Genomic DNA, 57671 nt, shown 5'->3' with positions numbered 1-57671 from the left:
GTCAGCTGGAAATTTGGCGCAGACACCTTTTTAGTAAAGGTCTGTTGCTGGCATTGCGGACACCCCTCCACATTCGGGGCGGACACTTTGCGCATCAGCTCTTGCTGATAACCACATTCGCTACATTGAAAATCGTAGATAGGCATATATTCATGCGACCCAGGGGACAACTGGCTGAAATTAATGAATAGCGCAAATTATACCTGATTCGCACTGAAAAGCATTAAAACGGCTGCGATGTATTTGAATTAAAAAGACTTTAAGGTCAAACAGCGGACACGCCCCGGCAAGAAAAACTGCCGTTATTTCCGACCTGACCAGCCGCGATTTGAATGCCAGGCCGCGCTCACCATCCAGCACCAGAAACGATCTGGCGTTTAACTTACAACTCCGCTTCGTAAACCGCCTGGTCCAACAGCGACTCAATGCCACTGGCATCTGCTCCCAGCTTGAACAGCCAGGTGGTATAAGGATGATCATTCACTTTTTCCGGCGAAGACAAAGCTTCTTCGTTCACGACCTGCACCACACCACTCAGCGGCGCATAAATATCAGAACCGGTTTTCACAGACTCTATCAGGCCACACACTGTAAACTGCTCGACAGCCTGCCCCACTTTGGGCGGATCGATAAATACCACATCCCCCAGCATATTTTGGGCGTAATCAGTAATCCCGACCAGCCAGGTGCCATCTCCTGATTGCGCGGCCCATGTATGGTCTTTGGAAAAGAAGTATTTCACACCAGTTAACATCGCATTTAAAAAACAGAATTGTAGTAGATAATGATTGTGCCATAGTCTGTGTGCCCCACCAAAACTTATTGAACGGCCACTTGCATCGACTAGCACTTGTAAATATTTAATTTTTTACACTAAAAAATTGCGATAAGTGATTGACGATGAATAATAACTGGGCAATAATTAATCAGGTTTCAGGAAGGTGGATTATGAGTTTTTTCACACAGTGTTTTAAAGTTTTACTGATGAGTTCCATCGCTTTTGCACCGATGAGTCAGGCGGTTGCAAAATCCCCTTCCAAGAAACAGACGGCCTCCGCCAGCACGCAGAAAAAATCCGGTACGTCCGCTGCGTCCAAATATCGCGTTAACGCCAGCAAAACCAAATCGATGCGCACGGTCAAAATGCATGCGCCTGCCAGAAAAGCCGGCAAGGCGGTGATCGATGCCGAAATGTTTGATTCATTCGCCGGGAAATCCAGTAACAGCAACCTGGCAATCGCTTCAACCAAAGCACTGGTCATGAACCAGAACACGCACGAAATCATCTACTCCAAGAACCTGGATACGCCCACGCCTATCGCTTCGGTAACCAAGCTCATGACTGCCATGGTCGTGCTGGATGCAAAACTCAACCTGAATGATGAAGTTTCTATCACCGAAATGGATGTCGACTACCTGAAAGGTACGTCCTCACGCCTGCCCGTGGGCACTACCATGACACGTGAAGATATGCTGAACCTGGCATTAATCGCCTCTGAGAATCGCGCTGCCTCAGCCCTGGCCACAAACTATCCTGGTGGCAAAACACGCTTCATTCAGGACATGAACGCCAAGGCTGCCAGCCTGGGCATGATGAATACCCATTTCGAAGATTCCACCGGCCTGACCAGCAACAACGTTTCCACCGCCATGGACCTGGCAAAAATGGTACATGCCGCTTACCAGTATCCGCTGATTCGCCAAATCACAACCACGTCTGACTATGATTTGAATGTAGGCAGCAGACGCCAGCCCCTGCACTTCCACAACACCAATGCGCTGGTGCGCGAAAGCAGCAACAGCAGTTGGGAAATCGGCCTGTCCAAAACCGGTTATATCAGTGAGGCAGGACGCTGCCTGGTCATGCAGGCGACAATTGCCGGTGAGCCATTGATTATGGTATTGCTGGACTCGGTCGGCAAACTGACCCGTATCGGCGATGCCAGGCGCATCAAAAAATGGATGGAGCACAATTACACGCCCCTCACCACTTCCCAAAATGGCAACGGGGACATTGTATTGACCGGTTTGTCCATGAGTAAATCACTGAACGATAACGCGAACTGACCGCGTCAGCCAGATGTAAAAAAGCCCGCGAGATTCGCGGGCTTTTTTGTTTGTATGCCAATCTGAAAACATTGTGAAGAAAAGCAATGGCGTTAGGGCTCTGCACCATCATATTCGGGATCATAACCTTCACTGGCTGCCGCTTTTTGCTTGTGCTCCTTCCATTGCCTGCGCAATTCATCCTTTTTTTCAGGGCTCAGGCTTTGGAACTGCTGATAGCGTTTGCGTGCATTTTCCCGTTCATAAGGTGTCATCCTGCTCCACTTCACGAGCTGGCGCTGAATCCGCTGCTGTTTCTGTGCATCCATCTTGGGATACTCTTTGGCAATATCGAGCATTTTTTCACGTTGCCAGGGACGCAAGGTATCCCACTCACTTTTTAAAGGTGTCAGCACCGTACGCTGCTGGGCAGTGAGCTCGGCCCAGGTGACATTGGCGGCAGGGTCTGTCGGCGACAAATCATTCTTGATCGCACCAATATCAGCCATTGCCATCAACGACGGCTGCGGATAAACATCAGCCGCACCGGCCTGTGCCGAACACACGCCGATACTGACACTCAAACAACAAACTATCCACGTCATTATCAATGAATGATTTTGCATCATTTCTCATTATTCCAAATTAATTGTCACTGCACACCGGCCTGTTCAGATGTGCTACCTATATATTCTCTGCATAGTGCCATGGCTCAAACCCGTTATCGACAAATGCCTCAACAGGTAAATCTTCTCCCAGCAGCATGGCATCATCGCTGTGCCGCGCAGACAGCATAAACATGCCGACAACCAGGAAAACAGATAAAGCTGCCACGCCTCCCATCATTCGCGGATGCCCGAATGACACCCGGGACACTATACCCGTGAAAAACGGTGACGTTTGCTTAGCCTCGGCAAACTGTTTTAGTGCTGCATGCCTGGCTTTAGTCAAACGCTCTTCAATTTCCGCAGATAACGACCGGGAATCATTTTTCAGCAATTCCACACATTCACGCAGAGGGGTAGGCAGGTCGTCTTCCGGATGACGTTGGTTCCTCATAGCTTCACTCCTCTTTTTTGCAACTTCTGATTACCGATACCCGCTTGTTCCAGCCATTGGGACAAAGTGCTGACAGCCCGCGAACAATGGGTTTTAACACTTCCCTCCGAGCATCCCATCGCGGCTGCGGTTTCGGCAACATCCAATTCCTCCCAATAACGCAGGACAAAAGCCTCGCGTTGACGCGAGGGCAACTTTTCTATCGCCTTTTCAATGATGCGCATGGTTTGTGATCGTTCGAACTGTTCGGCAGGGCCTTCTTCTCCCTCCACTTCCAGCGTTTCCAGCAGGTCGAACTCTTCGTCATCCTGCGGGCTGAACGAGGAAAACAAAGATGTCCACAAATTGCGCACTTTTTGCCGGCGCCAGTAATCACGCATGGTGTTTTGCAGAATCCGCTGGAACAGCATGGGGTATTCCGAAACCGGTTTGTTCGCGTATTTGTCTGCCAGTTTCAGCATGGCATCCTGGACAATATCCAGCGCAATATGATCATCCCGCACGGCATAGGCTGTTTGCCTGAATGCCCGCTTTTCAACCTGGCGTAGAAAATCCGATATTTCTTGCGCACTCGCCACTATAGTGCCCACTTTCCGGGATCATGAAAACTTGAATGTACCTGTCTCACTTGCTACCTATGGATTAATTGTGCGGGGGAATAAAAGAAATATGCATCGTTTATCTCCCTGTTGGGCGGAGTATATCAGTTTTAATTTTAATTACTGTTAGAATAAACCTTGATGTCGGCCAAAGATGGCTACCCACATGAAGATTTGCAAAAGCGATAGAAAAACAATCATATGCAGTCGCAACGACCTCTCACCAGACTACACTGCCTTGCAAGCGCGGAACCTGCATGATGACTGCTGTCCTCTCCACTCCATTGCCTGAAAAGTCCCCTGATATCCAGCACCTCAGGTTGTACAGCCTGTACCGGTTATCGGCTTCCGGCATGCTGCTGGGCAGCCAGCTCTGGCCGTATTTCCGGCATACCTTTGCAGAACCCTCCCAGGTTTTCTGGGCTCTTTTGCTATTTTTCCTGTATGCCCTGATGGTCAGTATCGACTTCCGGCGGCTCCAGTCCAAGAATGGTTTGCGCCTGAAAGTGCAAACCAGTGTGGATATTGTATTTATTGTCTGCATGATGCATTTCCTGCAGGACAATCAAAGCGGCATCGGCTTATTGCTGATCATTAATATCATTTTTGCCGGCCTGATCAGTGACGGCCGCTTTGCCATGTTTTATGCTGCCATTGCGACCATAGGCATCTTGCTGGAGAACACACTCCAGTTGCTCAAACAGAACCTGCTCGGCAATGAATACAATAACTACAGCAGTGCCGTATTGCTGTCGGTCAGCTGTTTTGCAACGGCCTGGCTGGCGCAGACCCTGACCACACGCATGCAACGCAGTGAAAAGCTGGCCACCGAACGTGGACAGGATATTGAGCAGTTGGCCAGGACCAACGCACTCATCACCCAGCAAATGCCCAATGGCGTACTGGTGATAGACCAGCACCAGCGCCTCAGGCATTACAACCAGCAAGCCTGCACGCTACTTGGCCTGGAAGAAGCCTACCTGCAACGGGCCGTGCATTCGCAATCGCCATTAAACACGCTGATTCCTGCCATCGCGCAATTACTGCTGACGGTGCCAGCCAATAAATTCACCTCCCAGGATGCGACAAAATTCGCCATCAACAACCGTGACCTGGGCATACGCTTTCATGCCATTTCAGAAAACATAGATAACGGCGTGGTCATCTTTATCGAAGACTGGTCACAAATCCAGACCCAGGCGCACCAGGTCAAACTGGCCGCGCTCGGCAGGCTGACTGCCAATATTGCCCACGAAATCCGCAATCCATTAAGCGCGATCAGCCATGCCACCCAGTTACTGCAGGAGGACAACCTGCAACCTGGTGCAGAGCGCATGCTGCAAATCATTTCCGACAATGTGCAGCGGCTGGACCAGATCATTAAAGATGTACTGGAATTAAACCGGCGTGACCGCACCAACCAGGAGCAATTCAGCATCAATAATTTCTTGCAAGAGTTCTATCAACAATTTTGTGCGGTAGAGAAAATTGATATCAGCAACTTTACCCTGAGCGTTCCGGCAAAACAGAGTACCGTGTTATTTGATCGCCGCCATATCAACCAGATATTATGGAATTTATGTAAAAACGGCTGGCGCCATTGCCAGCAGCAACCAGGCAGCCTGCAGTTAAAGATCACGAGTGATAAAAGTGGCCAGTTTATTCACATCCTGATCAAGGACGATGGTCATGGCATCGCCCCCAGCATTCAGCCGCACTTGTTTGAACCCTTTATGACCACGGAAAAAACTGGCACCGGCCTTGGATTATTTATTGCGCGCGAACTTGCCGAAGCCAATGGCGCAAAACTAAACTATTCCAGTTCTGCAAATGGCACCCAATTTTCACTGACAATTAAAAAGGTAATCGTTTAAATGGCAAACTCTTATCGTTGTCTGGTGGTCGATGACGAGACCGATATCCGCGAACTAGTGGTGCTGACACTGGAACGTATGGGCATACAAGCCGAGAGCGCCAGCAATGTCACGGACGCAAAACATATGCTGGACTCCTTCAGTTACGATTTATGCCTGACGGATATGCGCCTGCCGGATGGTCTGGGTCTTGAACTGGTACAGCATATCAATGCGCAATTTCCCGGTTTGCCAGTGGCGGTAATTACTGCTTACGGCAGCGCTGAAAATGCAGTTTCCGCCCTCAAGGCAGGGGCTTTTGATTACATCACCAAACCGATTTCGCTCAAGCAATTGCGCCCGCTGGTAGAGTCTGCCCTCAAGCTGTCTTCGCAAAAAGAAGTCAGCGGCATCAATACCGTGGATTTAATCGGCACCTCCCCGGCCATGAGCCATGTGCGCAACATGATCGCCAAACTGGCACGCAGCCAGGCGCCCGTCTATATCAGCGGGGAATCCGGCAGCGGGAAGGAACTGGCTGCCAGGCTGATACACCAGAACAGCTCGCGCCGGGACCAGGCATTTATTGCGGTTAACTGTGGTGCGATTCCGGAAACCCTGATGGAAAGCGAGTTTTTCGGCTATAAAAAAGGCGCCTTTACCGGCGCGATCCAGGATACCCAGGGCTTATTCCAGGCCGCTAACGGTGGTACTTTATTTCTGGACGAGGTCGCTGACCTGCCACTGGCCATGCAGGTCAAACTGTTGCGTGCGATCCAGGAGAAAAAAGTCCGGGTGGTCGGCGGCACGGCAGAAGAGGCGGTGGATGTACGCATTATTTCCGCCACCCACAAGAACCTGAATGCCATGATGGAAAAAGGTGAGTTCCGGCAGGATTTATATTACCGCCTGAACGTGATTCCCCTCAAAATGCCATCCTTGCGAGAACGGCCGGAAGATGTTCCGGAGTTGACTGAACGTTTACTCGGCAAGCTATGCCAGGGGCAAGGAATCAGCATGCCCGAGCTTGCCCCGGATGCAAAAATCCATATCCAGCAACGGCCATTCCATGGCAATGTCCGTGAGCTGGAAAACATGCTGGAGCGTGCACTTGCCCTGTGTGACGGCATCACCATTACGGCAGAAGACTTATCTGTGGATGAGCTGCCAGCCACGGTGAGCGACCAGCTTGCAGTGGCCTGGCATATTCCTGCCAGGGAGGCACCGGCCAGCGAACCGGTGGTGACGCCCACTGTGCTGACAAGCCATACTTCGGCTGCCGCGGCAACCCCGCTAGCCGCAGGCAGCACCATGCTGCCTATGGATGTCAGCCTGTCTGATTATCTTGAAGATATCGAGAAACGCACCATCTTGCAGGCGCTGGAGAAAACCAATCACAATAAGACAGCTGCCGCCAAACTCCTGGGCATCAGCTTCCGCACCTTGCGCTACCGCTTATCAAAACTGGGGTTGTCCAAAGAGCAGGAACAGGACATGGACGACATCGAGCCGGAAGAATAAAGGTTTCTTTCCGGCCCTGCAGCGCCTTATTCGGGGCTATTTAGCTCAGCACAATAGCCAGATATAGCAGGTAGAACAGGCCATTCACCAGCAACTGCCATACGCGCAAAGGACCTTTGGCAATACAGGCACGCACCCAGACTGCGGCCAGCAAGGTAATCACAATCCCCAGCGCAGTTTCCTGCCTGGGTGCCCAGTCTGTCAGCATAATGCCGATGGCCGGCAATAACGTGCCCTGAAACACCATGGCGCCGGTAATATTACCGAATGCCAGCGTATCCTTGCCTTTGCGTATCCATAAAATACTGTTCACTTTTTCCGGCAGTTCAGTCGCAATCGGGATAATCAGCAGTGACAACAGAAGTGCCGATACCCCCAGAATGGCTGCTGCCGTTTCCACTTCATTGATAAACCCTTTAGCGCCCGCAATGAGCAAGCCTAAACCCAGCACCAGTTGCAGCAGAATAGTCACCATATTGGTCGGCAACCCCAGCCTGGATAACAGCATCACATCCTCTGCCTCCGTCGCGTGCCCTTCTTCTACCAGGTTTCGGGAAGCTTTAATCGTCATCAGTACATAGATGAAATAAATCAGCACCATCAGCATGCCGATACCGTAACGTGCCCACGCTTCGGTGTGCGGAATAAACATGGCAACCGTCGCAAAGATAAAGGCCAGGATGAAGAAATTCAAATCGCGAACCAGGCCAGTACGCTCCGGACGGATATGGCCCAAATTACCGCGGCGCTTCCAGACGGATAACGCCATCAGACTGATGGAAAGTGTACCCAGCATCAGCGGCGCACCCAGGATCGCGCCTATGCCGATATCATGCCCGGCATGGCTGTCTGTACTGGAAGAGGTATAGGAAAAAATGGCCAGTAACGGCACTAGCGTCTCGGGCAGCGCCGTTCCCACCGCGGCGAAAATGGAGCCGGTCACACCTTCGGAAATACCAAGGCGCTCACCCAGATGCTCCAGCGCGTTAGTGAAGATTTCTGCCGCTGCCAGAATCAGCAGCAACATCAAGAATAACTGTAAGAAAACCATGACTGTTCCTGTCCGGCGGATATCCGTTTTCCATGCAGTTTCCGCCAAACCGGCATGGGCATCACAAACACGCTTCTGCGGGCGGAATCATAACGCAATTCAGGGAAATTCACCTACAATGTTGATATGCCACAACGATTGCCTTCCCCCATTGAAATTGACGCAGCCGGTATGGCCCACCCGTGCCAGATAATCCTTTCGCCCAATACGGATGCGCGCCCGGAGGGTACCGATATCGACATGATTGTCATTCATAACATCAGCCTGCCACCGCACCAGTTCGGCGGCCAAGGCATCATGCAATTGTTTACCAACCGGCTGGACCCGGCAGAGCACCCCTACTATGCAGAGATTGCCCACCTGAAAGTATCCTCCCATTTTTTGATCCGGCGTGACGGCGAGTTGATCCAGTTTGCCAGCTGTCACCAGCGTGCCTGGCATGCCGGTGTATCTTCATGGCAAGGACGGGAGCGATGCAATGACTTCTCCATCGGCATAGAGCTGGAAGGCTGTGACGAAAGCGCCTTCAACGACGCACAATATCTGACCCTGCAAGCGCTGATCCAGGCATTGCAACAGCGTTACCCGATCAGGCACATTGTCGGTCACTCGGATATTGCACCAGGGCGTAAAACCGACCCCGGCCCTTTTTTTGACTGGCAACGCCTCTCTTCTTCATAATCGCTGCCATTTTTATCGCCAGTCAAACGTCCGCATCCGTTGCCCGCACTTGCGGAGTGCGGTCCAGGCTCACGGCAATCACGCCTGCCACCACCAACGCGGTGCCTGCGCCCTGTATCCACGACAGTTGCTCACCAAGAAACACATACGCCAATATAATGGTCGAGACCGGGCCAATGGCGCTGATCAGTGACGCCTTCCTGCTGCCAAGCTGGTGTATGCCCAAATTCATTAATATCGCGGGCAATACCGTGGCAACTATCGCCATCAACAATGCCAATGCATAGACCTGGCTGGGCAAAGCCGTAATCCCGGCAAAAGAACCACTGACACCAAACTGGCAGGCACTGGCAAATGCAGCCAGGCTCATGGTGAATGCAGTAAAGCGGGTTGCACCAAGTTTGGGAATCAGTTGCCCACAACCCAGCAGGTAACCTGCGTAAACCACCGCACTTAATAACACCAGCCACGCACCATACATCGTATCCGCTGAATTCAGTCCTGATAACTCAATATCATGCCATACCACCAGCACCACGCCCGCATAGCTGATGACCATGGCGAACCATTCGCGACGCGTGATGTGGTGCTTGAGGAACACAGCGCTCATCACCACGACTAGGGTCGGGTAAAGAAACAGGATGACTCTTTCCAGCCCGGCTGACACGAAACGTAATCCTTCAAAATTAAGCCACATGGAACCGTAGCCCCCGACGACAGCCAGTATCACTAACCATCCCCAGTCTTTGGCCGTGAGGGTTGCAGGTGATCCCTGGCGGGTTGCCCACCAGCCCAGCATAGCAAAAAACGGGAGTGCGAAAGCCATACGCAACGTAATCAGGCTGGCAGCATCTACGTGATAGACGTAGGCCAGCTTGACCATAATCGCCTTGGACGAAAAGACAATAGAGGACAGCAGCACCAGTATGGCGCCGTAGTATGGATGTGGTGATTGTTTCATATCAGTCCTGGATCAAGGGACTCAACGAGGGAGGAACAGCAAGACCAACCGCGGAGAGCCCGCGGTTGCAAAAGTTTATGACAAGCAGCAACCGCGGCACGATGTGGCGACCAGCCACAATGCCTTTCGGTTCATCACTGCAATAGAGGTGAAGGATTGCTTGTTCATAAGGTTGCCGAATTTACGCGGATTTGGAGGAATGGTCAAGATCACCTCTCCTATAATGAGCAACCTAAGAAATTCGTAACATCCTATTTCTAATCAACCCAGTAAAGTAATCAATGGCACTTGTAATCTGGACAAACCAAAGAAAAGCACTAGCCAAGAGTGCGAAAAGGATTTCCGTCGGATAGATAAATACCCAACAACATTACAATGCCTTGCGCAAAGTAATCAACTGCATATTCTCCACTTGCGGCTGCCACATATCCGGCTGCTGTGGAAACGGCTGTATCTGTTCCGTCAGCAAATAACCTAGCCGCTGGTAAAACGCGATCAACTCCTGTCGCAAGCTGATTACCAGCATCTCTGCATAATTGGCCTGCCACCGCCCCTGCGCCAGCTTCTCTGCCGCAAGTATCATGGCCTTGCCATACCCACGATTCTGCAATAACGGTGAAACCGCAATCATGCCCAGATGCACCGCGTTTTCCGCAGTATGATGTCGCTCCAGGCAGATACAGGCCACGACAGCACCCCCCGGTTCTTCACCGAGCAGAATGCAAGCATCTTCCCGTGCGATGAGGGCTTGCACGGTGCGCTCACTGGTGCGCACACCGGTCAATAAATCGGCTTCTGTGGTCCAGCCAGCACGACTGGTTTCCCCGCGATAAGCTGCATTGACCAGTGCGCAAATGAGCGGGCTATCCGCCAAGCAGGCAAGACGATGTTCCAGCATGGCCTTTAGCCCGTAGCACGGGTTTCCGTGACATGTTGTACCACCAGGCTACCTATCATATCTCCCTCCACGTTGACCGCAGTACGTACGGTATCCAGCAAACGGTCTATCGGCAACAGAATCGCAATCGCTTCCGCCGGCAATCCCACACTCTGTAACACCATGACCATGGTCACCATGCCGGCACTGGGAATCCCCGGCGCCCCCATCGCTGCAATCATGGTGGTCAGGCACACCACCAGTTGTTGCCCCAGTGACAAGTCTATGCCTGCCAGTTGCGCCACAAACAAGGCCGCGGCCGCTTCATATAAAGCCGTACCATCCATATTCACCGTCGCACCAAGCGGCACCACAAAACCTGCAATTTCCGGCTTTACGTTCATGTTTTGTGTGGCACAACGCATGGTTACCGGCATGGTCGCGTTACTCGAACTGGTAGCAAAGGCCGTGAATAAAGACTCACGCGCCTGTTTCAGAAACCATAAGGGATTCTTTCCGGTAATCAGGTACAGCAAGCCTGGCAAAACGACCAGTCCATGCAACAAGGTAGTGCCTGTCACTAGCAGCATGAATTTGGTCAGCGTGGTGAAAATCCCCACATCCTGCGTCGCCACCAGTTTAAACAGCAAGGCGGCAATCCCGAACGGTGCCAGTCGCATGATCCAGCCGATGACCTGCATGCTGACCGCCATACCTTCCTCAAATAAGTCCAGTAAATGTGGATAGCGCTCGGACGCCGTCACCAACGCAATGCCCAGCACCAGCGCAAACGCCACAATCGCAATAATATTGCCTTCAGCCAGTGCCTTGAACGGATTCATGAAAATGCCGTGCAGGAACTGGGTAAAAAATTCCGCCAGCGTCAATTGCCTGGCCTCGAACTGCTGCATGGCATCGGCAAACATCGCCAGATGCAGCCCGGCACCAGGTTTGAAAATATGGCTGGCACCCAGGCCAATCACAATCGCGATCAGGGTGGTGGTCGCAAAAAACAGTAATGTGGTTTTCCATACCAGGTTGACCTGGCGATGCTGGCGCAGATTGGCAATGCCAGTGACAATCGCACAAAATACCAGCGGGATCATCACCATTTTCAGCAGGTCGATAAATAGTGTGCCAACAAGATTGGCGGCATAGAGCGCACCGTCGGCCTGTTTGCCATGAGCAAATAGACCCAGCGCGACGGCGCCTACCGCAGCCAACAATATCTGTCCGTTTAAACCAAGTTTTCTCATAAAGCGGCCCTGGAAATGGTGTTGGAAAATAACGGCAAGCCAGGTCACCTTCCAGTCAATATGCTCCTAACTATTTGGCAGTTTTCTCAAATACTGCTGCAAAAAAACCATCCGTACCATGCAAATGTGGCAATAGCTTCAGATACTCCCCGGTATCCAGCGCAATATTCTGTTGTGCCAATACTTCATTAGCAGGAATTAACTTGAAGTCGGGATGCGCTTGCAAGAAGGCCTCGGCAATGGCTTCGTTTTCGTCACGCAACAGGCTGCAGGTCGCATATACCACGCGGCCACCCGCTTTACAGAGTTTGGCCGCCCGCGCCAGGATATTGGTTTGCTTGATATTCAACTCAGCGACATCTTCTTCCGCCTGGCGCCATTTAAGATCCGGGTTGCGGCGCAAAGTACCCAGGCCGCTACACGGCGCATCTACCAGCACACGGTCAAATTTGCCATTCAGGCGTTTGAGCTTCAAGTCGTTTTCGTTGTTGATGACCTGCGCTTGCAGATTTGATAAGCCGCTGCGTTTCAGGCGTTGGCCCAGATTATTGAGGCGCTTTTCAGACACATCAAACGCATACAGACGACCGGTGCTTTTCATCAGTGCGCCGAGTGCCAGTGTTTTGCCACCCGCACCAGCGCATAAATCGGCCACCATTTGCCCGCGTTTTGGCGCCACCAGGTAACTGAGTAACTGGCTGCCTTCGTCCTGTACTTCAATTTTGCCTTCGGTAAACAGGATGTGTTTGCTGATATTCAACCGCGCGCCCATACGAATGCCGATAGGGGAATAAGGCGTAGGCGCGATCACATTATCTTTAACGGTGTTTTCGCCCAGCATGCGTGACAGCACTTCTTCGCGGTTGGCTTTGATAGTGTTGACGCGCAAATCCAGGCTGGCCTGCTCAAACATGCTGCGGCAAATGGTCATGGCTTCGGCTTCGCCATATTGCGCGACCAGTTTGTGCCAGAACCAATCACGTACATCGGCCAAAACAGCGGATGCAAAACCTTCGCTATTTCTGCTTTTGATCTGTACGGCCCATTCTTTCTGGCGTTCATCCAGCATCTCTTCAAGGTCGCGTATGCTTTTGCCTTCCACCTTAATCAGCCAGGCAAGAATCAGTTTGCGCGTGTCTTCATGTTCACCCGACTCTGTAATCGTCAGTTCGCGCAGGTAACGGTAGCGACGCAACACACCATAGGCGGTTTCGGCGATCCAGGCGCGGTCTTTGGTACCCAGCTCGCGATGCTGACGGAAGAATTCGCTGAGCCTGGCATCGGCCGGGCTTTCAAATTTCAGCAGGTCGCTTAATAAAGTCGCCGTCTGGCGCATGAGTGCTTGATTCATTAATATCTTTCAAAGTGTTGCATTATTCAGTGGCCAACCGCGTGGCAACTTGCTCAATCACCATGCCGTTTTTCTCCAGTTTCCTGATCTTGACCGGCACATACCGGTAATCCTTCGCCAGCCATAATTCTATTTTCTCGTCACTTTCCCCACGCGTGTGGGCAATATGCACGGCTTGCATGGCTTGGTCGGCAATGACCAGGGTATCTTCGCCCTCAAACTCGTACTGGTATGCCCCCAGGCGACGGCCATTGGTCAGCGAGACATGCATCTCCTGCAAGGGTGGCACAAACATAAACTGGTACATGAAGCTGAGGATATCCTGCGTATCACGCGGCAAATTCTGCCGTTGCTCGCCTTTGGCTGTTTTCAGGGTAATGAAATTGGTTTCCCAGTCAAAGGAAGCCTCGTATATTTTGCTCGCCCTGTCACCAAATGCATATCGATAAGTGCGCGGTTTCAACCCATGCTGGTCAATATCGCCATGGCTTTGTTGTTCCAGTGTGGGATACAGCAATTTCAGCAAGCCACGGCCTTCAACAATCCAGCGCAGCGCATATTGCCCTTCCGCTTCCTGCACATACTCTATCTTTGCACTGCCAGCCGGCCTTTCCTCACCATTCACATAGACAGAAAAATCCGTACTGACACGTTGATATGGCGGCGGCAGGCTTTCTTCCGGCTCTGCAATACCGGTGTGATCCGTGGCATGCCAGGCCTCAATTTCTGCCTGCCGGATGGCGTCTGTCTCTTCTACCGAGGATGCTTCAACAGGCTCTGCCGCGACTGGCGATGGTTCTTTTAGTGGCTGTGGAAGGCTGTCAGATACTGGTGCAGGCAGTACTTTTCTTGGTTTTGCCGCAGGTAACTTTCTTGGTACGGCGGCATGCACAGCGGCAGCCTGCACCGGTTTGGGCGGTGGAACTTCCAGCTGCGCTTGCAGTAAGGTAGGCGTTGGCACATCGTCGGAAAACCAGCTTTGCCAGGCAGCCTCTTCCAGCAAAAAAAGATGCACCAGCAATGAAATACATAATGCCAAAGCCAGTTGCCAGGAAATGCGTGTTCGTACCCAGTGTCGCAGGCTTTGTCTATTAATCACGCGCGCTTCCGATGTTGAAAACCCGTTACTGGCCAGTGATGCGGGTGATCACCTGTTCCATACGTTTGCCATCATCAAGCACCACCAGCTTGACTGGCAAGTAACCTTTCTCCTTGGCCAGGTACAGTATTTTTTCACCTTCACTGTCCGCCAGTTTAATCACTTTAAAGCTGCCGGCTGCCGTTTCCAGCGGCGCATCCTCTTCGGTCACGATAAACGCGTGCGATGACACTTTCTTACCGTTCGCCACGTCCAGTTTGATCTGCTTGGCTTTAGGTGCTTGCCACATCCAGCAATACATAATACTCAGCAGGTCCTGGGTCCCCTTTGCCAGTTTCTCGGTCTGTTGCCGGCCTTTCACCTGCATTGCGAGGGCTTTTTTCGCCCAGTCAAAGTCACTGACCAGCGCTTTATCAGGATGCCTGGATTGCCGCGATTCAAAGTGCAGGGGGCGCAAAGTATTGCCGCTGATATCACCCTGGCTGGAAAGTGTGCGCTCACCCATAAGCTTATAGATGCCTTTACCTTCCGCCAGTGAATCAATCTGGTATTTGTTGCCGGTCACGGTCAGCTGGTCTTTGACACTGCCGATGGAAATACCCTGCTGTAACAGCTCATACTCCACGGAGAGCTGCCTGGGCGCTGCCAGCGAGACGGACGCTGCCACTAACAGCAGAACGGCCAGGCAGCTTGCCACAAAAGGGTGACGTAGCATTATTACATCACCACGGTCGGCGCTTCACCGGCCTGTTGTGCACGAATATGGCCAATGCGGTACACCGTTTCGCCAGCAGAAGCCAATATCGCCTGCGCCTGTTCGGCATGTTCGGCGGCCACGATCACCACCATACCGATACCACAGTTGAAGGTACGGTACATTTCCAGTGGCGCTATATTGCCCTGTGCCTGCAACCACTGGAACAACGGTGGCAAGGTCCAGCTGGATTTCTGTACTTCTGCGGTCAGGCCTGCCGGTAACACGCGTGGAATATTCTCGGTGATACCGCCGCCCGTGATATGCGCCATGCCTTTGACCGGCAAGGTTTCCAGCAATTTGAGGATGGATTTCACATACAGTTTGGTCGGCGCCATCACTACGTCTTTGAACTTGCGGCCATGGAAATCGGACTCCATATCAATGCCGGATTTATCAATCAATTTGCGGATCAATGAATAACCATTGGAGTGCGCACCGCTGGAAGCCAGACCCAGCATCACATCGCCAGCCTTGATGCTCTTGCCATCAATAATACTGGCTTTATCGACACAACCGACCGCAAACCCGGCCAGGTCATATTCACCTGCCGGATACATGCCAGGCATTTCAGCCGTCTCACCCCCGACCAGCGCACAGCCGGATTCTTCACAACCTTGGGCAATACCTTTAATCACTGCGGCGGCAGTACCGACTTCCAGCTTGCCACAGGCAAAATAATCCAGGAAAAACAGTGGCTCCGCACCCTGCACCAGGATGTCATTGACGCTCATGGCCACCAGGTCTATGCCTACCGTGTCATGCTTGTTCAACTGAAACGCCAGTTTGAGTTTGGTGCCCACGCCATCAGTACCGGAAACCAGGACAGGCTCCTTGAATTTTTTAGGCATGGCAAACAATGAACCAAAGCCGCCGATGCCGCCCATCACTTCAGGACGCATGGTGCGCTTGGCAAATGGCTTGATCTGCTCAACCAGTGCATCACCAGCCTCGATATCCACGCCGGCATCACGATAGGTGACAGAAGTTTTATCAGAAGAAGTCGTCAAGATACTCTCGTTTCTTTCAATACGATTAACAGTTAATCCACTGCACATTCATAGATGTTGCAACAAACCGTGTTACAACGATGAAATTCAGTATAATTTTAAAATAATCATTATTTTAACGCATCTTGTCAGTTCGACCTATGCCGGATTCGATGGATGCGTCTACGCCTATGCCAGAAAACCACCAGCCTCAATCATCCAGCGTCACCCGGTTTGTCAGCGACAATCGCTGGTGGATACTGGCAGCGCTGTTCATCTACCTGTTTTACCTGCTGAACCCGGTACTATCGCCGTTCCTGGCTGCTGCCGTGATTGCTTACATGCTGGATCCGCTGGTGGACCGTTTGAGTGAGGCAGGCTACCGTCACTGGCAAATTGGCCGCACCCTGGCCACCTTGCTGGTGATGGCAGGCGTCATCCTGGTGCTGACCGGGTTGATGCTGGTGATTATCCCGCTATTGCAGCAGCAATCCATGCTAATCGTGCAACGTTTACCGGCACTGGTCGACCAATTCCACCAGCAAGTGGAGCCGTGGTTATTACAGCGGTTTAACATCCGCCTCAATGTCAATCATGCGGATATGCAGAAACTGTTCAGCGAACACTGGCAAACAGCCAGCAGTTTTCTGGGCAGCATGTTGCTGAGCGCTGGCCAGAAAGGGTTGAGCCTGATCGGCATGCTGGCCAATATCCTGCTGTTGCCTGTGGTGTTGTTTTATTTTTTGCGCGACTGGGACGATATGATGACCAAAATCGGCGAACTGATTCCGCGCGACTGGATAGGCCAGGTAAAAACCGTCTGCAAAGACATTGATAGCGTGGTGGCAGAATTTCTGCGCGGCCAGTTATCCGTCATGCTTTCGCTATGCGTGTTCTACAGTGTGGGTTTATGGCTGGTGGGACTGGATATGGCGCTGTCGGTCGGCATGATTGCCGGTTTGCTCAGTTTCGTGCCCTACCTGGGATTTTCGCTGGCGTTTATATTAGCGATCATGCTGGCCTTCCTGCAGTTCGCTTCTTTCACCGAAGTGATTCCGGTGCTGCTGGTGTTTGGCGTCGGCCAGTTTGTGGAAAGTTTTTTCCTGACGCCTATTCTGGTCGGTGACCGTATCGGCCTGCATCCGGTACTGGTGATCCTGGCCTTGCTGGCTGGCGGGCAATTGTTCGGCTTCACCGGCGTGCTGCTGGCATTACCGGTCAGTGCGGCAATTGCCGTTGGGTTGCGCTATACCAAAAGAAGCTATTTGCACAGTGAAACCTACCTGAGCAGCCATCCTTCACAGATGATTCAGCTGCCGGACGACTGACCTTCAACATGACTGAAATATTGCCGTGAAACAACTGCTGCTCAATATCCAGCCACCGGCTGCACCGGGGTTTGACAACTTTATTGCCGGCCAGAATCATGAGGCCCTGAACAGTTTACGCATGGTACTCGCCGGCCAGGCAACCACCCGCTTTGTGTTTTTGTGGGGCACGCCTGGCAGTGGCAAAACCCATCTGTTGCTGGCGGCCCAAGCCATGGGCGCGCATATCGCCGACGACGTGCATACGCTGGACGAAGAATCGCAGATTCTCCTGTTTGACACGTTTAACCACATCAAGGCCGAAGGCGGCGTCCTGGTCACTGCCGGCAATCATGCGCCCACCCAGATGGGCCTGCGTGATGACCTGGCCACCCGGCTGGCGTGGGGGCTGGTCTACCAGCTCCAGCCATTGAGCGATGACGAAAAGGCCGATGCGCTACGCGCGCATGCGCGAAACCGCGGGATGAAACTACCGGACGAAGTGATTGCTTACTGCCTGAAATACTTACGCCGGGACTTGCCAACCTTGATGGCGGTCATGGATGCCCTGGACCGATGGTCACTCACTACCAAGAAACCGGTCACGGTGCCTTTGCTGAAAAACATGCTGCAACTGGCACCTGAGCATTAGCCAGTTACTCACCTTCAAAACTGTAACAGTTCTTCCCCTTCTTCTTGGACGCATACATCGCCTTGTCTGCAGCATGCAACAATTGCTTCACCTGCTTGCCATGATGCGGGTATTCGGCAATGCCGATACTGACGCCAATATTGAGTGGCTGGTTTTTCACCATCACCGGGCGGGAAAATAGCTGTATCAGGCGTTGCGCCAGTTGCACCAGCTCCATGCGGTACAAATAGCTGCTGACCACCAGCACAAACTCGTCCCCGCCCTGCCGCGCCAGGAAATCGGTTTGCCTAAGCACCTTCCTGAACATATTGGCGACCTCGACCAGCAAGGCATCTCCCACTTCATGCCCGTATTGATCGTTGACCTGCTTGAATCCGTCAAGATCCATAAAGAAGATGGCAAAAGGTTTTGAATCATGCCTGGATACATCATAAATATTATTCAGGTGCTCATAGACACTGCGCCGGTTAGGCAAATCGGTCAGCAAATCGTGATCCGCCTGATGACTCAGTTTTTTAGTCACCGCCTGGCTCTGCCACACCTGCTCCAGTAACTGGGTAGTATTGCGATACGAAAACAGCAAGACCAGTATAATCAGCAGACATAACAGCATGGCACCAATCACTGCCGCAATCATGCGCTCGCGGATCTCGCGCTCGAATTTTGCCCTCAGTTCCGCCAGCATGCCATCCAGCTCGCGTAGCCGGATATTAATCTGGGTCATTAATTCACGCCCTTTATCCTTGCTTACGGAAAGATGGGCGGCATAAGAACCGGCACGTAACTGCACCTGTATGCCCTGGTCCATGCTGTCGAATTTCCGGTGCACCAGTCGCTGGAGTGCCTGCAACTCCGTGTGCACGGCGTTAAAACCGGTGGACTCCTGCTCCACATGTGCAATCACATTGAAGGTTTCCGCCCGCCCCTGTTCCAGCGTATCCAGGAACAGCGTGTTACCTGTGAGCAGATACCCACGTTGCCCGCTCTCGGCATTGGTAATCGCCTTGCCCAGCGCAGCAATGTTGTAACGTTGCCGGTCAACCTGGTCTTTCTGCTCGGAGAAATGCACCAGTTGATACATGGCAATAAACAGCCACGTCATGGACGTACACAAGATGATGACGGCAATGATGAGTGGAATCAGTATACGTCGCTTGTAATTAAACATACCCCATACCATCGACATGACAATGAACCGGAATTTAAATCTATCATACGACCACCGCGAATGTAATAAAATACACTTATCGATAGATAACCACTATCCACGAGACTTTTATGCTGCGAATGACCGAAATCAAGCTGCCTATCGAGCAAGCTGACACGCTTAAACATCAGGATGACCAGATCAGGGCGGCCATCCTCAAACGTCTTGAAATCCCCGCCAGTGACCTGATCCGTTTCGAAATTTTCAAACGCGGCGTGGATGCGCGTAAATCGCATGCGATTTTATACGTTTACAACATCGATGCGGAAGTAAAAAACGAGGCAAGAATCCTTGCCAGATTTAAAAAAGATCCGCATATCAAACCCGCACCGGATACCGGTTACACATTTGTTGCTACAGCCAACACAAGCCAGGCAACATCTTCACAGCCGCGCCCTGTCGTCGTCGGCTTCGGTCCCGCCGGCATATTCGCCGCGCTTATCCTGGCCCAGGCCGGGTTCAGGCCGATTGTACTGGAGCGTGGCAAAGAAGTACGCAAACGTACCCAGGACACCTGGGGTTTATGGCGCAAACGCCGGTTAAACCCGGAATCCAACGTGCAGTTCGGTGAGGGCGGTGCCGGTACTTTCTCCGACGGCAAACTGTATAGCCAGATCAAAGACCCCAAACACCTGGGCCGCAAGGTATTACAGGAATTTGTCAAAGCGGGTGCACCGGAAGAAATCCTTTACGTCAGCCACCCACATATCGGCACCTTCAAACTGGTCAGCATGGTGGAAGAAATGCGTAACACCATCATCAGCCTGGGAGGCGAAATCCGCTTTGACAGCCGCGTCACTGAAATTGATATCCAGGACCAGCAAGTGCAAGGGGTGACCTTGCAATCAGGTGAATACCTCGCCACCAATCACCTGGTGCTGGCCGTGGGCCATAGTGCACGCGATACGTTTGAGATGGCATACAACAAAGGCATATACATCGAAGCGAAACCATTCTCCATTGGCTTTCGTATCGAACATCCGCAAAGTCTGATTGACCGGGCCCGCTATGGTAGAAGCTATAGCGATGACATCCTGAAAAAACTGGGCGCCGCCGATTACCGCCTGGTGCATCATGCACAGAATGGCCGCAGCGTTTACAGCTTCTGCATGTGCCCTGGCGGCACCGTAGTGGCAGCCACTTCCGAACCTAACCGGGTAGTGACTAACGGCATGAGCCAGTACAGTCGTAACGAGCGCAATGCCAACGCCGGTATCGTGGTCGGCATTACGCCTGAGGTGGATTACCCAGGCCATCCATTGGCTGGTGTCGAATTACAGCGCCAGCTGGAAAGCCATGCGTTTGTGTTGGGCGGCAGCAACTACTCCGCACCCGGGCAACTGATCGGCGACTTTCTGGCCAATAAGCCCTCTACCGAATTTGGCGAAGTGACGCCTTCCTATACGCCGGGCGTACACCTCACCAACCTGGATTCCGCCTTACCAGCATTTGCCATTGCCGCCATCCGCGAAGCGATTCCGGCGTTTGCCAAACAGATCGCGAATTTTGACCTGGCCGATGGCATCCTGACCGGGGTCGAAACGCGCACCTCCAGCCCAATTCGTATCAAGCGCGATGATGACACGCTACAAAGCATTAATACCAAAGGCCTGTTCCCGTGTGGTGAAGGCGCTGGGTATGCCGGCGGTATTTTGTCGGCGGCGGTGGATGGCATTAGAGTAGCCGAAGCAGTTTCACTCGCATTGGTTTCCTGACCGTTGGCCTCCTGATCTGCATTCGAAATAAAAAACCTGCCGAAGCAGGTTCTTTATTTTTACAACATTTACTGACGGATCAGGTAATCAAATGCACCCAGTGCAGCATTGGCACCTTCGCCCATGGCGATGACGATCTGCTTGTAAGGCACCGTCGTCACATCTCCCGCCGCAAACACGCCGGGCAATGAGGTGGCATTATGGTTATTAATTTCAATTTCCCCATATTTACTCAGGTCCAGCGTGCCTTTCAACCAGTCGCTGTTAGGCACCAGGCCAATCTGGATAAACACACCCTCCAGTGCCACATGCTTGCTGTCACCACTGACGCGGTCAGTATAAGTGAGGCCATTCACACGTGTGCCATCCCCCGTGATTTCAGTGGTTTGCGCGCTGGTCAGGATAGTCACATTGCCTAGTGAGCGCAATTTGCGTTGCAGCACGGCATCAGCCTTGAGTTCAGTATCAAACTGCAGCAGGGTGACATGGCCAACCACGCCAGCCAGGTCGATCGCCGCTTCAACGCCGGAGTTCCCACCGCCAATCACTGCGACATGCTTGCCCTTGAACAGCGGGCCGTCACAGTGCGGGCAGTAAGCCACGCCTTTGTTTTTGTACTCTGCTTCGCCAGGCACATTCAGGTTTTTCCAGCGCGCACCGGTCGCGAGGATCACAGACTTGCTGCGCAGGGTGGCACCACTTTCGAGCTTCACTTCAATCAAACCGGCATGCTTGTTACCGGCTTTAGCAGGCTCGGCCAGACCAACGGCACGTTGCAAAGGCATGATATCCACGTCATAGGTTTTCACATGCTCTTCCAGCGCAGCCACCAGCTTGGGTCCTTCGGTCTCTTTGACAGAAATGAAGTTCTCAATCGCCAGCGTATCGTTGACCTGGCCGCCAAAACGATCCGCCACGATACCGGTACGTATGCCTTTACGTGCGGCGTAAATCGCGGCTGAAGCACCCGCCGGGCCACCACCCACGACCAGCACGTCAAACGGTTCCCTTGCGTTGAGTTTTTCAGCTTCTTTCGCTACCGCACCGGTATCGACTTTGGCCAGGAACTCTTCCACCAGCATACGGCCAGACGCAAACATCTCGCCATTAAGGAAAGTCGCAGGCACCGCCATGATGTTGCGTTCGTTGACTTCGTCCTGGTACAGGGCGCCATCAATGACCGTCACATTGATGCGTGGGTTAAACACTGTCATCAGTGTGGTCGCCTGCACCACATCCGGGCAGTTATGGCATGAAAGGCTCATATACACTTCGAAGTTCAGGTCGCTATCCAGCGCCTTGATCTGGTCGAGTACATCCTGCTCCACTTTAGGTGGATGGCCGCCGGTCCACAGCAAAGCCAGTACCAATGAAGTAAATTCATGGCCCAACGGAATGGCCGCAAAACGCACGCCGTGGGTTTCGCCCTCTTTGGCAATCACGAATGAAGGTTTGCGCGCATCGTTGCCGCTTTCATCCAGGCTGACCTTATCGGACAAAGCCGTAATCTCTTGCAATAGCTCGCGCATTTTCGCAGCATTGTCGCTGTTATCCAGGGATGCAATCAGACGGATAGGCTGACGCAGCATACCGAGGTAGGTTTGCAGTTGTGTCTTTAAGGTATCGTCTAACATTCTTACTCTCCAAAAATACGGCTTCGCTTAAATTTAAGGCAACAAAAAGCCGTCGCCATCACAGATGGCAATCAAAAAATGGTTGGGGGGAAACTCGCTCAGGTAAAACCACCATCATGTGAAAACACCTGCTAGTGACTTTACCTGAGCGCCCTGCTCACGCAGGGCTTTGCTCAAGCTAATCTCGGAGAGATTTAGATTTTGCCTACCAAGTCCAGGGAGGGTGTCAATGTGGCAGCACCGTCATTCCATTTGGCCGGGCAAACCTGGCCTGGGTGAGCAGCGGTGTACTGGGCTGCTTTCAACTTGCGCAAGGTTTCCTTCACATCGCGGGCGATTTCGTTGCTGTGTACTTCAGCAGTTTTGATCACACCTTCATCGTTGATGACGAAAGTACCACGCAATGCCAGGCCTTCTTCTTCAATATGCACGTCAAACGCACGTGTCAACTGGTGAGTCGGGTCGCCAATCAGCGGGAATTTCGCTTTACCTACTGCAGGAGAAGTCTCGTGCCAAACCTTGTGGGAGAAGTGCGTATCGGTGGTCACGATGTACACTTCAGCACCGGCCTTCTGGAATTCTGCATAGTTATCAGCGGCATCTTCCACTTCTGTCGGGCAGTTGAAAGTGAACGCTGCCGGCATGAAAATCAATACAGACCATTTGCCCTTCAAAGACTCTTCAGTCACTTCGATGAATTTACCATTGTGAAATGCCTGTACCTTGAATGGTTGTACTTGTGTGTTAATCAATGACATGTAGCTCTCCTTTTGATGATTCAAAAACACGGGTTAATTAAAAATTTGCTGCTTCTCAACAGCGAATGAGTGCATTTTAAGCACACATATTAGATATGTAAAATTGATTATTTTAATTCAACTGATAAATATAATTTATTATTGGCCATTATAGCGCGACGGTGGTTTCTCCGTGCCCTTCCAGGCCGCGGTTATCCTGCCAGTTAACTGCAATCACATCCCCCATGTTGACATCTTTCAGGTAGAACGTGAAATAAGGATTACGTGAAACGCCAGTCCCTGTCTGCGCATCAATAATGACCTGGCCATTCAACACCACCTGCATTAATTGCATGAAATGCGCTGGCATCAACTGCCCATCGTCATTTTTACTGCGCCCGGTATGCATAGGATGCACAATAATGATCTTGAGTTCAGTGATCTTGCTGCCCAGCGGGCCATCCGCCAGCGGACGCGCCCGCATCTTCATGCTGCTGCTAAACGGCTCTTCGCGCTCGCTGCCGGCACAGCCATCTTCCAGCACAATAATCGAACGGCGCTGTTGCCGGAATTGCCCATCGGGCTGCTGCAATAACGCAATCAGCTCCCCCGATTGCGCCAGCTTGATCCGCGTCACCAGCTTGGGCAGCACCTGTTTACCCAGCTCAAAACTGGCAATCAGCGGTGTAGGATTGGCATCTGCCAGCAATCGTATATTCGCAACACTGCCTGCGGCCTGTGCACTGGCGATTTCCACCTGCACCACTGCGCCATTTTCCGCTTTTTGCGGCGCTTCAATCTGAATATCGGGTGACACTGGCACTGCATTTGCCTGTAACGCTGTCATGACCTGGTCGGTGCGTTTGGCTTCAAATGCACGCACAAACCAGGTCGCAGCCTGCACTTTCTGCATTGCCAGCCAGAACGGTAAACTGGCCACGGCCAGCCAGCCTTTTAACAGGGTTCTTCTCTGCATGCTTAATCCTGACGCCTTACCCTTTATCATCATCTTTTTCCAGAGATTGTTGCAACCGGAGTGCTTTTAATCGCGCTTCCACCCGGGATTGCAGATAAAAATCACCATCTTTGGCCTTGCTGGCAATATCGAACTGCTCTACGGCGCGCGCCAAATCATATTTGCGCACATAGGCTTCGCCCAGGGCCTGATGTCGCAACATCTGCTTGCCTTGCGCCTGATATGCCTCCGCCAGCCAGTCGTAGAATTTGGGGTCTTCCGGAAAATTAACCACCTGCTTCTGGATAAACGTGATCGCTTGCGCCCACTGGTTACTGCGTATCAGCGACTCGGCCTGTCCTTGCGCCAGCATGCGGTGCTGAGGGTAACGCTGCAGGCCTTCCAGGAATTGTGCCTGCGCTTCCGGCACCTGGCCCAGTTTGGCCAGGGTGACCGCTTTCAATGTCACAAGATAGGGGCTCACCATGCCATGCTGCTCCAGCCACTGCACTTCCTGCTGGGCATTTTTTGCCTGGCTGGCCCGCAAATAGGCGTAGGCCAGGCCATAATGCTCGGCCTGCTCGTTCTGGAAACGCCCTTCGGCGATATTGTGTTTAAACTCTTCCACCATCTGTGACGGCCCGCCCTGTAGCGCGCGTATTTTTGCCCGCATCAGTGAAAATGCCGGACTCTCGGTCACCTGCTTGTAAGGCAGATTCTGCACCCGGTTACCAATATCGGCAATCCGCTCGCTGGTCAGCGGGTGGGTGCGCAAGTAGCTGGGCATATTGCCATCGGCAAAGCGTGTGGCACGTTGCAAGGTAGTAAAAAATGCCGGCATGGCGCGCACATCAAATCCGGCATCCTGCAGGATAGTCAGGCCGACGCGATCTGCTTCGCGTTCATGTTCACGGGTGTAATCCAGTTGCCGCTGGATGCCGGCAGCGGAAGCGGTTGCCATCGCGCCCATGGCCGCGTCCGGGTTCGACCGCGCCACCAGCAATGCCAGCGCGGTCGCTGCGATATTCTTGAACATGTCGTACTTTTGTGACGCCAGCATACGGGCCAGGTGATGTTGCGTCACGTGCCCGATCTCGTGCCCCAGCACACTGGCCAGTTCGGATTCGCTATTGGCGGAAACAAATAAACCCGTATGTACCCCAATCACGCCGCCTGGCATGGCAAACGCGTTGATGGTTTTGTCCTGCACCACAAAAAAGCGGAATTTCTGCTGCTTGTCGGGACTGCTGGCGCCCAAACGCTTGCCCAGCGCCTGCAGGTAATCGGTGATTTCGGCATCATCCAGCACATCTTCACTGGTCGCCACTTGCTTCAGTATCTGGTTGGCAATTTTCTCTTCATCACGTGCGGATAGCACGGTTTGCGAGGCATCCCCCAGCTCTGGCAACTGGTTGGAAGAATCTGCCGGCAGCGTTAAATCCAGGTCTGGCTCATAAGGCTTACCGGAAAACTGCCCCACTGCCTCCGCAAGCAATGGCCACCCTGGCTGCATGACCAACATGCATGCCAGCAGCCATTGCGCCCAGCCACTGCAACGGCCAGAATGATTTAGAAAATTAAATGCCATGTACCCAGAAAACCCAAAGCAATTGCTTTAAATCGACATTATTATTGCATCAGCACAGAACGTCGACCCAAACTTGTTATGATAACGGCTTCATCGCTTGAGTTCATCATATTTCACCATGTCCGGATTAACGCATTTCAACGCCCAGGGCCATGCCCATATGGTCGATATCGGCGATAAGCCACACAGCAAACGCATTGCCATTGCCGAGGGCTACATCACCATGCAAGCAGCCACGCTGCAAACCATCCTGCAAGGCAACGCCAAAAAAGGTGATGTGCTGGGCATCGCCCGTATCGCAGCAATCCAGGCCAGCAAAAAAACCAGTGACCTGGTCCCGCTCTGCCACCCGCTTAGCCTAAGCCGGGTGGATGTCAGTTTTATGGCAGACGAGACGGCGCACAAAATCACCTGCCAGGTGCAATGCGAAACCACCGGTCAAACCGGCGTGGAAATGGAAGCCTTGACCGCCGTGCAGGTCGGCCTGCTGACGATTTATGATATGTGCAAGGCGATGGATAGAGGCATGACCATACAAGGTGTTCGAATGCTGGAAAAGCATGGCGGGAAGAGTGGGGATTGGGTGGCGGAGTAAAGCCGTATAAGGATTTCATGCCCTTTAAGGTACTCACGAATGAGCCGAATTTTTATTAGTACGGCACGGTGTAGAGCAGCATAGAACTAACCTAAAAACACGTTTTGTCCATCTTTTGTCCAAGTGAGGTACAAAGATGGCGTCAATCAGAAAGCGTGGCGAGCGTTGGCAAGCTCGTATTACTCGTAAGGGGTTCCCTCCCGAAGTTAAATCATTTGGAACACGTGCAGGCGCGGAACAGTGGGCGCGTAGTATCGAATCCGAAATGGATAGAGGGATTTATGTAAGCCGCTCACCCGCCGAACAAGTCACATTCTCAGAAATTCTTGACCTCTACATGAAAGAGGTAAGCCCAAACCATAAGGGGTATCTCGCCGAAATTGCAAAACTAAAAGCAGTGCAACGGTTACGCATGGGGCAGATGATGCTTGCAAACGTAACGCCAAAAGTTATGGCAGAGTATCGGGACGAGAGGCTTAAGACGTGTAGGCCCAATACGGTAATACGCGATTTGGCCGCGTTATCGTCAGTTTTCAATTACTGTATCAAGGAGTGGCGTTACGCAATAATTAACCCGGTTGCGGCTATCAGAAAGCCATCTATGCCCCCAGGACGAAATCGTGTATTGGACGCGGCAGAAGAAAAGCGATTGCTTGAGGCGTTACGCCCGATTAAAAACAGGAATATTTACATGCGCCCCCTGGTTATTGTCGCATTAGAAACCGCAATGCGGCGGGGCGAGTTGTTAGGCCTTGAATGGCGCTATGTTGATTTAATAAAACGCACAGCATTTTTACCAGACACAAAGAACGGAACATCACGCACAGTGCCTTTATCTGAGAGAGCCATAAGTGAATTAACCACACTCCCTCGCAGTATTGGAGGTTTGGTGTTTCCAATTAAATGGTCTGCAATGGAATATTGTTTCCAGCGTGGAGTGAAACGGGCGGAGCTGGTTAACGTGCGGTTTCATGATCTCAGACATACAGCGACTACTAGGCTATCGGAAAAACTCCCTAACCTTATCGAGTTAGCAGCAGTAACAGGACATAAAAATGTGCAAATGCTTGCAAGATATTATCACCCGAAAGCCGAAGACCTAGCCCAGAAGATCGGTTAAAGCCCCAAGGTTGTATACTTGTAAAACCTTTGTATTCAATAAGTTACAACCTCCCCCAACTTGACAAATTGGACAGAGTATGCTATCTTGGTTACATTGGATGTAGGTTCATTTTTAGCTTGGCTCGGTATCTCGAAGACCATTAAATACTACTAGCCCCAATCGTGACAAGACCGAAATAACCCGCCTTATTTGCCCGGCTGTACGCAGAGTAATCGCTATCAAGCGTTTATAAACCTTCATCAAGGAGACTGCGTATGGAACCCCAGCGCACTTTATTTTCAGATTCAGACCTGCTCACAACAGCGCAAACCGCCGTATTTATCGGTGGCACTCAAACACCCATCCCCAGGTCGACGCTTCATTACTGGCGTACAAAAGGAGTAGGCCCCAGCTATTACAGGCTTGGCAATGCTATCCGATACAAAGTTGATGACTTAAAAGCGTATCTAAACTCGTCAAGACATACTCATACGCCAGCCTCATCCCGCAAGTGATGACTGATGCCGACTTTCAAGCTCTGATAGATTTATTGCAAGAAGTTATTGCAGAGGTTAACGCCGAATACAGCGCATTTAGCCCAGAAGAATCAGACACAGATCTGTATTAGAAATAAAAAGGTCGGCAGAGCCGACCAAGGGAATTATCCAGGATGAATTATACCACAAACGCACCTACTGCTGCCACAATAGCCTCATCTCATTACGACGTTGCCCCACCCTCAGTAGACACGGCTGAAGCCTGCAAATTTTTATCCATTTTGGCACCGCAGGCTAGAGAGTTTCATACACGGACGTTTGACGACCATAAACCTCAAAACCTCGCTCTATCGAGAAATCTCAAAGTCTCCAACTTCCCTGACTCCTTAAAACCTTTAATAGAGTTAAACCATGCCGGTGCAGGTGTATTTATTGTAATCAACGAAGGAGGGCAACAAAGCCGTGACATTACTCGCGTTCGCGCCATATTTGCAGACACTGACGGTGCACCATTGGAGCCGCTTCTTGTTCTTAAACCACACGTTATTATTAAGAGTAGCCCAGGTAACTACCATGTTTATTGGCTTGTAGACGACTCTTTTCCGCTTAGTAGATTTACGGAGATTCAAACTGCAATTGCGGATAAATACGAAACTGATCGTGCGGTAAAAGACTTACCACGTGTGTTAAGGCTACCGGGGTTTTATCATCAAAAAGGTACACCGTTCCTTGTGCGAATGGTTGAATCTAATCTCGAATTACCAAGATACTCAATCGACCAAATCATAAACGGCTTGAGTTTGCCGCTAGGAGTGGCTAATTCTACGATTAATGATGAAGCTCCAATGGGTGAAATCCCGCGACACATAGCGGCCCTGTTTCCCCCTGGAGAGGTGCTGGGAAAACAAACAATTCACACTCTCCCATACACAAAAGAAAACCGCGAAATGGTGTTGTCCGCGGCGCGAGCTGCATGGCCTGATGGTATACCCGACCGCGACAGTTTCTATCAATTAGGTATGCCGTTAGCCTCGCTGGTGGTTGTTAATGATTGGCCAGAAACCGTTTCAAGAGAGATTTTAGACGATGTTGCAAGCAAGCCCGCCGGAGCGAATAGAGGGCATAACGACAGCGAGTGGGCTTGTTATCTTGTAGGTACCAGCACAAGGTATAAAAACGGTGAGGCATTTTTAGGGATTGGGTCACTATTTAGGCGTGCAACAGAAAACGGCTGGCTGCGCCCTGGCACTGCAACTGAGAAACTAAGCGGCCTCGCTCGTTTTGGACTCATTACACTTGGTTCTAAGGTTGGAATCGTCGATTTAGAGCAGGCCAAAGAGGCCAGCACTCTTAAACCCTTAAACATTTATTCTCGTGATGATGGCGGCTTTTTAATTCAGCGCGCTATTGCCGCATCAAACCCCCAAGCAGATTCAGCTAAAGAGTTTCGGTCATGGTGGAGGGCACCCCAGACCAATATGTTTTATGGCGTGGAATTGAACCCTTCGGGCACTACGCCAGGCTATTTAAATATTTTTCGAGGGTTGTCAGTAACCTCCCAGCAGGGTAGTTACCCATTGATTAAATCCTTTATCAAGGACATCGTTTGCGCCGGTTCGACGGAGTACTTTAATTATCTTTGGGGGTGGATGGCCCACCTAATCCAGAAGCCTGCTGAGAAGCCCGGCGTATCAATTTTGCTCTTAGGGGGACAAGGTACAGGCAAAGGGACATTCGCCGCAAAGATTGTTGGTGGGTTGTATGCCCATCACTTCTTGCACTTGCAGTCCGATGCGGCTTTAACTGGAACCTTTAACGAGGCTTTGGAAAGTTCACTTGTGGTTTTTGCCGATGAAGCGTTTTTTAGTGGAGACCGTCGAGCCGCAAACATCCTCAAAGCAGTAGAAACCGAATCACGCCTTCAAATTAATGTGAAATTTCAACCCGGGCGGCAGATAACTAGTTACCACCGAATTATTGCAGCATCAAATAACACCCACGCTGCATACGTTGAAGAGGATGACCGTCGAAAATTCGTGTTGAGACTTTCAGAGGCGAGGAAGGGGGATTTCGCATACTGGAGGGCGCTGGACGCAGAAATAAACGGCGGCGGGCTTGAGGCATTAGCTTTTGATTTGCAACACCATGACCTAACCGACTTTGAGGTTAGAGAGCGTCCTAAGTCCTCTGAATTGATGCGCCAAAAGCTTGCATCTCTCGATGTGGTTCCTAAGTGGTGGTTAGACCGTTTAACGGATGCACGTCCGACCAAGACGGCGCTAGATTGGAGTGGCTGGGTTTCTTCCGATGTGTTGTTTTCAGACTGTATCGAATGGGCACGGTCAATCGGGGTAGCCGTAAGGCTACCATCATTGAGGGATTTTGTTATCACTCTTAAAACTCATTGCCCGCTACTCACGACAAAGCAGCAAGGCACTTCGAACAATCGGAAACGAGGGTTTGAGTTACCACCCATAGATCAATGTCGGGCAGCTTTCGAAGATGTGTGTGGTGGTGAGATTGATTGGGAAGCTGCACAGTAGTGCACGGATGTTGCACAGATGTTCTGTGCAGCGCAAAGCCAGTAAATACAAGGGTTTCAAGGCGACTGCACAGATGAACACATATATTTTCAAATCGGAAGATAAAAATTTTTTTGGGCTACAAATATATGCCAAAAACAAACGCTAGCGATTTGTTGATTTTATCCGTGCATTCCGTGCATATCGCTGGAACCCGTGCCAGTATTGGGCTAGAGCTGCACAGATCTCCGTGCATATGCACAGAGGAAACCATGACACTAATACACGATTTCAAAAAACGCCTAGAAAACACCGAAACGGACGTACGTAAAACCATAACACCGTCAAACGATGCCCCCGTGGTATCCGAAAAAGTTATTCAACTGGCTGACAGGTTTGTTATGTGGCATCGGTTACAACCTTTGCCCGAAAGATGGGAACCCCAACAGCTAGGTCGGATTGCAGCTACATTTGGTGTCCCTCGCGAGTTGATGGCAGCAGCGCTGAAACATGCAGGCTGGGTCGAACATAAAACAGGTGCCACTAGTTACTGGCAAAGGAGCAGATGAATGGAACAACAGCAGATGAACGAAACTTCAACAGACTGGCAGCAATTAATGCGCTCGCAATTGTCCTGCAGCCTAGCGCATGATCGGGCAATCGGGATAACGCAAACTGCAGCAGCCTACCAAGTTATGACTGCGATTCATGAGGCAATACATGTTTATTTCGAAGTGCTGCAAGGGCGAAAATTAGTAGGCGGTCGCGTATCAACCCGTCCTTATCAAATGGGCGATACTGATTGCTATGGCGCGGTCGAGGTGGAAAATGGCCCGTGCGGAAAGTGGCTGTCAATGCTAGGAAATGTTGGGACTGATTATTTTGAGTTTTGCGTTACTGGATTTAAGGTCAGCCCTGATTGCGATAACGACATGAAAACAGCTTATACGATTGCAAAGTATTTACCCTATGCCGAGCAACCTGCGCCAAACGGCTTTGTGCACCCACTCGCTATTAAATACAAGGGAAAAATCTTTGATGACGATGGTGTTAGCCTTCTTTTAGAAGAAGCGGCCCATATAGTAGCGGATGCGTTTAAGGACAAAAGATGGTGGTCGACTATAAGAGCCACGGCAGTTTATATGCTGAAGCATAGACGCATGGAGGATGGGTTTATCAGCTATGACCATATGCACCAGATTCAGAAATTCGTAAAAGAGCAACAGAAAACACTAAACCACGGTAACACGGTAGAACTATCGGACGTTCCAGGATTCCCGGACGATGTTGCATGGCTAATGCTTAAATTTAACGTGTACCCCGAGCGACCGATATCAACTGAAGAGGTCGTTACCGCATATAAACAAGCGAGGCTGTCCCCAGGAGGCATCGCAGAACTTAGTAAATCAGATATCAAATTCGTCAACGTAACACTATAGGAGATCATTACCGTATGCACCCAACCGCAATAGCAAAAAGAGTTGTTTACACCCCACCAGTCAAACCTTGCGATTTAACAACCTACGGCGATGGGGATGGACATTTATCCTCCGAGCAAATTGCTTTCATACTCTCGGACAGGGAGCCAAAATGGCATGACCGCTGGCATGTGGAAATGGAAGAGTTTATCGACGGGTTCCCTCACACTAGTGAAGCAGGCATTTTTGAATCTGAAGAGGAAGCTAGAGGGTTTATGGCTGGCTGGAACGCCCACCGTACCAACGTCACAGAATCTTTATTCGCTAGCAAGTTCAGAAGTAGGAAGTAAAGAGGCCGTTCCACCAGGATGAGATTTCCGGGCGGACTTCAAAGCCTGCGCCTTTGGATTTTAACGTTTTCCCTTTTTCGGCTTGTCCGGGTACACCGGCTGTTTCATCGGTGGGGACGGACGAGGTTTTCCCAACTGCCGTTTGATCTCTTCCGGCACTTTCACTTGATCGAATGGAAAAACTTGCATATTTGAAAGCCTCCTTCATGAACGCTGCCGTCTTATTCCGACATTGGTTTTTGCGCGAGCGGTTTCGCCTTGATTTCCGATTTGCTTAATGGTTTCTTTTTACTTCGCATATTTTGTAGCATTCATAGTTGCTCTTTGCGTTGATTTATCAAAAATCGGTTTGTCAGCTTTAAGAATAATTGGTGACATTCCCCCCTTCGATTCTGATTTGGGGGGTGATTTTCAATTTCTACTTGGGTTGCTTTGAAAATAAATTTTTTATAATTCTCATTAATAGAATCAATATAAATCCTGGATTTTCTTACCGCATCATTTAACGGCCCTTTTTTAGTAGCTATGTTTGCAACCCATTTCTCAGGCTCCGTCTCAAGTAAAACATGCAATGTTTTGTATAAATGTCCAACCGAATACTTTAAGTGTTTAGAATTATTATGTGAGATTAATCTACGATACAAAACGATTTCTTTGCATATTGGACAGAATACATAAAAACATCGTTTATTAACTTTCCGAAAGTTTTTAGGTAGCTTTTTCATTCTTTCGCCCCCATCAAATATTGGTATTTACAAGTACATACGGTTTAAAAAATAGGGGCGCGATAAACGCAGTACATAAGGGTACGCCACCCATGTCACCCTCGTGGTCCCACCCCCTCCCGGGGTACCCCCTACCCTATTCGCACCAACCAATTCAAGCCAGCCTACCTATGGAAAGGTGTCAACCACTTCTGGGAAAACTTGTCTTCATGAATTCAAGTTATTGATTTAAAACAATATTTTTAAATAACACCATTAAACTGTTATATAATTTCAGTGTTGATACTTCGTCAACAAAATGCGGCGGCAAGGGTGCGGGAACACCCAAACCGCCTAACCACAATCGAAACTACAAGGGAGTTTTAACCATGGCTGAATTAGATATTACACGAGTAGACGACCTGATTGTTATGGCGCAATCAGTAGACGCCACTGGAGTGGGGCCAGTCTTTGAAAAATGCCAATCTGAGACTGAACGAGTTATGCTTGAGTGGTTTAACCGCGTATGGGCCGCCGATCCGTTTGATCCTTTAACTGATGACCTGGTTGTAAAGGCTGGCGAGTTTTGCCAGGGTTTGGGGTGGGAATTATCTAGCCGTGAACGTGCTTTACTCAGCCAATTGCATGCAGTTATAGAGACGACCTAACAGACACCCTCTTATACGAACGTAAGCCCCCTTTGCGGGGCTTTTTTATTGTCTATACCTCTCTCACCCCTCGCCTTATTATTTTCCCGCCACAGCTTGACGCTACACTACCAATGGCATTATCAAGTTTTTGATACTGTCCAAATTCTGTCCAAGTAATTTAACCGTTTGATGGACAAGATACGTTTTTAGGGTTTTACCGTTCTATATAAATCAACAGCTTAACGTGCTAAGAAGCGGCTTATACGATATGTGCAAGGCGATGGATAGAGGCATGACCATACAAGGTGTTCGAATGCTGGAAAAGCGTGGCGGGAAGAGTGGGGATTGGGTGGCCGACTAGCAGCACAGGCCATTGCGAAGCGCAACCAACCGGTGGCCGAAAACCCTGATTTCATCTGCGCTACATCCTACGCAGAAATGACGACATTAATCTACCACCTGGAAAACAAAGGAATGCCTTCCCCCCTACTCCAGCAATGCCACTATCTGCCGCGCGCACTCTGGTGCCATGGTCACCCCATAACGAAAATGGCCGGTGTTCAGGTATAAATTCTCAATCTGCGGGTGACGGCCTATGGTTGGGATATTATGCGGCGTGCCAGGGCGCAGCCCGCTCCAGTGCTTGACGATAGGTTGGCCGCGCAAGGCAGGCAGAATGGCTTCCGCTTTCGCCTGCATCTCCTGGCGCATGCTTTCAGTGGTGCCGTTATCAAAGCCAACATCTTCCAGGCTGCTACCAGCCAGTACATAACCGTCCAGCCGTTGCAGCATATAGAAACCGTCCCGATAAAGAATATGTGGCAAGAGTTCCGGCGTCATTTGGTACAACAGCATCTGGCCGCGCATGGGTTTGATATCCAGCGTCAACGCTGTTTGCCTGAGCAATTCAAAACTCCATGCACCTGAAGTCACGACGAACTTGTCCGCGTGCAGCATTTCGCCGGTGGTGGTTTGCCAACCCCTCAGCGGTGACTGTGTTTCCTGCAATGGTAGTAATTGCGTTTGCTCACGCAACTGGACGCCATGTTTGACCAGCCACACTTTCAGGGCTTGCAACAAGCGGGGATTGCGGATTTGTACCACTTCCGGGATCAGTAACTGTTCGCCTTGTTTTTCCGCCGCCAGGCCAAAGCGTGCACACCAGCTCAGCGCTTGTTCGAGATCAAACGGTGGCTGTAGCAGCATGCCACTGCGGATACACTCGGGGTCAATGCCCGTTTCTGCCAATAATTCGGCGCTCACTTGCGGATAGGCACGGGCACCGGCCAGTGCCAGTTCATTCACGATATCCCGGTAAAACCATGGCAGTAAGGGGAAGGCGATACCGGCACCTGCCCAGGAGGCCTCTCCCGAGGTTTGCGCCGCAATGATATTGCGTTCAACCACTGTAACCGCATAACCTTGCTTGCGTAATTGCATGGCGGTCAGGCAGCCGACGATGCCGCCACCTACTACCAGCACTGAAGTATTTGCCATAAAGAATACCCGGGAAAATTGTGTATTGCCGGACTCGCCGGTGATGACCAGCCAATCCGGCGCAAAAGGAATATTGTCTTACGGTTTGCGTCCGGAAATCAAATAGACTTCCATGGCGATCAACGCGGCATTGCTGCCCAGCAGCACCAGCACATCACCTTCACCCAGCACGATATCCGGCCTGGGGGCAATCGGCTCCGGCATATTCGGGCGACGTAATTGTTTTACTTCCACGGCAAAATCCTCAAACGGGACTTGATTCAATGGCAGGCCATGCGCATAAAAGTTTTTATACATTTCCACCGAGTGCAATTGTGGCAAGGAAGCCGTCACCGCATCGGCATCACTGACACCACGGAAATAGCCTTTGAACATTTTGTAGCGCTCTTCGCGGAACAGGCGGATACGTTTCACCACACGGTTCAACGGAATGCCCAGGGTCACCAGCGCATGTGAGGCCAGCATCAGGCTGCCCTCCAGGATTTCCGGCACCACCTCTGCCGCCCCGGCATCGCGCAACACGTCCATTTCGCTGTCGTCATGCGTACGCACAATCACCGGCAGGTTAGGGTGGCGCTCCTGGATGACATGCAACACTTTCATGGTACCGCGTGTTTCGGCATAGCTGATAATGACGGCTTTGGCACGCGCCAGGCCAGCAGCCTCCATGACAGACCGCCGGCCGGCATCGCCATAAATCACATTTTCACCGGCGGAGGCAGCTTCCTGCACCCGGCTGGCATCCATATCCAGCGCCACATAGGGAATGTTTTCCTCGCGCAAAAACCTGCCCAGGTACTGGCCGCTACGTCCGTAACCGCAGATAATCACATGATCTCGCAACTCCTGGCTATGCTCCTGTATGGTATCCACGCCTTTAATGCTGTTGCGGGTGTAGCTTTTCACCAGTGCTCGCGCAATGCGGCCGTTATACTGGATAATAAACGGTGCCACCAGCATCGATAGCACAGCGACAGACAATACCAGTTGCAAGGCTTCGCCATCAATCAACCGGGTCTGCAGGCCCAGGGCCAGCACCACAAAACTGAATTCGCCGGCCTGCCCCAGGATAATCCCGGTACGCACGCCTACCCCCATCTCGAAGCCGTAAAACTTGGTGAGCAGGGCAATCAACCCCATCTTGAACAACAGGAACAAACCCAATAACAAGGCAATCAACCCGGCATGCTCAAGCAGCACCCTGGCATCCAGTAACATGCCGACGCTGATAAAGAACAAGCCCAGCAAAATATCGCGGAATGGCGCGATATCAGACTCCACCTGGTAGCGATATTTGGTTTCCGAAATCAGCATCCCGGCCACAAACGCCCCCAGGGCATAGGACAAGCCGGCAAAATTGGTGGCTGCCGACATCAGTAAAGTCACCATCAGCACATTCAGGACGAACAGCTCGCGCGAACGCTGCTTGGCCACCAGCTCAAACCAGAAGTTAAGGATATTCTTGCCGAACTTGAACAGCAGGAACAACAATATTGAAGACTTCAGTAACGTCAGGCCGAGCACATCCAGCCAATTATCGCTGTGCGAACCCAGCGTTTGAATCAGGACCAGGATAGGAATCACGGCCAGATCCTGGAACAACAGCACGCCTATACTCAGGCGGCCATGGCGGGAATTCAGGTCTACGCGCTCCATCAGGATTTTGGAGACGATGGCGGTAGAAGACATGGTCAGCGCCGCGCCTATGATAAAAGCAGTTGCCAGGTTTAGCCCTGCCAGCTTGCCCAGCGCCAGGCTGCCCAGCAGGGTAAGGATCACCTGCCCGCCGCCGAGGCCGAACAGGGTTTTACGCATGGCATACAGCTTGGGCAGGCTGAACTCCAGGCCGATACTGAACATGAGGAACACAATGCCGAACTCGGCGACCTGGCGCCCGCTCTCTTCATCTTCCAGCATACCCAATGCATGCGGCCCGAGCACGATACCAATCATGAAATAAGCCAGTATCGCCGGCAATCCCAATATACGGAACAAGCCAACGGCAAATACCGAGCTGGTGAGCAACAATAGCAAATGGATGAGAGAGTCGAACATGTAAAAGCGCTAAAGCAATTATTTTCAGGTCGTGCACGGTGTTATTCAGCAAAGCCTGGCACGGCCGATGATTTATTATGAAGCAGGATTGTGTCAGGATAAAGATACTGACACCTTAATAAAAAGTATTTTAATGCAAAAAATGTGCCTGCTATTAAATAATCCATAAAAAAAGTCGCGTTTTGCTTTATTGCCTGGGCGGTCACTTGTTATACTAGCTCGCCATGAGTATCGCGAATGCAGACGTCAGACTGGCTGAGAATCCCGACATTGTGGGCAAGGCACGCACTGTGCTGCTGCACGAGGCCGATGAGATCCGCCAACTGGCCGGCCGCATAGGTTCTGCATTTGAGGCAGCAGTCCACCTGGTACTTGCTTGCCGGGGCCGCATTGTGGTGACCGGCATGGGGAAATCCGGCCATATTGGCGGCAAGATTGCAGCCACGCTTGCCAGCACAGGCACCCCCGCATTTTTCATGCACCCAGCCGAAGCCAGCCATGGAGACCTGGGCATGATCACAGCCGAAGATGTCGTGATCGCCCTGTCGAATTCCGGTGAAAGTGATGAAATCATCAATATCCTGCCCGCCATCCGCCGCATCGGCGCGCGTATTTTAAGCATTACCGGGACGGAAAACTCGACCTTGTCGCGTGAATCCGACGTGCACCTGAGCGCTGCGGTCAGCCATGAAGCCTGCCCGCTTGGCCTGGCGCCGACGGCCAGTACTACGGCGGCACTCGCCCTGGGCGATGCATTGGCATTATGTGTGCTCGACCTGCGTGAATTTACCGCCGAGGATTTTGCCCGTTCACACCCGGGCGGCAGCCTGGGGCGCAAACTGCTGGTCAGGATCAAAGATGTGATGCGTAGCGGTGATGCCATTCCCTGCATCGGCGAAGAAGCGACAGTACAGGACGCCATCCAGGAAATCACCGGCAAAGGCATGGGATTCACTGCCATTGTGGACAAAGCACAGAAGCCGGTCGGAATATTTACGGATGGCGACCTGCGGCGCCTGTTTGTGCAAGGCATGACAGACAGCCATGCACCGATTACCAGCGTCATGAATACACATCCCAAACTGTTGGGTATGCAGCAAATGGCGGTAGATGCCGTCAGCCTGATGGAACAACATAAAATCAACGGCTTCCTGGCAGTCAATGAAACGCAGCAACTGGTGGGCGCATTGAACATGCATGACCTGCTCAAGGCAAAAGTCGTTTAGGCAGATAGCGGACATTCTCCATGCTTAAACATCCGATTCTGCTACCGATTGCTTTAATGCTGTTTCTGGCGCTACTGACTTTGTGGATTAACCAGACAGTGCAAGAGCAGATGGGGCACATTAATAGCCTGAACCGCCATGACCCGGATTACATGTTATACAACTTTGTCAGCACGCGTACCGATGCCACCGGCCATATCAAATATGTACTGGCAGCAGCAGAAATGCGCCATTACCCGGAGAGCAACCAGACCGACCTGCAACGGCCGCGCTTCACCCAGTTTGGCCAAAACATGCCTTATACACAAATCTACGGGCAGCACGGCAAGGTCTCCGGTAACGGGGAAAAGGTAGAGTTTATCAATAAGGTCAACGTTATCCGCCAGGCAACCGCCGACAAAGGCGAAATGCACTTGCAGACAGAAAAACTGACGATAGAGCCGAACACCGATATTGCCTATACCGATCTGCCGGTCACTATCCGCCAGCAGCCCGCCACCGTGATCAGGGGCACAGGAATGCACGCGGATAAAAAAGCCAACACCATAGAGTTATATAATCGCGTTCATGTACATTACGAGCGCCCGCCGACACCGGCAAATACATCGGCCACCCGCGCAGGCGCCACTAAAAATACAGCCAAAACGAAGAATCCATGATTCTGGAGAGATGAGTTGAATACGCACAAACCATTACTTTATGCCACCTGCCTGACACTATGCATGCTGGGCTGGTCAGGGGCCGCCCTGGCGGAGGCCTCCGACCGTGACCAGCCCATTGAGCTGGAAGCCGATACGGTGAGCGTCAATGATGCAAAAAAAATCAGTGTTTATACCGGCAATGTCATCCTGAATCAGGGCACCCTGCAAATCAAGGCCGATAAAATGATCGTGCGCGAAGACCAGGACGGCTTCCAGCATAGCACCTGTTTTGGCAGTCCCAATAATCCCACCACGTTCAAGCAAAAACAGACCGGCAAAAACGAGTGGATGCAGGGTAGCGGCCAGCGTATTGAATACAATGCCCGCATGGACAAGGTGCAGCTGTATACCAGCGCCTGGGTCAAGCGCGGGGAAGATATTGTGACGGGCGACTACATCAGTTATGACGCCAATGCCGAATATGCAGAAGTGATTGGCGGTACCAGGGCCAATCCCAACGGCACGGCCAACAGCCGTGTGAAAGCCACCATCCAGCCCAAAAACAAAACTGCACCGCCTGTCATTGATAACAAACCCGCCAGCCAGCAGGGCCTGCGGATGAACCGTTCGCTACAGTTCAAAAATGAACCAGCCGTAGAGCCTGGCAATGACACGAAGAAAGAGCAACCTTGAAGACAGGCAATATGCAAACCACTGCTTTATCAGACAACAGCCATTTGCGTGTCAGCCATTTAAAAAAGGCATACCAGGGCCGCACTGTGGTCAGAAACACCACACTAGAATTACATAGTGGCGAAGTCATCGGCTTGCTGGGGCCCAATGGTGCGGGCAAAACCACCAGTTTCTACATGATTGTCGGGCTGGTTGCCCTGGATGATGGCCAGATTACGCTGAACGGTACCGATGTCAGTCGCGCGCCCATGCATGAGCGCGCCCGCATGGGGCTGGCCTACCTGCCACAGGAAGCTTCCATTTTCCGCAAAATGTCCGTTACCGATAATATCCTGGCGATCCTGGAAACCCGCCCCTACACGGCGGAAGAGCGCGAAGCGAAGCTGGAATCCTTACTGGACCAGCTGCATATCCAGCATATCCGCAACAGTCAGGCCGTGAGTTTGTCCGGCGGTGAACGGCGGCGTGTGGAAATCGCCCGTTGCCTGGCGACAGACCCGAAATTTATTCTGCTGGATGAACCATTCGCCGGGATTGACCCGATTGCAGTGATTGAAATCCAGAAAATTATCCGCTACCTGAGCAGCCAGAATATCGGCATCCTGATCACCGACCACAACGTGCGCGAAACACTGGATATCTGCGACCGCGCCTATATTGTGAACGAAGGGGCTATCTTTGCGGCCGGCACCCCTGATGAAATTATTCAAAACGAAGGTGTACGTGAAGTCTACCTGGGTAAAAATTTCAGGCTGTAGGGTGTCATGAAACAAAACCTGCAATTACGTATCTCGCAAAACCTGGCCCTGACGCCACAACTGCAACAATCCATCCGTTTACTGCAACTGTCGACACTGGAACTCAACCAGGAACTGGAAGCCATCCTGCAGGAAAACCCGCTGCTGGAAATGGCTGACAATGAAGAAGGCGAGTTTGACGAAGGTGCGACAGAAGCCTTATCCAACCAGCCGGCAACGGAAGATGCCAGCTCATTTGATGTCGCCACGCAGCAGGAAATCCCGTCGCCCGCAGAGACCTTGCGTGACGACCTTAGGGACGAACTCAGCGGCAACGAAGGTGAGCTCCCCAACCTGAATGAAGAGTTCACCCCGCCGGAATTTGAAGATGATTACGAAGAATTTGGCAGTACCAGCAACTGGGATGAAGCCGGGCGGAATACGCTGGATGATGGGGACAGCGATTTCTCACGCCAGGATGCCAGCGACCTCAGCCTGCGTGAACACTTAATGAACCAGATTCAACTGGCGCCCTTATCGCAACGCGATATGAGCCTGATGAAGTTGTTGCTCGACAGTATCAATGACGACGGCTACCTGGAACAGGATTTGCAGGAAGCGGTTGACCAGCTGCCACCGGAGCTGGAAGTCGAACTGCTGGAGCTGGAAACCTCACTGAAACTAATCCAGAGCCTGGATCCTGTCGGGGTGGGCGCACGTGATTTACGCGAGTGCCTGTTATTGCAACTGCAGCACCTGCCAGCGAATACGCCACACTTACAGGCCGCCGTTGCCATTGTCAAAGACCATTTGGCATTGCTGGCCAACAAAGACTTTGTCAAACTGCGCAAACTGCTCAGCTGCGATGAAACCGTACTTAAAGGTGCGCAGCAATTAATCCGCCAGCAAAACCCGAAACCAGGCAGTGCATTTTCGACCTTCAGTCATGACCACTTTATCCAGCATGATGTGGTCGTCAAGAAAATCAAGGGTATCTGGGTCGCTACCCTGAATGACGGCGTGATTCCCAAGTTGCGCATCAACCAGATGTATGCAGATATCCTCAAACGCAACCGCGACAGCTCCGGCCAGTACCTGCAAAGCCAGATGCAGGAAGCCAAATGGATGATTAAAAATATCCAGCAACGCTTCTCGACGATCCTGCGCGTCTCGCAAGCGATTATAGACCGTCAGCGTAACTTCTTTGAACATGGCGAGATTGCCATGCGGCCGCTGGTATTGCGCGAAATTGCCGAAGAGCTGGATCTGCATGAAAGTACGGTTTCACGCGTTACTACCCACAAGTACATGCTCACTCCCAGGGGTGTGTATGAACTCAAATACTTCTTTGGCAGCTCGGTGGCGACCGATGCCGGCGGCTCCTGCTCGGCTACGGCCATCCGCGCATTGATCAAACAAATGGTCGCTGAAGAAAACCCGAAAAAACCACTGTCAGATAACCAGATTACCGATACTTTGGCACAACAAGGGATTGTGGTGGCCAGGCGTACCATTGCCAAATACCGTGAGTCGCTGAATATCCCGCCAGCAAACTTGCGCAAATCACTATAAACGTCAGTTACTCTAAAAAATTAAAGCCGCTGTTTAAGCGGCTTTAATTTCCAGGCAACGTAATATTTATTTGATCGTCACTTTGGCAAATTTACGTTTGCCCACTTGCGCCACCACTGTGATGCCTTTCTGCAAGGCCAGGTTTTTGTCTTCCACCTTGATACTGTCCAGCTTCACACCACCCTGCTGTACCGCACGCATGGCCTCGCTGGTACTCTCCACAAGGCCAGCCAGTTTCAGCAATTGACTAACACCTATGCTATCACCCTCAATGGCAATCTCCATCGCCGGCACATCGTCGGGAATCCCGCCCTTGGCCCGCGTCTGGAAATCCTGCAACGCCTTGTCTGCCGCAGACTGGTCATGGAATCGCGCGACAATTTCCTGTGCAAAGCCGACTTTAATATCGCGCGGATTCTCACCGTTGGTCACACGGGTTTTCCATTCGGCGATGGTTTCCAATGACGCAAACGACAGCAAATCAATATACCGCCACATCAGCGCATCGGAAATGGACATGATTTTGGCAAAAATCGTTTCCGGCGCTTCGCTGATCCCAATATAGTTACCCAGGGATTTGGACATTTTATTCACGCCATCCAGGCCTTCCAGCAAAGGCATCATCAACACACATTGCTGCGCCATACCCGCCTGCTTCTGCAACTCACGCCCCATCAGCAAGTTGAATTTCTGGTCGGTGCCGCCCAGCTCAATATCCGCTTGCAATGCCACCGAATCATAGCCCTGTAATAACGGATACAGGAATTCATGGATCGCAATGGGCTGGTTACCCTTGAAACGCTTGGAAAAGTCATCGCGCTCCAGCATGCGTGCCACGGTATGGCTGGCTGCCAGTTTGAGCATGCCGGCAGCGCCCAGTTCGTTCAACCATTTGGAATTAAAGACGATCTCGGTTCTGGCAGGATCCAGTATCTTGAATACCTGGGCAGCATAGGTATCCGCGTTGGCTTTCACCTGTTCAACGGTCAATGGCGGACGGGTGGCACTCTTACCGGTTGGGTCGCCAATCATGCCGGTGAAATCCCCGATCAGGAACAAGATCTGGTGTCCAAGATCCTGCAACTGGCGCAGCTTATTAATCAACACCGTGTGCCCAAGATGCAAATCAGGGGCGGTTGGATCAAAACCCGCCTTGATACGTAACGGTTTGCCTGTTTTGAGTTTTTCGACCAGCTCCTGCTCGATCAATAATTCGTCAGCGCCTCTTTTGATAATCGCCAGCGCCCGGGCTATTTCCGGGCTCAAGGTTTCAGTGGCAGTTGATGGTGGGGCTACAGCGGTCATAAACGGTTTTCTGATGCACAGTTCCCCTGTACATCGTGAACAAAATAAAAGCTGCTATTTTAACGTAATCCCAGGCTTTTCTGTAAGCGGGGCAAGAGCGATGATACACTTACGCCTTATGTCTGCTTCGACCACCTCCTCATCCACTCGCCTGTTTATTGGCCTGATGTCCGGTACCAGCCTGGATGGTGTCGATGCCGTTGTGGTTTCACAGTCAGGGGAAACCTGCACACAGACCGGCCAACATTTTTTGCCATACCCCGACAGCGTGCGGCAAACACTGCTGGCCCTGCATACGCCAGCACACAATGAGTTGCATGATGCCGCCATCATGGCCAATACACTGGCAGACTTATATGCCAGCGCTGTGCATCAATTACTGGATAAATATGCACTTGCCGCAGGCAGCATCACCGCGATTGGCTGCCATGGCCAGACCATACGTCATTGCCCCGAGCTGGCAAATGGCCAGGCTTACACGCTGCAACTGGGCAACCACGCCCGCCTGGCCGAGTTGACAGGTATTACCGTCATCGGTGATTTCCGTAGCCGGGATATTGCTGCTGGCGGCCAGGGCGCCCCATTGGTACCTGCATTTCATCAGGCGGTCTTCGCCAGCCCGGACCAACATCGCGTCATTATCAATATCGGTGGCATTGCCAATCTGAGCGATTTACCACGGCATGGTACAATAGCCGGCTTTGATTCCGGGCCAGGTAATCTGTTAATGGATGCCTGGACGCAACAGCATACCGGGCAAACATATGATGCCGGTGGCGCCTGGGCAGCCAGCGGCGAAGTGAATACTGCCTTGTTGCAATCGCTGTTATCCGACCCTTACTTTTCGTTGCCGCCACCGAAAAGCACAGGCAGGGATCTGTTTAATTCAGCATGGTTAGCAAGGTACCTGCATCCATTTAATGATACACCGGTCAATATCGCACGCACCTTGGTGGCATTGACAGCCCAATCGATTGCCGATGCGGTGACACGGTATTGCGCTGATGTGGAGGAAGTTTACGTATGCGGCGGTGGTGCACATAACCAGTTGCTGTTGTCAGATCTCCGGCAACGATGCGCCTGCCCGGTGCAATTGACTGATGCATTGGGAGTCGGTGTGGATTGGGTAGAAGCGGTGGCATTTGCCTGGCTGGCACAACGCACGATAGATGGCCTGCCTGGCAATATTCCCGCTGTCACGGGCGCGCAGGATCACAGGATATTAGGAGCGATTTACCCGAAGTAACCACGGCTGGCGTGATTCATAAAAACAATACAATGGTGCCGTATCATGGCCTGAAACAGATACCGTTGTTCAGTATGTTTTCTAACTTTTCCGCGCGCATACCTCGGTAATCGCACATATTCAGAGTTGATTGCGTATAATTTATTCAACCTTAGATAAAAACCTAGATAAAAAAACAGAGTACGTTATGTCTACCAAAGCGACCATTACTTTTGATGACGATAATGCATCAATTGAGCTGCCGATTCTAAAAGGCTCTCTGGGCACCGATGTGATTGATATTCGCAATCTTGGCAAGTATGGATACTTCACTTACGACCCCGGCTTCATGTCGACCGCTGCGTGCAATTCGGCCATTACCTTTATTGATGGCGAAGAGGGCCTGCTTTACTATCGCGGCTACCCGATTGAGCAACTGGCAGAGAATTGCGATTTCCTGGAAGTCTCACACCTGCTGTTGCATGGTGAGTTGCCAGACCACAACCAGCGCGAGGCATTCACCAGTGCCATTCGTCAGCACACCATGCTGCACGATCAGATGGCTGATGTATTCCGTGGCTTCCGCCGCGATGCACACCCCATGGCGGTCATGATCGCCGTGATAGGCGCTATGGCCGCATTTTACCCAGATAACAATGACGTGAATAATCCGGAATCGCGCCAAGTGGCTGCCATGCGCTTACTGGCCAAGGTGCCAACAGTCGCGGCCTGGAGTTATAAATACAATGTGGGGCAGCCGTTTATACAACCCAAAAACAAACTGGGCTATGCAGAAAACTTCATGCACATGATGTTTGCCACCCCTTGTGAAGACTACGAGCCCAACCCAATCCTGGCCAAAGCCTTTGAACGGATATTGATCCTGCATGCCGACCACGAGCAAAATGCGTCCACCTCCACCGTGCGCCTGGTAGGTTCCAGCGGTGCCAATCCGTTTGCCTGCATTGCGGCCGGCATCGCGTCATTGTGGGGTCCATCTCATGGTGGCGCCAATGAAGCAACGCTCAACATGCTGGAAGAAATCGGCGACATCAGCCGTATTGGCGAGTTTATCAACCGCGCCAAAGACAAAACGGATAGTTTCCGCCTGATGGGATTCGGGCATCGCGTCTATCGCAATATGGACCCTCGCGCCTCCATCATGCGCAAAACCTGCCATGAAGTATTAAATGAGCTGGGCCTGCATGATGACCCCATGTTTAAACTTGCCATGCAACTGGAAAAGATTGCGCTGGAAGATGACTATTTTGTTTCACGCAAACTGTATCCAAACGTCGATTTCTACAGCGGCATCGTCATGCGCGCGATGGGCATCCCTAACTCCATGTTTACGGCCATTTTTGCACTCGCACGCACCGCAGGCTGGATTTCACAATGGTCCGAGATGAATGCAGATACTGAACAGAAAATTGGTCGTCCACGCCAGTTGTATCTGGGCCCGGAACGCAGGGAGTTTGTGCCACTGCATCAACGCTAATCCTGATGCCTTAAAAAACAAAACGCCGGAATTTCCGGCGTTTTGTTTATTGCGTACTCAAAAAAATTAAACCGAGAACGAGCTTCCGCAGCCGCAAGTCGTACTGGCATTCGGGTTGCGAATCACAAACTGCGAGCCCTGCAGGCTATCGGTGTAATCAATTTCCGCACCCATCAGGTATTGCAAGCTCATCGGGTCAATCAGCAAGGTTACGCCGTCTTTATCGACTTGCGTATCATCATCATTGACCTCTTCTTCAAAGGTAAACCCATACTGAAAGCCCGAGCATCCGCCACCACTGACAAACACACGTAATTTCAGGTCAGGTGTACCCTCTTCATCAATCAGTTCTTTTACTTTCTTGGCAGCATTATCCGTAAATACTAACGGGGCTGGTATTTCCATTACAGCGGCTTCTGCGGTCATCATAGACTCCTATCAAATTCTTAAACACAATATGGCGATGAAATACGATATTTCAAGCCTCATCGGGCATCGCAACTTCAGCTGGCTGCTCGCCTAAATAAACCAGCTTACCTTCGATTACGGCCCCGGTATGCATCTCCAGCGACTTGTAATACAAATCACCCTCAATCCTGGCCTTGCTTTGCAACTCAATAAAGACAGAAGATTTGACCGGCCCGCGTATCACACCATTCAGCACAATTTTCGATGCCTCTACCGCACCGGTAACCGCCCCGTTTTCACTGATAATCAGTGTACTCGGATGTTCACGTTTTTCAATCACATTGCCTGCAATCTGGCCGTCTACCCGCAAGCCACCGGCAAAATGCATATTGCCCTGGATTTGTGTTTCGTGGCCGACCAAAGTATCAATATGGCTGTCGATTTGAACGCTTTTTTTGAAAAACATGAGACTTCCTGTTCCGAATTAACTTGAATGCCGGCGACTACCTGCCACCCGCCATATTATGCGCAAACCTAGCGCTTGGTTATTTTTTTGTAAAACACCAATTCCTCTTTCAATTTGATGTTTTCATCTTGCTGGGCGGTTAATGTCTTGGTTAGGTTGTTGCTTGTTGCCAACTCCACCTGCAATTCACGCTGGGAAGCAATCAGTTTTTTCTGTAACTCGATATTTTCCGCAGTTACTTGCTGCAAACGCTGGCGAACATACTCACTATTGTCATCATGGAGTACCCAATACGCCAGGGCAAACCCGATCAACACGTAGGAGACCGCCAGGATACTCTGAAAATACCACGGGCGGTGGGAGCGCACTGCAACCTGCTTAGCCGTTAACCCGAAATGGTTCCTCAGTCGTCTGCGTATCGGTCTTATCATTATGGCAACAACGGTAATACTTGCAAACCGGTATCCGCTTCCAGACCAAACATCAAATTCATATTCTGCACTGCCTGACCAGAAGCGCCTTTGACCAGGTTATCCTGTACCACAACGATGGTGACATATCCCTCTGTCTGCGGATAGATAGCCATACGCAAGCAATTGGAACCACGCACTGACCGCGTTTCCGGTAATGCACCCGCAGGCATCACATCAACAAACAGTTCTTTATGATACCGCTGCTCATAAACTTGCTGTAAAGACTGTTGTTGCCCCTCTGCATTCAATTTCACATGCAAAGTCGTCAGCATGCCACGGATCATAGGGACCAGATGCGGCACAAAGATCAGATTGACCGCCTCATTACCAGAGAGTTTCTTCAACTGTGCCAGAATTTCCGGCTGATGTCTGTGTCCTGCCACACTGTATGCCTTAAGGTTATCGCTGGCTTCGGAAAACAAGGTACTGACCTCCGCTTTCCTGCCTGCCCCTGAAACGCCAGATTTGGCATCGGCAATGATGGGCACCGAATAGTCAATCCAGTCATTCTCCAACAAGGGGGCCAGCCCCAGGAGCACTGTTGTGGGATAGCAGCCAGGGTTGCCAATCACTTGCGCGCTGGCAACGTTATCGGCATACAACTCTGGCAACCCATAAACTGCCTGCTTCAGGATATCTGTACAGCTATGCGGCAACTTGTACCACTTCTCAAACACGGCTACATCCTGCAAACGGAAGTCGGCCGCCAGATCAATCACTTTCACACCGGCTGCCACCAGTACCGGTGCCTGGCTCATGGCCACACCGTGTGGCGTTGCAAAGAACACCACATCGCATTGGGTTAAATCGACAGTCGCCGGATCGCTAAATACCAGGTCAACCACACCACGCAGGCTGGGGAACATATCGGACACGGGCAAACCCGCCTCACCACGTGAAGTAATCACCTGCAGCTTGACATATGGGTGAGGCGCCAACAGGCGCAATAGCTCCACACCGGTATAGCCGGTGCCGCCAACAATGCCGACTTTGATTTTTTCCATAAACCTTAAACCAGACTAACGATCACATTGTGACCAATGTATACAAAAGTAAAACAATAAATGAAAAAGGCCGCCAACGCGACCTTTTTTGCACAACTCTCTTGGTGTAAACGTAAAAATTAACGTTTGGAGAACTGCTTGCGGCGACGCGCTTTGCGCAGACCGACTTTTTTACGTTCCACTTCACGTGCATCACGTGTCACGAAACCAGCGTGAGACAATGCGCTCTTCAATGCCGCATCGTAGTCAATCAGGGCACGGGTAATACCGTGACGTACAGCACCTGCCTGACCGGATTCACCACCACCATGCACATTGACCAGAATGTCAAAAGTCGCTGTGTTGTTAGTCAATTCCAGTGGTTGACGCAAAATCATGCGGGAAGTTTCGCGTGAGAAATAAACGTCAGCTGGCTTGTCGTTCACTACGATGTTGCCGCTACCGGATTTAATGAACACGCGAGCCACTGAGCTTTTGCGGCGGCCTGTGCCATAGTTGTATTTACCGATCATGCTTTATCCTAATCGTCTGATATATTAGATGGTTAATGGTTGCGGTTGCTGAGCAATGTGCTCGTGCTTGTCACCGGCATACACTTTCATTTTCTTGATCATGGCATAGCCCAAAGGACCTTTTGGCAACATGCCTTTGACCGCTTTTTCCAATGCGCGACCTGGGAAACGATCCTGCATTTTGGAGAATGAAGTGGTGGTGATACCACCTGGATAACCGGAGTGACGGTGGTACAGTTTGTCGCCAGCCTTGTTACCGGTTACTTTAATTTTGTCTGCATTGATGACAACGATGTAATCACCTGTGTCCACGTGTGGCGTGTAAATAGCTTTATGCTTACCACGCAGGCGATGGGCAATAGCGCTGGCCAAACGACCCAACACCAAATCGGTGGCGTCGATCACGAACCAATCACGTTGTACTTCATGCGATTTTGCTGAAAATGTTTTCATTTTATAACTACCGAGTCATAGCGTATAAATTAAGAGGGCGGATTATATGCCAGCTTGAGAAAGCTTGTCAACGACTTATTCCGGGAAATGCATCTATTGTGATGCAATCTTTATCGTGACCACTGATCGCATCTATTTCTTTAAGTGAATTATGCAACTTATTAGAAATAAACACGTTTTTATGGGAAATTCCCTAAATAATCAGGAAATTCAAAACGATCAGGTGATATATTAACGCATTCATTCGTTTTCTGCGCACGTTTTAACTGAACATTTATCTGCATCATGCTTTTCAGCATACACAGGCGTAAAGGGCTTTCACGCATCGCCACCATGATCTGGTGGCGGTTGATCCTGCTATTTCTTCTTGTGTTACCGCCTTCACTGCATGCCATCGAAATCAGCGCGCTCGACATTGAATCTGCGCCAGGACAGCCATTGGTAGCCCAGTTCGCGATTCAGGACGCGCATCCGGATACCAACATAGACTGCTTTGTACTGCAACAAGCAGCAACATCCGAGCCCATACACCTGGAATACACAACCCTGGGCAACCGCCAGGGGGCGCTGATGCTATGGTCCAGCAACGCGATCACCGCCCCCGTGACCGCCACCCTGACGGATCGCTGCCAGCACAACAGCCAAACTTTCACCATCCAGCCGGACAACCTGGTTTCCATTCCGCTACCGCCAGTTGCACCAGCATTGAATCCGCTCCAGCCTCTTGCAGAAACAGAGGCGTCTGCTGAAGCTGTCACTACCTCCGATATCCCGGTGGATGCCTACACCACTTTGCAGCAACAGATTGATGTATTGCAACAGGATTTCAAACAATTAAAGACTAAATCGGACGCCTTATACGCCAGCAATCTTGCACAAGCCAATATACTGGTAACACTAAAGCATCAACTGATCCAGCTGCAAAACGAAAATCATTTGCTGCGTACACTGGTACTGGTGTTTGGTTTGGCACTGATCGCCAGTGGCTATTTCTTTGCCGACTGGCTACGCCGCCATGCAGCAGCGCCTAAATCTGCTAAAAGCAGACATAAGGCTGGAATCACCAAAGGAAAATCCGCACCTGTTGCTGTGAGAACCACCACGGCAACTGAACAGGCCGATGGTTTCAAACATACGGCACCAGCCATGCCGCATACGCAACCACCTTACCCATCGGCGCCCCCTACGGTGAGCAGGCTACAGGCGGTTCCCTTGCATGCCAATGATGATGCAGTCACCACCAATAGCGCACCCCAGAAAGTCAGCTCGCAGCAAACCACCCATGCGGTCATGCAGGATGCTTCGCGCTTGTTTACGCATGGTCGCGTTAACCAGGCCATAGACCATTTAAAAGAGCATCTGGCCAAGCACCCGAAATGCTCTCCCTGGATGTGGCTCTACTTACTGGACCTACTCTCCAAAGAAGACAAATGGCAAGAATTTGATATGGTCGCGGGCGAGTGCCGCAAACATTTCAACCTCAGCGTGGAGCGCAATCCTGACCCCAAACAGCAGGGAATTGAGTCTTTTCCGCGCATCATGAAGGCCTTGCAGCAAGCCTGGGGCACGCCACAAGTGATCTCACTGATTGATGACCTGGTATATAACACACGACTGGTACCACGCATGGGATTTGAGCGTAGCGTATTTGAAGAAATGATGCTGCTGAAAGAAATTGCCTGCCAGACCCAGAACCTGCCCGCGACTCCGCCCGCGGCAAAAGCATCCCCTGCCGCCAGCGCCGCGAGTGAGCACTTGCGTGAACTGCAACAACTGTCGGGAGATATCTATACGCTGGCACCGGCCACCCAGGGACCATTCCAGTACTGGACAGACTTCACGTTCGAGCTGGACGAACCTTCTACCTCACGCAAATCCGCGTAACCAGTACGCCAGCGCCATACCGGTTGTCAGGGAGGCACCCACCCAGATATTATCCAGGAACGCCTTGAAACATAACGCTGGCTGGCGTGTGCTGATCCATTGATACTGACGGACCAGTTGCATAATAGCGATACTCCAGCCGAGCCAGAATGGCCAACCTAACTCAATATCAACAGCCACTTTCGCCAGCATTAACATCATGGCCGCAAAAGAAAGCATGATAGCCAGCACTTCAAACCGGCCAAACGTGATGGCCGAAGAGCGTATACCGATCTTGAGGTCATCTTCACGGTCAACCATGGCATAAGCCGTATCATAAGCCACGGACCAGCAGACATTCGCCAGCAATAACCACCATGCCACTGCCGGTGCGTGGCCATGCATGGCCACGAATGCCATGGGAATCCCAAAGCCAAACGCAATACCGAGATAGGCCTGCGGAATCGCAAAAAAACGTTTGGTATAAGGGTAACTGGCCGCAAGAAACAACGCCGGCAAAGACCATAACACCACCACCGAGCCCAACAGGCACACCAGCAAAAACGCCAGCAGGGATAAAACGCCGGCGACGATATAGGCCTCCCTGACAGAAATTTCACCCGTCGCCAACGGGCGCGCCCGGGTACGTGCGACCGCGCCATCCCAATGACGGTCCGCAACATCATTCAAGGCGCAACCGGCTGAACGCATTAAAATGGTACCCAGCACAAACACCAGGGTGACGGTAATGGCAGGAAAACCTTGCCCGGCAACCAGCAAACCCCACAAAGTAGGCCACATCAATAGCCAGATACCTACCGGCTTATCCAGCCGGGTCAGGCGGTAATAAGCGTTCCATTTAGCGAATGACGGCATATTTTTTAGATTATCAACACAATGGTTACGGGTGTTGCAGCATACTTGGCAAAAACACCTCTGTGACCAGCAAGTGATGCCGCCCTAAACAAAACAATGAACGACGTGCCCACAGCCGCTGCTGCCTTGACACCGGAAAACTGGCAGACAACGCTTTATGCAAAGGATGTGAGGCATTGAGCTGGCGAAAATGCAGCACACCCCGCGTCACTTCAGGGTTGGCAAACAATGCGGTCCCTAAAGGCAAGCGTCCTATCTTGCGCAAGCCATACCACGGGCCACGCAAATCGGTACGTGCTATCACGCTATGCGCAAACACACGCGGCTGCCCGTCACCGACCAGCCACACCTCACGTACCCAGGCATGGGTTGCCCGGGGTAACCGCAACAGGTGTGTTTCATCCAGATGCGGCTTGCGCCAGGCTTCACGCGCAAGTTGTACGGAAAAATCGGCATATTGCCGCTTTAAGCGGGCCGTGAGCGACCCGCGCTCTTGCAACCAGGATCGCAACGCATTTTTCCCGGTCAGCTTGGGCTGCCACCCCGCATCATCACAGAAACGAACGCGTTGCATGCTGGTTACGGCTGTGGCAACTGGAAATTCTTAGGCAACCATACCCACAATTGCCCCTGCTGACGCATGGCTCCCGCCAGTTTGCCAGCGGACTCCCCTTCACCCCAATAGACATCCGCACGTACGCCGCCTTTAATCGCCCCCCCGGTATCCTGCGCCACCATCAATTGCTGCAAGGGATTATCCGAGTTTGGATAAGTAGTTGCCAAATAGACAGGTGCACCAAGCGGGATATAAAAAGGGTCTACCGCGATACTGCGCACCCCTGTCAATGGCACACCCAGTGCGCCCAATGGACCGGACAATCCGGCCGGTAACAGTTTGAAAAATACATAGCTGGGATTGGCATTCAGCAAACCTTGCAATTGCTCAGGATGCTGCTGTCCCCAGTTTTTAATACCCTGCATGGATGCTTCACTGGCCTGCATTTCACCCCGCTCTACCAGTAACTTACCGATGGATTGATAGGGGTGGCCATTCTGGTCTGCATAGCCCACCGGTAACCGCTCGCCATTTTCCAGTTCCACAATACCGGAGCCTTGCACCTGCAGAAAGAATGCCTCTACTGCATCACCAACCCATAGCAACTCATTACCCGCCAGTGGTGATTGCTGCTGCTCTATCTCTGCGCGTGTGTAATAAGGCACCAGGGTTTGTCCCTGCACACGCCCGCGTACACGCTTGTATTTCAGGTCAGGGAATAAGCTGGAGAGATTGACGGTAATCAGGTCTGTCGGCACTTTGTATAAAGGCACAGGATAGCGCTCACTAGCCATTCTGGCGCCTTTTAATACTGGCTGATAATAGCCGGTAATCAACCCCTGCTGCACCCCGTCCAATTGCTGCGTGCTGTACACATTAAAATTCTGCTGCCAATAAGTCTGGATGGCGACAGCATCGTCGGCTTTCACGGTTTGTGCGGTCGCACACACGGCTTGCCACTCCGTTTTTTTCTTTAAGCCCTGGCAACTTTGCAACCATGCAGGCCAACTGGCCAGCCAGTCCTCCTGCGCCAGTCCGGGCATCTCTGCCCAGTGTGCAGGATGAAGCAGCGCATAAGGTTGTGATGGCGGTTTGACTGGTGTGGATGATATTGGCTTTTCGGCAGGTGCAGAGGTGCCGGGCGGCACGCCGCCTGCTGATTTCTGCAGTGGCAAGGACTGGCAACCAGCCAGCGAGAGTACACCAAGTAGTATCCACCACCGACGAATATTGATGATGGATGTTACGGCAAACACATCGATAAATTTCACTTGAATCTGTTCTTTCAACAGCCTTAATGCAATCCGGCCGCCTGATGCAGCCAGAATGTCGGGATATCCACCTCAAACCACTCGCCATCAACTGCGACCATTTGATAAGTGCCATACATTTCACCGCTGGGCGTATTGAACATCACACTGCTGGTGTATTGATATTCAGCGCCCGGTTCCAGTAAAGGTTGCTCGCCAACCACACCCAGCCCCTTCACTTCACGCACTTGCTGCATGGCATCGGTGATTACCCAGTGACGGCTGATTAATTGCGCCGGAATTGTTCCGCTATTACGAATGGTGATGGTATATGCATAGACATACTGTGCCGCCTCGGGCGATGACTGGTCCGGCAGGTACGCAGTCGCGACCGAAACTTCACACGCATATAAGCTGTTATCCGTCACAATTAACCTATCATGCCTGTAGTGGGGGAACTGGGGCTGGCAGAATACAGTTTTCTTGCCATGCGCCCGGCCAGAAACGACTCGCGCCCGGCTTCAATCGCTTTCTTCATTGCGCCGGCCATCATGACCGGGTCACGTGCGGCCGCAATCGCGGTATTCATTAACACGCCGGCACAGCCCAGTTCCATGGCAATCGCAGCATCCGACGCGCAACCTACCCCGGCATCCACCAGCACAGGAATCTTGGCGCTTTCAATAATGATCTGCAAATTCCAGGGGTTCAGGATACCCATCCCGGAACCAATCAGGGAAGCCAGCGGCATCACGGCCACACAGCCAATCTCTTCCAGTTGCTTGGCAATAATCGGGTCATCCGAGGTGTACACCATCACCTCAAACCCTTCTTTTACCAGCGTCTTGGCAGCAGCCAGGGTTTCAGTCACATTGGGATATAAAGTATTCGGGTCTCCAAGCACTTCCAGTTTAACCAGCCTATGATCATCCAGCAGTTCGCGCGCCAGGCGCAATGTGCGCACTGCGTCTTCTGCACTGTAACAGCCGGCGGTATTCGGCAGGTAGGTAAATTCTGAAGGTGGCAGATAATCCAGCAATGAAGGCTCATCCGCATTCTGCCCGATATTGGTACGGCGAATCGCCACTGTCACAATGTCGGCACCGCTGGCGTCAATGGCTGCGCGTGTTTGCTGGAAGTCTTTATATTTTCCGGTGCCCACCAGCAAGCGTGACTGATAACTTTTACCGGCGATTACCAAGGCGTCATTCATATTTCGTTTCTCTTTAACTTGTTCAAGCAACCCTGTTAGTGATTAATCTTATTAACCACCACCTACGGCGCCTACAATTTCCAGCGTATCGTCAGGTTGCAGTTGTACATCAGAAAACTGGCTACGCGGGACGATATCCCCGTTCCTTTCTATGGCAATACGCTTGCCAGTCAGTTGCATATGCTCGACCAATGCCAGCACAGTCATCGCGTCTGCGGGAAGTTGCATCGCACTCCCATTCACAAAAATCTGCATCCTGCTCTTCATTTCTGATTAATCCAGCCGATATTTTACGAAATATTGGCACGTTTGGCTTTTAGTTTTTAAGCCACAACCTTGCTGTCATCTTTCTATCATGGGCAGGGGCTATATTGAACGCACATGGCATCATATTTGCTTAGATGTTGTAGCCGCGCAAATATATCATTAAAAATGAACCATCTTGGGCAGTACGTTATTGCACGGATTGCTTAATGCGGAACTTTTTGTTAATTTTGGCGCCACAAGCACGACGAACACAATTCGTCACTTGTACTTGAAACACTGAACTCCCAAAAGGAAAAACCAACATGCAAATTGCAGAATCTTTTCACACCGCGTCGTCATTGCACATTCTGACCGACGAGATTTACTCCCCCAGCCTGAAAACTGTACCCTCCGCTGCTGATGTGATCGCCGCACAAGCCACCCTCAAAGCACAACAGCATATCAAGGCAATTACCGAGCTACACCGCTTCCTGGAATCCAGTTGCGACTGCGTTTGATGTCCTGAATCAAACCCGTACCCGATTAAAAACTGGGTCAAAATTTAATATTCGCGTTTAAGGGCGAAGAAGTGCATAAACAGTGCAATGGCACTGTTTTGGCTTTTTTTCTGCTTGCATGTAGCGATGAAGGCAAAAAAGATGACTACACAAGCCATCTTTTTTATTACTAGCAATCGCAACAGGCGGACATCACAAAGATATCCGCCTGATATCCATTACTCTATCGCCAACTGCGGACGATTTTTTTCCGGCCAATCCAGATGGAAGAACTGGCCTCGCGGCTGATCCACACGCTCATAGGTGTGCGCACCGAAATAGTCACGCTGCGCTTGCAACAGGTTAGCCGGCAACACCGCACTACGGTAGCCATCATAATACGCCAGCGCCGCCGCAAAACCTTGCGCCGGGATACCATTGCTCACCGCCAGGGCAATCACGTGGCGCCAGCCAGCCTGGCCGTCATTCAGCTCAGTCGTGAAATAGGGATCCAGCATCAGGTTTTTCAGGCGGGAATTACGTGCATAGGCATCGGTAATCTTTTGCAGGAAGCGCGCACGGATAATACAACCGCCACGCCAGATTTGTGCAATTTCACCGAAGTTGAGTTTCCAGTTATAAGCCACTTGCGCTTTATCCATGAGCTGGAAGCCCTGCGCATAGGCACAGATCTTGGAGCAGTATAACGCGCTCTTGATCGCTTCAATCGTAGCAGCCTTGTCTTTATCTGAGACGGGCTTGGAAACCGGCCCTTTGAGGATTTTGCTGGCTTCTACACGCTCCTCTTTCACGCTGGATAAGGCGCGTGCATACACTGCTGCTGCAATCGCATTCGCGGGCGCACCCAATTCCAGGGCATTGGCGGCAGTCCATTGGCCTGTGCCTTTCTGGCCTGCCGCATCCATCACTTTATCCACCAGGAAACCTGGGCTGACAGGGTCTTTTTGCTGCAGGATATCTGCAGTAATTTCAATCAGGTAGCTGGACAGCTCGCCCTTGTTCCACTCGGCAAATACTTTACCGATTTCATCCGCCGCCATGCCCAGCAGGTTCTTCATCAACCAGTAGGCCTCACAAATCAGCTGCATATCAATATATTCAATGCCGTTGTGCACCATTTTCACATAGTGGCCGGAACCATCCGGGCCGATATATTCGGTACAAGCAAAACCGCCTTCAACCGGCTTGCCTGGGGCTGCACCTTCAATAGGTGCACCAGTATCCGGATCCACTTTAGCGGCGATATCACGCCAGATAGGCTCCAGTGAAGCCCAGGCTTTGCGGTTACCGGAAGGCATCAGCGATGGGCCGAAACGTGCACCGATTTCACCGCCGGAAACACCCGAACCGATAAAGTCTATGCCCTTGGCTGTCAGCTCTTTTTCGCGACGGATAGTATCTGTCCACAACGCATTACCGCCATCAATAATAATGTCGCCTTCTTCCAGGAACGGCAGCAAGGCATTAATCGTGACATCGGTTGCGCTACCGGCTTTGACCAGCAACACGATTTTACGTGGCCGCTTGATGCTCAACACGAAAGAAGCCAGATCGGCGTGGCCAACCACGCGCTCATGTGAAGGCTCCTTGGCTTTACATTCTTCAATGAAATTCAGCATCTTTTTGGGGTCACGGTTATAAACTGCAATGGTAT

At 51.4% G+C, this 57671-nt stretch carries 56 protein-coding genes and 1 pseudogene (2 of these 57 cut by a window edge); 22 read left to right on the top strand and 35 right to left on the bottom strand.

What is annotated here, in order from left to right:
* Both BLP53_RS07290 and BLP53_RS07285 read right to left on the bottom strand, forming a co-directional pair.
* A protein-coding gene (locus BLP53_RS07290) for an FmdB family zinc ribbon protein (protein WP_091471513.1) crosses the window boundary here: on the bottom strand, window positions 1-146 show its 5' portion. The gene continues 127 nt to the left of window position 1, outside the view; only the first 146 of its 273 coding nucleotides appear in the window; it begins with the start codon at window positions 144-146; the stop codon falls past the left edge of the window.
* Between the two features lie 236 nt (window positions 147-382).
* On the bottom strand, window positions 383-742 hold the full coding sequence (locus BLP53_RS07285) for a glycine cleavage system protein H (protein ID WP_342670207.1): 360 nt from the start codon (window positions 740-742) through the stop codon (window positions 383-385).
* Window positions 743-984: 242 nt separating this feature from the next.
* On the opposite strand from BLP53_RS07285, the gene pbpG reads away from it, so the two are divergent.
* Window positions 985-2067 carry a D-alanyl-D-alanine endopeptidase gene (gene pbpG / locus BLP53_RS07280; protein ID WP_091471904.1) on the top strand — a complete coding sequence of 361 codons (1083 nt, stop codon included), beginning with the start codon at window positions 985-987 and terminating at the stop codon, window positions 2065-2067.
* 92 nt (window positions 2068-2159) lie between these two features.
* Here pbpG and BLP53_RS07275 read toward each other — a convergent pair whose 3' ends face one another.
* The 3 genes from BLP53_RS07275 to BLP53_RS07265 form a co-directional block, all read right to left on the bottom strand.
* Entirely contained in the window at window positions 2160-2561 is a 402-nt protein-coding gene (locus BLP53_RS07275; RefSeq protein WP_091471903.1) for a DUF3106 domain-containing protein, read from the bottom strand.
* A gap of 169 nt (window positions 2562-2730) precedes the next feature.
* The gene (locus BLP53_RS07270; RefSeq protein WP_091471511.1) at window positions 2731-3105 is read right to left on the bottom strand and encodes a DUF3619 family protein; all 375 of its coding nucleotides are present in this window, start codon (window positions 3103-3105) and stop codon (window positions 2731-2733) included.
* Window positions 3102-3683, bottom strand: a complete 582-nt coding sequence (locus tag BLP53_RS07265) for an RNA polymerase sigma factor (protein ID WP_091471510.1) — start codon at window positions 3681-3683, stop codon at window positions 3102-3104. The genes BLP53_RS07270 and BLP53_RS07265 overlap by 4 nt, the downstream gene beginning before the upstream one ends.
* 278 nt (window positions 3684-3961) lie before the next feature.
* Here BLP53_RS07265 and BLP53_RS07260 point away from each other — a divergent pair, with 278 nt between their 5' ends.
* The gene (locus BLP53_RS07260; protein ID WP_245652708.1) at window positions 3962-5578 is read left to right on the top strand and encodes a two-component system sensor histidine kinase NtrB; all 1617 of its coding nucleotides are present in this window, start codon (window positions 3962-3964) and stop codon (window positions 5576-5578) included.
* On the top strand, window positions 5579-7078 hold the full coding sequence (locus BLP53_RS07255; RefSeq protein ID WP_091471509.1) for a sigma-54-dependent transcriptional regulator: 1500 nt from the start codon (window positions 5579-5581) through the stop codon (window positions 7076-7078).
* 40 nt (window positions 7079-7118) lie between these two features.
* Here BLP53_RS07255 and BLP53_RS07250 read toward each other — a convergent pair whose 3' ends face one another.
* Window positions 7119-8129, bottom strand: coding sequence for a sodium:calcium antiporter (locus BLP53_RS07250; protein ID WP_091471508.1), 1011 nt, complete (start codon window positions 8127-8129; stop codon window positions 7119-7121).
* 126 nt (window positions 8130-8255) lie between these two features.
* Here BLP53_RS07250 and ampD point away from each other — a divergent pair, with 126 nt between their 5' ends.
* Window positions 8256-8810: a 1,6-anhydro-N-acetylmuramyl-L-alanine amidase AmpD gene (gene ampD / locus BLP53_RS07245; RefSeq protein WP_091471507.1), complete on the top strand. Its 555-nt coding sequence runs from the start codon at window positions 8256-8258 to the stop codon at window positions 8808-8810.
* A 22-nt stretch (window positions 8811-8832) separates the two neighbouring features.
* Here ampD and BLP53_RS07240 read toward each other — a convergent pair whose 3' ends face one another.
* The 7 genes from BLP53_RS07240 to purM all read right to left on the bottom strand — a co-directional run bounded on the left by BLP53_RS07240 (window position 8833) and on the right by purM (window position 16166).
* On the bottom strand, window positions 8833-9771 hold the full coding sequence (locus BLP53_RS07240) for a DMT family transporter (protein WP_091471506.1): 939 nt from the start codon (window positions 9769-9771) through the stop codon (window positions 8833-8835).
* 370 nt (window positions 9772-10141) lie between these two features.
* A complete protein-coding gene (locus BLP53_RS07230; RefSeq protein WP_091471505.1) occupies window positions 10142-10669 on the bottom strand; it encodes a GNAT family N-acetyltransferase in 528 nt (175 codons plus the stop codon).
* 5 nt (window positions 10670-10674) lie between these two features.
* Entirely contained in the window at window positions 10675-11904 is a 1230-nt protein-coding gene (locus tag BLP53_RS07225) for a dicarboxylate/amino acid:cation symporter (protein WP_091471901.1), read from the bottom strand.
* 70 nt (window positions 11905-11974) lie between these two features.
* Window positions 11975-13255 (bottom strand): RsmB/NOP family class I SAM-dependent RNA methyltransferase, encoded by a 1281-nt coding sequence (locus BLP53_RS07220; protein WP_091471504.1) that lies wholly within the window; start codon window positions 13253-13255, stop codon window positions 11975-11977.
* Window positions 13256-13277: 22 nt separating this feature from the next.
* The gene (locus tag BLP53_RS07215) at window positions 13278-14354 is read right to left on the bottom strand and encodes a DUF3108 domain-containing protein (protein WP_245652706.1); all 1077 of its coding nucleotides are present in this window, start codon (window positions 14352-14354) and stop codon (window positions 13278-13280) included.
* A gap of 25 nt (window positions 14355-14379) precedes the next feature.
* The gene (locus tag BLP53_RS07210; protein ID WP_091471503.1) at window positions 14380-15069 is read right to left on the bottom strand and encodes a DUF3108 domain-containing protein; all 690 of its coding nucleotides are present in this window, start codon (window positions 15067-15069) and stop codon (window positions 14380-14382) included.
* A gap of 2 nt (window positions 15070-15071) precedes the next feature.
* Window positions 15072-16166, bottom strand: a complete 1095-nt coding sequence (gene purM / locus BLP53_RS07205) for a phosphoribosylformylglycinamidine cyclo-ligase (RefSeq protein ID WP_425412901.1) — start codon at window positions 16164-16166, stop codon at window positions 15072-15074.
* Window positions 16167-16258: 92 nt separating this feature from the next.
* Here purM and BLP53_RS07200 point away from each other — a divergent pair, with 92 nt between their 5' ends.
* Window positions 16259-17425: an AI-2E family transporter gene (locus tag BLP53_RS07200; RefSeq protein ID WP_425412900.1), complete on the top strand. Its 1167-nt coding sequence runs from the start codon at window positions 16259-16261 to the stop codon at window positions 17423-17425.
* Between the two features lie 25 nt (window positions 17426-17450).
* Window positions 17451-18056 carry an HdaA/DnaA family protein gene (locus BLP53_RS07195; RefSeq protein ID WP_091471500.1) on the top strand — a complete coding sequence of 202 codons (606 nt, stop codon included), beginning with the start codon at window positions 17451-17453 and terminating at the stop codon, window positions 18054-18056.
* 4 nt (window positions 18057-18060) lie between these two features.
* On the opposite strand, the gene BLP53_RS07190 is transcribed toward BLP53_RS07195, so the two are convergent.
* A complete protein-coding gene (locus BLP53_RS07190) occupies window positions 18061-19242 on the bottom strand; it encodes a diguanylate cyclase domain-containing protein (RefSeq protein ID WP_245652704.1) in 1182 nt (393 codons plus the stop codon).
* A gap of 92 nt (window positions 19243-19334) precedes the next feature.
* On the opposite strand from BLP53_RS07190, the gene BLP53_RS07185 reads away from it, so the two are divergent.
* Window positions 19335-20978 carry an NAD(P)/FAD-dependent oxidoreductase gene (locus BLP53_RS07185; protein WP_091471499.1) on the top strand — a complete coding sequence of 548 codons (1644 nt, stop codon included), beginning with the start codon at window positions 19335-19337 and terminating at the stop codon, window positions 20976-20978.
* 68 nt (window positions 20979-21046) lie between these two features.
* Here BLP53_RS07185 and ahpF read toward each other — a convergent pair whose 3' ends face one another.
* The 4 genes from ahpF to BLP53_RS07165 form a co-directional block, all read right to left on the bottom strand.
* Window positions 21047-22612, bottom strand: a complete 1566-nt coding sequence (gene ahpF, locus BLP53_RS07180; protein WP_091471498.1) for an alkyl hydroperoxide reductase subunit F — start codon at window positions 22610-22612, stop codon at window positions 21047-21049.
* A gap of 194 nt (window positions 22613-22806) precedes the next feature.
* Window positions 22807-23370, bottom strand: coding sequence for an alkyl hydroperoxide reductase subunit C (gene ahpC / locus BLP53_RS07175; RefSeq protein WP_091471497.1), 564 nt, complete (start codon window positions 23368-23370; stop codon window positions 22807-22809).
* A gap of 148 nt (window positions 23371-23518) precedes the next feature.
* The gene (soxZ, locus tag BLP53_RS07170) at window positions 23519-24325 is read right to left on the bottom strand and encodes a thiosulfate oxidation carrier complex protein SoxZ (RefSeq protein WP_245652703.1); all 807 of its coding nucleotides are present in this window, start codon (window positions 24323-24325) and stop codon (window positions 23519-23521) included.
* A 16-nt stretch (window positions 24326-24341) separates the two neighbouring features.
* The gene (locus tag BLP53_RS07165; RefSeq protein ID WP_091471495.1) at window positions 24342-25892 is read right to left on the bottom strand and encodes a beta-barrel assembly-enhancing protease; all 1551 of its coding nucleotides are present in this window, start codon (window positions 25890-25892) and stop codon (window positions 24342-24344) included.
* 118 nt (window positions 25893-26010) lie between these two features.
* Between BLP53_RS07165 and moaC the strand changes: the two genes are divergently transcribed.
* The 4 genes from moaC to BLP53_RS07140 all read left to right on the top strand — a co-directional run bounded on the left by moaC (window position 26011) and on the right by BLP53_RS07140 (window position 32047).
* A complete protein-coding gene (moaC, locus tag BLP53_RS07160) occupies window positions 26011-26487 on the top strand; it encodes a cyclic pyranopterin monophosphate synthase MoaC (RefSeq protein WP_091471494.1) in 477 nt (158 codons plus the stop codon).
* A 136-nt stretch (window positions 26488-26623) separates the two neighbouring features.
* Window positions 26624-27607, top strand: a complete 984-nt coding sequence (locus BLP53_RS07155) for a tyrosine-type recombinase/integrase (protein WP_091471493.1) — start codon at window positions 26624-26626, stop codon at window positions 27605-27607.
* A gap of 652 nt (window positions 27608-28259) precedes the next feature.
* Entirely contained in the window at window positions 28260-30629 is a 2370-nt protein-coding gene (locus tag BLP53_RS07150) for a DUF5906 domain-containing protein (RefSeq protein WP_091471492.1), read from the top strand.
* A gap of 548 nt (window positions 30630-31177) precedes the next feature.
* Window positions 31178-32047 carry a hypothetical protein gene (locus BLP53_RS07140; RefSeq protein ID WP_091471490.1) on the top strand — a complete coding sequence of 290 codons (870 nt, stop codon included), beginning with the start codon at window positions 31178-31180 and terminating at the stop codon, window positions 32045-32047.
* Window positions 32048-32359: 312 nt separating this feature from the next.
* Here BLP53_RS07140 and BLP53_RS13560 read toward each other — a convergent pair whose 3' ends face one another.
* Entirely contained in the window at window positions 32360-32584 is a 225-nt protein-coding gene (locus BLP53_RS13560) for a hypothetical protein (protein WP_143001356.1), read from the bottom strand.
* An 885-nt stretch (window positions 32585-33469) separates the two neighbouring features.
* On the opposite strand from BLP53_RS13560, the gene BLP53_RS07130 reads away from it, so the two are divergent.
* Together BLP53_RS07130 and BLP53_RS07125 are read left to right on the top strand one after the other, a co-directional pair.
* Entirely contained in the window at window positions 33470-33748 is a 279-nt protein-coding gene (locus BLP53_RS07130) for a hypothetical protein (protein ID WP_091471488.1), read from the top strand.
* A gap of 241 nt (window positions 33749-33989) precedes the next feature.
* Window positions 33990-34091: pseudogene (locus BLP53_RS07125) on the top strand (cyclic pyranopterin monophosphate synthase MoaC); the annotation flags it as partial.
* A gap of 125 nt (window positions 34092-34216) precedes the next feature.
* Here BLP53_RS07125 and BLP53_RS07120 read toward each other — a convergent pair.
* Both BLP53_RS07120 and BLP53_RS07115 read right to left on the bottom strand, forming a co-directional pair.
* On the bottom strand, window positions 34217-35227 hold the full coding sequence (locus BLP53_RS07120) for an NAD(P)/FAD-dependent oxidoreductase (RefSeq protein WP_091471486.1): 1011 nt from the start codon (window positions 35225-35227) through the stop codon (window positions 34217-34219).
* Between the two features lie 78 nt (window positions 35228-35305).
* Window positions 35306-37282 (bottom strand): cation:proton antiporter, encoded by a 1977-nt coding sequence (locus tag BLP53_RS07115; protein ID WP_091471485.1) that lies wholly within the window; start codon window positions 37280-37282, stop codon window positions 35306-35308.
* Window positions 37283-37506: 224 nt separating this feature from the next.
* Here BLP53_RS07115 and BLP53_RS07110 point away from each other — a divergent pair, with 224 nt between their 5' ends.
* From BLP53_RS07110 to BLP53_RS07090, 5 genes are read left to right on the top strand one after another with little or no spacing between them, the layout of a single operon-like run.
* Window positions 37507-38508, top strand: coding sequence for a KpsF/GutQ family sugar-phosphate isomerase (locus BLP53_RS07110; RefSeq protein WP_091471484.1), 1002 nt, complete (start codon window positions 37507-37509; stop codon window positions 38506-38508).
* A gap of 20 nt (window positions 38509-38528) precedes the next feature.
* A complete protein-coding gene (gene lptC, locus BLP53_RS07105) occupies window positions 38529-39167 on the top strand; it encodes an LPS export ABC transporter periplasmic protein LptC (RefSeq protein ID WP_091471483.1) in 639 nt (212 codons plus the stop codon).
* A 15-nt stretch (window positions 39168-39182) separates the two neighbouring features.
* A complete protein-coding gene (gene lptA, locus BLP53_RS07100) occupies window positions 39183-39842 on the top strand; it encodes a lipopolysaccharide transport periplasmic protein LptA (RefSeq protein WP_091471482.1) in 660 nt (219 codons plus the stop codon).
* A gap of 11 nt (window positions 39843-39853) precedes the next feature.
* Window positions 39854-40600, top strand: a complete 747-nt coding sequence (gene lptB / locus BLP53_RS07095; RefSeq protein ID WP_091471898.1) for an LPS export ABC transporter ATP-binding protein — start codon at window positions 39854-39856, stop codon at window positions 40598-40600.
* Window positions 40601-40606: 6 nt separating this feature from the next.
* Window positions 40607-42151 (top strand): RNA polymerase factor sigma-54, encoded by a 1545-nt coding sequence (locus tag BLP53_RS07090; RefSeq protein WP_091471481.1) that lies wholly within the window; start codon window positions 40607-40609, stop codon window positions 42149-42151.
* Between the two features lie 66 nt (window positions 42152-42217).
* Here BLP53_RS07090 and tyrS read toward each other — a convergent pair whose 3' ends face one another.
* Window positions 42218-43456: a tyrosine--tRNA ligase gene (tyrS, locus tag BLP53_RS07085; protein WP_091471480.1), complete on the bottom strand. Its 1239-nt coding sequence runs from the start codon at window positions 43454-43456 to the stop codon at window positions 42218-42220.
* Window positions 43457-43574: 118 nt separating this feature from the next.
* On the opposite strand from tyrS, the gene BLP53_RS07080 reads away from it, so the two are divergent.
* Both BLP53_RS07080 and gltA read left to right on the top strand, forming a co-directional pair.
* Window positions 43575-44702 carry an anhydro-N-acetylmuramic acid kinase gene (locus BLP53_RS07080; RefSeq protein WP_091471479.1) on the top strand — a complete coding sequence of 376 codons (1128 nt, stop codon included), beginning with the start codon at window positions 43575-43577 and terminating at the stop codon, window positions 44700-44702.
* Window positions 44703-44889: 187 nt separating this feature from the next.
* Complete coding sequence (gltA, locus tag BLP53_RS07075; RefSeq protein ID WP_091471478.1) at window positions 44890-46179, top strand: citrate synthase; 1290 nt, start codon at window positions 44890-44892, stop codon at window positions 46177-46179.
* Between the two features lie 66 nt (window positions 46180-46245).
* Here gltA and erpA read toward each other — a convergent pair whose 3' ends face one another.
* From erpA to rplM, 6 genes are all read right to left on the bottom strand, one after another.
* On the bottom strand, window positions 46246-46605 hold the full coding sequence (erpA, locus tag BLP53_RS07070) for an iron-sulfur cluster insertion protein ErpA (RefSeq protein ID WP_091471477.1): 360 nt from the start codon (window positions 46603-46605) through the stop codon (window positions 46246-46248).
* Window positions 46606-46657: 52 nt separating this feature from the next.
* Window positions 46658-47053 carry a bactofilin family protein gene (locus BLP53_RS07065; protein ID WP_091471476.1) on the bottom strand — a complete coding sequence of 132 codons (396 nt, stop codon included), beginning with the start codon at window positions 47051-47053 and terminating at the stop codon, window positions 46658-46660.
* A 68-nt stretch (window positions 47054-47121) separates the two neighbouring features.
* Window positions 47122-47421, bottom strand: coding sequence for a hypothetical protein (locus BLP53_RS07060; RefSeq protein WP_245652702.1), 300 nt, complete (start codon window positions 47419-47421; stop codon window positions 47122-47124).
* Between the two features lie 62 nt (window positions 47422-47483).
* Window positions 47484-48530 carry an N-acetyl-gamma-glutamyl-phosphate reductase gene (gene argC, locus BLP53_RS07055; protein ID WP_091471474.1) on the bottom strand — a complete coding sequence of 349 codons (1047 nt, stop codon included), beginning with the start codon at window positions 48528-48530 and terminating at the stop codon, window positions 47484-47486.
* 119 nt (window positions 48531-48649) lie between these two features.
* Window positions 48650-49042 (bottom strand): 30S ribosomal protein S9, encoded by a 393-nt coding sequence (gene rpsI, locus BLP53_RS07050; protein WP_018987546.1) that lies wholly within the window; start codon window positions 49040-49042, stop codon window positions 48650-48652.
* A gap of 24 nt (window positions 49043-49066) precedes the next feature.
* On the bottom strand, window positions 49067-49495 hold the full coding sequence (rplM, locus tag BLP53_RS07045; protein ID WP_091471473.1) for a 50S ribosomal protein L13: 429 nt from the start codon (window positions 49493-49495) through the stop codon (window positions 49067-49069).
* 285 nt (window positions 49496-49780) lie between these two features.
* Here rplM and BLP53_RS07040 point away from each other — a divergent pair, with 285 nt between their 5' ends.
* A complete protein-coding gene (locus BLP53_RS07040) occupies window positions 49781-51379 on the top strand; it encodes a hypothetical protein (RefSeq protein ID WP_245652700.1) in 1599 nt (532 codons plus the stop codon).
* Here the strand turns inward: BLP53_RS07040 and ubiA are convergent.
* From ubiA to thiS, 6 genes are read right to left on the bottom strand one after another with little or no spacing between them, the layout of a single operon-like run.
* Window positions 51362-52234, bottom strand: coding sequence for a 4-hydroxybenzoate octaprenyltransferase (gene ubiA, locus BLP53_RS07035; RefSeq protein ID WP_091471472.1), 873 nt, complete (start codon window positions 52232-52234; stop codon window positions 51362-51364). The genes BLP53_RS07040 and ubiA overlap by 18 nt on opposite strands.
* 25 nt (window positions 52235-52259) lie before the next feature.
* Complete coding sequence (locus tag BLP53_RS07030; RefSeq protein WP_091471471.1) at window positions 52260-52808, bottom strand: chorismate--pyruvate lyase family protein; 549 nt, start codon at window positions 52806-52808, stop codon at window positions 52260-52262.
* A 5-nt stretch (window positions 52809-52813) separates the two neighbouring features.
* Window positions 52814-54061 carry a murein transglycosylase A gene (gene mltA, locus BLP53_RS07025; protein WP_245652698.1) on the bottom strand — a complete coding sequence of 416 codons (1248 nt, stop codon included), beginning with the start codon at window positions 54059-54061 and terminating at the stop codon, window positions 52814-52816.
* A gap of 23 nt (window positions 54062-54084) precedes the next feature.
* Window positions 54085-54468 carry a Co2+/Mg2+ efflux protein ApaG gene (apaG, locus tag BLP53_RS07020; RefSeq protein WP_091471470.1) on the bottom strand — a complete coding sequence of 128 codons (384 nt, stop codon included), beginning with the start codon at window positions 54466-54468 and terminating at the stop codon, window positions 54085-54087.
* A 2-nt stretch (window positions 54469-54470) separates the two neighbouring features.
* Window positions 54471-55253 carry a thiazole synthase gene (locus BLP53_RS07015; protein WP_091471469.1) on the bottom strand — a complete coding sequence of 261 codons (783 nt, stop codon included), beginning with the start codon at window positions 55251-55253 and terminating at the stop codon, window positions 54471-54473.
* 51 nt (window positions 55254-55304) lie between these two features.
* Entirely contained in the window at window positions 55305-55508 is a 204-nt protein-coding gene (gene thiS, locus BLP53_RS07010; protein WP_091471468.1) for a sulfur carrier protein ThiS, read from the bottom strand.
* A gap of 314 nt (window positions 55509-55822) precedes the next feature.
* Here thiS and BLP53_RS07005 point away from each other — a divergent pair, with 314 nt between their 5' ends.
* Window positions 55823-56017 (top strand): hypothetical protein, encoded by a 195-nt coding sequence (locus BLP53_RS07005; RefSeq protein WP_091471467.1) that lies wholly within the window; start codon window positions 55823-55825, stop codon window positions 56015-56017.
* Window positions 56018-56235: 218 nt separating this feature from the next.
* Here the strand turns inward: BLP53_RS07005 and gndA are convergent, their stop codons facing one another.
* Window positions 56236-57671, bottom strand: partial view of an NADP-dependent phosphogluconate dehydrogenase gene (gene gndA, locus BLP53_RS07000; RefSeq protein ID WP_091471895.1) — the 3' portion only. Its footprint extends 85 nt past the window's final position; the window shows 1436 of its 1521 coding nt (coding positions 86-1521); its start codon lies beyond the right edge, outside the window; the stop codon is at window positions 56236-56238.

Source organism: Methylophilus rhizosphaerae (genome assembly GCF_900100975.1).
Taxonomy (GTDB): Bacteria; Pseudomonadota; Gammaproteobacteria; order Burkholderiales; family Methylophilaceae; genus Methylophilus; species Methylophilus rhizosphaerae.
Note: the sequence above shows the minus strand (reverse complement) of the source record. Positions and strands in the feature narration are given on the sequence as shown.

What these genes read in the sequence shown, in the direction of transcription:
- pbpG (WP_091471904.1), top strand. Translation starts at nt 985, where the DNA reads ATGAGTTCCATCGCTTTTGCACCGATGAGTCAGGCGGTTGCAAAATCC.
- BLP53_RS07275 (WP_091471903.1), bottom strand. Translation starts at nt 2,561, where the DNA reads ATGGCAATGGCTGATATTGGTGCGATCAAGAATGATTTGTCGCCGACA.
- BLP53_RS07270 (WP_091471511.1), bottom strand. Translation starts at nt 3,105, where the DNA reads ATGAGGAACCAACGTCATCCGGAAGACGACCTGCCTACCCCTCTGCGT.
- BLP53_RS07260 (WP_245652708.1), top strand. Translation starts at nt 3,962, where the DNA reads ATGATGACTGCTGTCCTCTCCACTCCATTGCCTGAAAAGTCCCCTGAT.
- BLP53_RS07255 (WP_091471509.1), top strand. Translation starts at nt 5,579, where the DNA reads ATGGCAAACTCTTATCGTTGTCTGGTGGTCGATGACGAGACCGATATC.
- BLP53_RS07250 (WP_091471508.1), bottom strand. Translation starts at nt 8,129, where the DNA reads ATGGTTTTCTTACAGTTATTCTTGATGTTGCTGCTGATTCTGGCAGCG.
- ampD (WP_091471507.1), top strand. Translation starts at nt 8,256, where the DNA reads ATGCCACAACGATTGCCTTCCCCCATTGAAATTGACGCAGCCGGTATG.
- BLP53_RS07240 (WP_091471506.1), bottom strand. Translation starts at nt 9,771, where the DNA reads ATGAAACAATCACCACATCCATACTACGGCGCCATACTGGTGCTGCTG.
- BLP53_RS07230 (WP_091471505.1), bottom strand. Translation starts at nt 10,669, where the DNA reads ATGCTGGAACATCGTCTTGCCTGCTTGGCGGATAGCCCGCTCATTTGC.
- BLP53_RS07225 (WP_091471901.1), bottom strand. Translation starts at nt 11,904, where the DNA reads ATGAGAAAACTTGGTTTAAACGGACAGATATTGTTGGCTGCGGTAGGC.
- BLP53_RS07220 (WP_091471504.1), bottom strand. Translation starts at nt 13,255, where the DNA reads ATGAATCAAGCACTCATGCGCCAGACGGCGACTTTATTAAGCGACCTG.
- BLP53_RS07210 (WP_091471503.1), bottom strand. Translation starts at nt 15,069, where the DNA reads ATGCTACGTCACCCTTTTGTGGCAAGCTGCCTGGCCGTTCTGCTGTTA.
- purM (WP_425412901.1), bottom strand. Translation starts at nt 16,166, where the DNA reads ATGTGCAGTGGATTAACTGTTAATCGTATTGAAAGAAACGAGAGTATC.
- BLP53_RS07200 (WP_425412900.1), top strand. Translation starts at nt 16,259, where the DNA reads ATGCCGGATTCGATGGATGCGTCTACGCCTATGCCAGAAAACCACCAG.
- BLP53_RS07190 (WP_245652704.1), bottom strand. Translation starts at nt 19,242, where the DNA reads ATGTCGATGGTATGGGGTATGTTTAATTACAAGCGACGTATACTGATT.
- BLP53_RS07185 (WP_091471499.1), top strand. Translation starts at nt 19,335, where the DNA reads ATGCTGCGAATGACCGAAATCAAGCTGCCTATCGAGCAAGCTGACACG.
- ahpF (WP_091471498.1), bottom strand. Translation starts at nt 22,612, where the DNA reads ATGTTAGACGATACCTTAAAGACACAACTGCAAACCTACCTCGGTATG.
- ahpC (WP_091471497.1), bottom strand. Translation starts at nt 23,370, where the DNA reads ATGTCATTGATTAACACACAAGTACAACCATTCAAGGTACAGGCATTT.
- soxZ (WP_245652703.1), bottom strand. Translation starts at nt 24,325, where the DNA reads ATGCAGAGAAGAACCCTGTTAAAAGGCTGGCTGGCCGTGGCCAGTTTA.
- BLP53_RS07165 (WP_091471495.1), bottom strand. Translation starts at nt 25,892, where the DNA reads ATGGCATTTAATTTTCTAAATCATTCTGGCCGTTGCAGTGGCTGGGCG.
- moaC (WP_091471494.1), top strand. Translation starts at nt 26,011, where the DNA reads ATGTCCGGATTAACGCATTTCAACGCCCAGGGCCATGCCCATATGGTC.
- BLP53_RS07155 (WP_091471493.1), top strand. Translation starts at nt 26,624, where the DNA reads ATGGCGTCAATCAGAAAGCGTGGCGAGCGTTGGCAAGCTCGTATTACT.
- BLP53_RS07150 (WP_091471492.1), top strand. Translation starts at nt 28,260, where the DNA reads ATGAATTATACCACAAACGCACCTACTGCTGCCACAATAGCCTCATCT.
- BLP53_RS07140 (WP_091471490.1), top strand. Translation starts at nt 31,178, where the DNA reads ATGGAACAACAGCAGATGAACGAAACTTCAACAGACTGGCAGCAATTA.
- BLP53_RS13560 (WP_143001356.1), bottom strand. Translation starts at nt 32,584, where the DNA reads ATGAAGGAGGCTTTCAAATATGCAAGTTTTTCCATTCGATCAAGTGAA.
- BLP53_RS07130 (WP_091471488.1), top strand. Translation starts at nt 33,470, where the DNA reads ATGGCTGAATTAGATATTACACGAGTAGACGACCTGATTGTTATGGCG.
- BLP53_RS07120 (WP_091471486.1), bottom strand. Translation starts at nt 35,227, where the DNA reads ATGGCAAATACTTCAGTGCTGGTAGTAGGTGGCGGCATCGTCGGCTGC.
- BLP53_RS07115 (WP_091471485.1), bottom strand. Translation starts at nt 37,282, where the DNA reads ATGTTCGACTCTCTCATCCATTTGCTATTGTTGCTCACCAGCTCGGTA.
- BLP53_RS07110 (WP_091471484.1), top strand. Translation starts at nt 37,507, where the DNA reads ATGAGTATCGCGAATGCAGACGTCAGACTGGCTGAGAATCCCGACATT.
- lptC (WP_091471483.1), top strand. Translation starts at nt 38,529, where the DNA reads ATGCTTAAACATCCGATTCTGCTACCGATTGCTTTAATGCTGTTTCTG.
- lptB (WP_091471898.1), top strand. Translation starts at nt 39,854, where the DNA reads ATGCAAACCACTGCTTTATCAGACAACAGCCATTTGCGTGTCAGCCAT.
- BLP53_RS07090 (WP_091471481.1), top strand. Translation starts at nt 40,607, where the DNA reads ATGAAACAAAACCTGCAATTACGTATCTCGCAAAACCTGGCCCTGACG.
- tyrS (WP_091471480.1), bottom strand. Translation starts at nt 43,456, where the DNA reads ATGACCGCTGTAGCCCCACCATCAACTGCCACTGAAACCTTGAGCCCG.
- BLP53_RS07080 (WP_091471479.1), top strand. Translation starts at nt 43,575, where the DNA reads ATGTCTGCTTCGACCACCTCCTCATCCACTCGCCTGTTTATTGGCCTG.
- gltA (WP_091471478.1), top strand. Translation starts at nt 44,890, where the DNA reads ATGTCTACCAAAGCGACCATTACTTTTGATGACGATAATGCATCAATT.
- erpA (WP_091471477.1), bottom strand. Translation starts at nt 46,605, where the DNA reads ATGACCGCAGAAGCCGCTGTAATGGAAATACCAGCCCCGTTAGTATTT.
- BLP53_RS07065 (WP_091471476.1), bottom strand. Translation starts at nt 47,053, where the DNA reads ATGTTTTTCAAAAAAAGCGTTCAAATCGACAGCCATATTGATACTTTG.
- argC (WP_091471474.1), bottom strand. Translation starts at nt 48,530, where the DNA reads ATGGAAAAAATCAAAGTCGGCATTGTTGGCGGCACCGGCTATACCGGT.
- rpsI (WP_018987546.1), bottom strand. Translation starts at nt 49,042, where the DNA reads ATGATCGGTAAATACAACTATGGCACAGGCCGCCGCAAAAGCTCAGTG.
- rplM (WP_091471473.1), bottom strand. Translation starts at nt 49,495, where the DNA reads ATGAAAACATTTTCAGCAAAATCGCATGAAGTACAACGTGATTGGTTC.
- BLP53_RS07040 (WP_245652700.1), top strand. Translation starts at nt 49,781, where the DNA reads ATGCTTTTCAGCATACACAGGCGTAAAGGGCTTTCACGCATCGCCACC.
- ubiA (WP_091471472.1), bottom strand. Translation starts at nt 52,234, where the DNA reads ATGCCGTCATTCGCTAAATGGAACGCTTATTACCGCCTGACCCGGCTG.
- BLP53_RS07030 (WP_091471471.1), bottom strand. Translation starts at nt 52,808, where the DNA reads ATGCAACGCGTTCGTTTCTGTGATGATGCGGGGTGGCAGCCCAAGCTG.
- BLP53_RS07015 (WP_091471469.1), bottom strand. Translation starts at nt 55,253, where the DNA reads ATGAATGACGCCTTGGTAATCGCCGGTAAAAGTTATCAGTCACGCTTG.
- thiS (WP_091471468.1), bottom strand. Translation starts at nt 55,508, where the DNA reads ATGCAGATTTTTGTGAATGGGAGTGCGATGCAACTTCCCGCAGACGCG.
- BLP53_RS07005 (WP_091471467.1), top strand. Translation starts at nt 55,823, where the DNA reads ATGCAAATTGCAGAATCTTTTCACACCGCGTCGTCATTGCACATTCTG.